The organism is Xanthobacter sp. AM11, from assembly GCF_047444035.1.
Classification (GTDB): domain Bacteria; phylum Pseudomonadota; class Alphaproteobacteria; order Rhizobiales; family Xanthobacteraceae; genus Xanthobacter.
On sequence record NZ_JBLAOA010000001.1, the window covers coordinates 1722426 to 1778061 of the forward strand.

Below are 55636 nucleotides of genomic sequence, written 5' to 3' on the forward strand. Positions count from 1 at the left end.
TGGGCATCGGCAACACCACCATCGCCGCCGCTTTGTGCCACGGCCTTTATGGCGGCGCGGCGGAAGACTGGGTGGGCGCCGGCACCGGCGCATCGGGCGAGGTGCTGGCCCGCAAGGTGGAGGCCGTGCGGGCGGCGGTGGCCTTCCACAAGAACCATCTGTCCGATCCGCTGGAGGTGTTGCGCCGGCTCGGCGGGCGCGAGGTGGCGGCGATTGCCGGCGCCATCCTCGCCGCGCGCCACGAGAAGGTTCCGGTGGTGCTGGACGGCTATGTGGTCACCGCCGCCGCGGCGGTGCTGCATGCCCTGAACCCTGCCGCCCTCGACCATTGCCTGGCCGGCCATGTCTCGGCGGAGAAGGCCCACGGCGCCCTGCTGGCGCGGCTGGGGCTGGTGCCGGTGCTGGACCTCGGCATGCGGCTGGGGGAGGGCTCCGGTGCGGCGCTGGCCATCGGCGTGGTGAAGGCGGCGGTGGCCTGCCACCGGGGCATGGCGACCTTCGCCGAGGCGGGGGTGGCGCAGGAGGGCTGACGGCGCGACCGGGGAGCCCGCACCCGCCCGGCGGCCGCGGCAGGGCTCAGAGCGCGCGGGCGGCCGGGAACACGACGCGGGCGGCGGTGCCGCCGCCGGGGCGGCGCACCAGCGAGAGTTCGCCCCCATGCAGCCCCGCCAGCCCGCGCACGATGGCAAGGCCCAGGCCGGCGCCGCGGCCGGTGGCGAGGTCCAGCCGGCTTTCGCGCGGATGCGCGCCGCCCAGCGGCAGCTCGCCCATGGTGACGCCGGGGCCGGTGTCCTCCACCGCCAGGAAGGGGGCGCCCTGCGCGCCGATGCCGGCCACCAGCCGCACCGCCCCGCCGGCCGGGGTGAACTTCACCGCATTGGCCAGGAGGTTGAGCGCGATCTGGCGCAGCGCCCGCTCGTCGCCCCACAGGCGCGGGGCGATGCCGGCGGGCTCGAAGCTGAGGGCGAGGCTGCGGGCCTCGGCCTGCGGGCGCATCATGGAAAGGCAGTCCCCCGCCATGGCATCCAGGGCGACGGGGGTCTCCATCAGCGAGCGGTGCCCGGTCTCGATGCGGGCGAGGTCGAGCAGGTCGTCGGCCAGGGCCAGGAGGTGGCGGCCGGAGGCGTGGATGTCGCGCGCATAGCCGCCATAGGCCGGCACCCGGTGGGGTCCCAGCACCTCCTGCGCCATCATCTCGGAAAAGCCCATCACGGTGTTGAGCGGCGTGCGCAGCTCGTGGCTCATCTCGGCGAGGAAGAGGGATTTGGCCCGGCTTTCGGCTTCCGCCTGCAGCCGGGCGGCGTCGGCGGCGCGGGCCCGGGCCTGCCAGGCCCGGCTCTGCGCCTCAAGCCGCGCCAGACGCAAGAGCAGGGCGCCGGCCAAGGCGGCCATGGCGCCGGCGGCGGCGCCGGCCGGCCCGGCCCAGCTTCCGCCGGCAAGGGCGAGGGCGGCGATGGCGGCGCCCGCCAGGGTCAGGCGGGTGAGGGCCAGACGGGTGAGGGCCGGCCCGGGCGAAGGTGGCGCGGGGGCGGGCTGGGCGAATCGCGTCTCCGCCGCCGCGGCCCCGGGGCGGGCGGCAGGGTCGGGCAGGGGGCGAACGGGGCCGGACATGCGGCGGAGCCCTCGGCGTCCGCCGCGCCTCGGGGGCGACTCGCGGCGGACGGCACACGGATGCGATGCCGACTCCTGCCGCCAATGCGGTTAACGAGCGGTTAACGCCCGCGCTGCATGCTGCCGGGCGGCGCCGCCGTGGCGCCGCCTGCCCGCGAGGTGCTGCCGGAATGCGTGCCCTGGACGCCTTGGTCGCCGTGCTGGTGCTGTTCGGCGTGGCCCTGTTGTCGGAACTGCTCATGCAGCGGGAAATGCTGGAGGGGGTGGCGGTCGCCGTGGACGGCGACACGCTGGACCTGCGCGGCACCCGCCTGCGGCTCTCCGGCATTGATGCGCCGGAGCTGCGGCAGGAATGCGTGCGCGAGCGCCGGCCGTGGCCCTGCGGGGAGGCCGCGCGGCGGACCCTGGCGGAAGCGCTGCGCCGGGGGCCGGTGTCCTGCGCCGCGGGGCGGGCCGACAAATACGGCCGCCCGCTGGCCCGCTGCACCGTGGGCGGCGTCGATCTTGCCGACGTGATGGTGCGCGAGGGCATGGCGGTGGCCTATCTCGGCCGCGATTATGCCGGCGCCCAGGCGGAGGCGCAGGCGGCCCGGCGCGGCATCTGGGCGGGACCGTTCGAGATGCCGGTGGACTGGCGGGCCGCGAACCCCCGAAGGCCATGAATGCTTTAAGTTGTATTTTTATTTATGACATATTAATAGCTGTGCAACGCCTTCCCTCCCGAGAGCAGTTGCCATGGCCACGCCCCCCAAGCCGCTCACCGCCAAGCCGCTCACTCCCAAGCCCCCCGCCAAGCCCGCCGCCGCGAAAGGGACGACGAAGGGCGGCCTGAGCCGGGGCACGCCGGGCTATGCCATCAACTTCTTCCGCTCCGACATCCTCGTGAACCTGCAGCTGGACCTGAAGCGGCTGGAGCGGTCCGGCATCGACGAGGAGGTGTGCAGCCGCGTGCGGTTCCTGCTCAGCGCCCTGGTCAGCTCCGCCTCCGCCGAGCCCAAGGCTTCCCTCTGGGGATCGGCCATCTACGAGATCCTGCGGGACTATGAAGACGTCTACAGGAAATGGAACGACGTGAAGGGCGCCGACGCCGCCGCCATCGACGAGCGCGACCGCATGCTCAGGACCCTGCAGGACATCCGCCACAAAATTGCGAACGCCTGCCGCAAGAATGCGCACAGCCTGTCCGAGGAGCACGACCTGGCGCTGATCGATTCGATCCACAAGGCGCTGGTGGAAACCATCCAGGTGGTGCCCGGCGTGTTCACCGCCCTGACCACGAGCGCGGAGCGGTTTGGCCGCCGCGCCGTGCCCAGGGACTGAGCTGCGCAGTCGAGCCGCCGCCGGCTGCACCCGCGGGCGGCGGCGCTTGACCTTCTCCTCGCCCCCGTGATCAGTGACGGTCAAGAGGAGGAGACGCGACCCCATGAAGCTCTATGATTTCGACCGCGCGCCGAACCCGCGCCGCGTGCGCATCTTCCTCGCGGAAAAGGGCATATCGGTGCCGATGGTGCCGGTGGATCTTTCCCGCCACGAGCACAAGTCGCCGGAATTCACCCGCCTCAACCCCCGCCAGCGGGTGCCGGTGCTGGAGCTGGACGACGGCACCGCCATTAGCGAAACCATGGCCATCTGCCGCTATTTCGAGGCGCTCCAGCCCGAGCCCAACCTGTTCGGCCGCACCCCTGCGGAGCAGGGCCTGGTGGAGATGTGGCAGCGGCGGGTGGAGCTGGAGCTGCTCGTCCCCATCATGATGGTGCTGCGCCATCTCAACCCCGGCATGGCCGCCAGCGAAGTGCCGCAGGTGCCTGAATGGGGCGAGGCGAACAAGCCCAAGGTGCTCGCCTATCTCGAATTCCTCGATACCGAGCTGGCCGGCCGCGCCTATGTGGCCGGCGACCGCTTCACCGTGGCCGACATCACCGCTTTGGTGGCGCTGGACTTCATGCGGGTGATCCGCACCGAGGTGCCGGCGAAGCTCGCCCACCTCCTGCGCTGGCGGGACGTGGTGTCGCAGCGGCCGAGCGCCGGGGCCTGATCCGTGGGCGGGACCTTTATGATGCCGGCCGCCATGAGGCTGAAGGTGGTGGGCTGCGGCGATGCGTTCGGCTCCGGCGGGCGGGGCAATTCCTGCTACCGCGTGTGCGCGCACGGCCTGACCGTGACCCTCGATTTCGGCGCCAGCGCCCCGGTGGCCTTCAACCGCCTGGGCCTGTCCGCCGCCGACATCGACATCATCTTCCTCAGCCACCTGCATGGCGACCATTTCGCCGGCATCCCGTTCCTGCTGCTGGACGGCCAGTTCGTCCACCGGCGCGGCAAGCCGCTGCGCATCGTCGGCCCGCCTGGCACGCGGGCGCGGCTGGAGGCGGCCATGGAGGCGCTGTTCCCGCACATGGGATCGAACGCCTGGCGGTTCGAATGGACGGTGGAGGAGGTGGAGCCGGGTTCCACCACGCGCCACGGCCCCTTCACCCTCACCACCGCGCAGGTGGTGCATTCCTCCGGCGCCCCCTCCACCGCCCTGCGGCTTGCCGACGGCAGCCGCACCCTGGCCTTTTCCGGCGACACGGAATGGACGCCGGCGCTTGTGCCCATCGCCCGCGACGCCGATCTCTTCATCTGCGAAAGCTTCATGTTCGAAGGCGCGCCGGTGGGCCATCTCGCCTACCGCACCATCGCCGACCACCGGGCCGAGCTTGGCGCCCGCCGCATCCTGCTCACCCATATGGGCGAGGAGATGTGGGCGCGGCGGGGCGAGGTGGACACCACCCATTTCATCGTGGCCGAGGATGGGCTCGAACTCGACGTCTGACCCGCCCCCCGCAGATGCCGCCGCCCTGGATGCGCTGGTGGCGCGCATCCGCGCCTGCCGGCTGTGCGTGGAGGCGCCCCGCGGGGCGCCGCTGCCGCATGCGCCGCGCCCGGTGCTGCGGGTGTCCGCCACGGCCTCCATTCTGGTGGCGAGCCAGGCGCCGGGCACGAAGGTCCATGCCAGCGGCCTGCCCTTCACCGATGCCTCGGGCGACCGCCTGCGGGCGTGGATGGGGGTGAGCACGGACGACTTCTACGATGCCGCGCGCATCGCCATCACCCCCATGGGCTTCTGCTTTCCCGGGCAGGATGCCACCGGCGGCGACCTGCCGCCCCGGCGCGAATGCGCGGCGGCGTGGCACGACGCCTTGTTCGCCGCCCTGCCGGCCTTTTCGCTCATCCTCGCGGTGGGGCGCCCGGCGCAGGCCTACCACCTCGCCCGGCTCGGCCTTGCCGCCCACCTGGGCGCGAGCCTGGGGGCGACGGTGGCGGGCTGGCAGGCGGTGCGCGCCGCCGGCCTCGCCCGGCCGGCGCCGGTGGCGGTCTATCCCCTGCCGCATCCCTCGTGGCGCAACACCGGCTGGCTGAAGCGCAACCCCTACTTCGAGCGCGAGGTGGTGCCGGCCTTGCGTGCCGATGTCGCACGCCTGCTCGGGCGCGGGGCATGAGGGCGCGGGAGCACCATTATTTGCCTACGCCTTGTGCAGCGCCCATATGTCAGGCTTTGCACTTGCCGTCGGGCGTGCGAATCAAATGGTAACTTCGAACGTTTCCAGTCCGGCCCGCGCCAGCCCCGATCCGAAAGGGCGCGGAGGACCGGCGGGGGAGTAGGTGACATGGCCAGCAATGACACAGCCGAACTGACCGAAGACATGGTGCGCGCCGCCCTCGCCGCGGTGCGGACGCCGGAAGGCGTGGCGCTTTCCGTCTCCCCCGCCTTGTCGGGCGTGGTGGTCACCTCCGGCAAGGTCTATCTCTCCGTCAATGTGGACCCGGCGCAGGCGCGGGCCTGGGAGGGCGTGCGCGGCGCCGCCGAGGCGGCGGTGAAGGCCCTGCCCGGCGTCACCTCCGCCCTCGTGGCGCTCACCGCCGAGCGCAAGGCCGCCCCGGCGAGCGCGGCCCCCGCGGCGCACGGCCATGGCCATGGCGCGCCGGCCCCGTCCCGCGCCATCTCGGTGCCGGGCGTCGCCGCCATCATCGCGGTGGCCTCGGGCAAGGGCGGGGTGGGCAAGTCCACCACCTCCATCAACCTCGCCCTCGGCCTGCGCGATCTGGGCCTGAAGGTGGGCCTGCTGGACGCCGACATCTACGGCCCCTCGGTGCCGCGCCTGTCCGGCGTCGCCCAGAAGCCGGAAACGACGGCGGATGGCAAAACCATGATTCCGCTGGAGAACTTCGGGCTGCAACTGATGTCCATCGGCTTCCTGGTGGAGGAGGACACGCCGATGATCTGGCGCGGGCCCATGGTCATGTCCGCCATCTCCCAGATGCTGAAGGACGTGAAATGGGGTCCCCTCGACGTGCTGGTGGTGGACATGCCCCCCGGCACCGGCGACGCCCAGCTCACCATGGCCCAGCAGGTGAACCTGGCCGGTGCGGTCATCGTCTCCACGCCGCAGGACCTCGCCCTCATCGACGCCCGGCGCGGGGTGGCCATGTTCGAGCGGGTGAACATCCCCATCCTCGGCGTGGTGGAGAACATGTCTCATTTCATCTGCCCCCATTGCGGCGGTCGCTCCGACATCTTCGGCCACGGCGGCGCCCATGCGGAGGCGGACAAGTTGGGCGTGCCCTTCCTGGGCGAGATTCCGCTGCACATGCGCATCCGCGAGATGTCGGACGCCGGCCTGCCCATCCTGGTCTGTGATCCCGACAGCCCGCAGGCGGCCGCCTACCGACACGTGGCGCAGGGGGTGAAGGCCGCGCTGGAGCGGGTGCAGGCTTCCGCGCGCAAGGCGCCGCGCATCGTCATCGAGTAGGCGGTCTCTGGTCCCTTCTCCCTCGCCCCGGCCGCATGCGGGCGCCGGGCGGGGGAGGTCGCGGACGGCTGGCGTAACGGCACCCTGCCCCCGTCCGGGGCGGCGCAGCTTGGCCGTTTGGAGGACGCGGGAAGCGCTTCCCTCAAAACGGTTCGCATTCTAGAAGAGTGCATACGACGGCCCCCACTTACCATGGGCCGCGTCCGAAGATGTCCTAGGGAGCCTCTTCCATGAAACGCCGTGATTTCCTGACCGCTGCCGGCGCGGGCGCCGCTGCTTCTGCAGCCGTTGCCATGCCGGCCATCGCCCAGTCCGCGCCGGACGTGAAATGGCGCTGCACGTCGTCCTTCCCCAAGTCCCTCGACACCATCTTCGGGGCTGGTGAACTGATGGCGCGTTCGGTGGCGGAAGCGACCGACGGCAAGTTCCAGATCCAGGTTTTTGCGGCGGGGGAGATCGTGCCCGGCCTGCAGGCGCTCGACGCCACCCAGAACAAGACCGTGGAGATGTGCCACTCCGCGTCCTATTATTATGTGGGCAAGGACCCCACCTTCGCCCTCGGCACCGCCGTGCCGTTCGGCCTTAATGCCCGCCAGATCAACGCCTGGTTCCAGTTCGGCAACGGCCTGACCCTGCTCAACGACTTCTACAAGAAGTACGGCGTGGTCATGATGCCGGGCGGCAATACCGGCGGGCAGATGGGCGGCTGGTTCCGCAAGGAGATCAAGTCGGTTCAGGACCTGCAGGGCCTGAAGATGCGTATCGCCGGCATCGCCGGGCAGGTTCTCACCCGCCTGGGCGTGGTGCCGCAGCAGCTTGCGGGCGGCGACATCTACCCGGCGCTGGAGAAGGGCACCATCGACGCCGCGGAATGGGTCGGCCCCTATGACGACGAAAAGCTCGGCCTCTACAAGGTGGCCCAGTATTATTACTTCCCCGGCTGGTGGGAGGGCTCGGCCGCCCTCAATTTCTTCGTCAACCAGGAGAAGCTGAACGAGCTGCCCAAGGCCTACCGTGCCGCTTTGGTTTCGGCCATGGCCCAGGCCAACGAGAGCATGCTGGCGAGCTATGATGCCAAGAACCCGGTGGCGATCCAGTCGCTGGTGAAGGCCGGCACCCAGCTGCGCCGCTACCCGGCCGACGTGATGGATGCTGCCTACAAGACCTCGCACCAGCTCTATGATGAAATCGGCGCCAAGAACGCAGACTTCAAGAAGATCTTCGAAGACCTGAAGGCGTTCCGCAACAATGCCTATCTGTGGTGGCAGATTGTCGAGTTCACCTACGACGATTTCATGGTGCGCGCGCGCACCCGCGGCTGATCGCGCCGTGCTGCAAGGCCGAAGGCCCCGGGGCACGCTCCGGGGCCTTCCGGCGTCCGCGGCTGGAGCCGGCGGCGGATTCCCGCTTCCCTCCCCCCCGCGCGCGCTCTAGTGTCCGCGCGCCCGCGGCGGCGTCCGGCGCCGTGGGGTGATGACAGGGGGGCGGCCCGTGCCCGTGGGCCGTGTTCCGCATCGGCCGTGTTGCATCGGCCGTGTACTGCATTGGCCGTTCCTGCGAGCTCTTGATGATTGATCCGCACCTTCCCGCCCACATGCGGCCCGACCGCTCCTTCCAGGCCCTGCTGCTGACGCTCCAGCGCTTCTGGGCGGACCAGGGCTGCGTCATCCTCCAGCCCTACGACATGGAGGTGGGCGCCGGCACCTTCCACCCCGCCACCACCCTGCGCGCCCTGGGGCCGCGGCCGTGGAAGGCCGCCTATGTGCAGCCCTCGCGCCGCCCCAAGGACGGGCGCTATGGCGAGAACCCCAACCGGCTGCAGCATTATTACCAGTTCCAGGTGATCCTGAAGCCCTCGCCGGACAACCTGCAGGAGCTTTACCTGAAGTCGCTCGCCGCCATCGGCGTGGACCTGGCGCTGCACGACGTGCGCTTCGTGGAAGACGACTGGGAGAGCCCGACGCTGGGCGCCTGGGGCCTGGGCTGGGAATGCTGGTGCGACGGCATGGAGGTGTCGCAATTCACCTATTTCCAGCAGGTGGCGGGCTTCGAATGCGCCCCGGTCTCCGGCGAGCTGACCTACGGGCTGGAGCGCCTGGCCATGTATGTGCAGGGCGTGGAGAATGTCTACGACCTGAACTTCAACGGCCGCGAGGGCGCGGAAAAGACCAGCTATGGCGATGTGTTCCTGCAGGCGGAGCAGGAATATTCGCGGCACAATTTCGAGGCGGCCGACACCGACATGCTGCTGGAGCAGTTCCGCATGGCGGAAAAGGCCTGCCACCGCTACCTGGCCTTCGGCGACAAGGGCGAACGCCACGAAATGGTGCTGCCGGCCTATGACCAGTGCATCAAGGCATCCCACGTCTTCAACCTGCTGGATGCCCGCGGCGTCATCTCGGTGACCGAGCGGCAGGGCTACATCCTCAAGGTGCGCGAGCTGGCCAAGGCCTGCGGCGCCGCCTGGCTGAAGACGGCGGCCGGCGGGGCGGCGGCATGAGCGGCGCGCGCACCTTGCTTCAGATTGCCGGCGCGCCGGCGCGCCCGGCCGACCTCGCCCGCGCGAGCATCGTCGTCATCGATGCCCAGCGCGAATATGTGGACGGCCTGGCGCCGCTCGCGGGCATAGCGCCCGCGCTCGACACCCTCGGCCGCGTGCTCGCAGGCGCCCGCGCCGCGGGCGCGCCGGTGATCCATGTGGCCCATCGCGGCGAGGCCGGCTCGGGCGGCGCGTTCGACCCCGAAGGCAAGGGCTTCGGCTTCGCCGCACCGGCCCTGCCCGCGCCGGGCGAAGCTGTGGTGGAGAAGGGGCTGCCGAATGCCTTCGCTGGCACCGCCCTGCTCGACCTTCTGCGCGCGACCGGCCGGGGTGAGATCGTCCTCGCCGGCTTCATGACGCACATGTGCGTCAGCACCACCGCCCGCGCGGCGCTCGACCTCGGCTTCGCCTCTTTCGTCGTCGGCGATGCCTGCGCCACGCGCGCCTTGCCGGACCCGCTGGGCGGCGCCGATATCCCGGCGGAGCAGGTGCATCGCACGGCGCTTGCCGAGATCGCCGACCGCTTCGCCTTCGTGGTGCGCGCCGACGCCCTGCGCTGAGGCGCGGGCTGCACCCTCGACGCAGGGGCGGAAACGCACTAGAGCACGGCCAGAACCTTTGCCCGCCTGCGCCTCGCGCGCCGGCCCGCCGACCAGGCGACGAGCCCGAGACCATGCCCGACCTTCTGCTTGAACTCTTCAGTGAGGAAATCCCCGCCCGCATGCAGGCCCAGGCGGCCGATGCGCTGAAGAAGCTCGTCACCGATGCGCTGGTGGAGCGCGGCCTGCTCTATGAGGGCGCCAAGGCCTTCGTGACGCCGCGCCGCCTGGCGCTGGCGGTGCACGGGCTGCCCGGCCGGCAGGCGGACCAGAAGGAGGAGAAGAAGGGCCCGCGCGTCGGCGCCCCCGAGGCGGCCCTCGCGGGCTTCCTGAAAGCTGCGGGCCTCGCCTCCATCGAGCAGGCCAGCATCCAGAGCGACCCCAAGAAGGGCGATTTCTACGTGGCGGTGGTGGAAAAGCCCGGCCGCGCCACGCCCGAGGTGATCGCCGAGATCGTGCCGGACGTGATCCGCAAATTCCCCTGGCCGAAATCCATGCGCTGGGGCGAGGGCACGCTCAAGTGGGTGCGGCCGCTGCACAGCATCCTTTGCACCTTCGGGGCGGAGGGGGACGAGCCGGAGGTGGTGCAGTTCGAGGTGGACGGTATCGTCTCCTCCAATGTCACCCGCGGCCACCGCTTCCTGGCGCCGGCCTCGTTCACGGTGAAGCGCCTCGACGACTGGATGGCCAAGCTGGAAGCCGCGAAAGTGGTGGCCGACCGCGACCGCCGCAAGGACATCATCCTCAACGATGCCAAGGATCTGGCGCTGGCCGCGGGGCTGGAGCTGGTGGAGGACGAGGGACTGCTGGACGAGGTGGCGGGCCTGGTGGAATGGCCGGTGGTGCTCATGGGATCGTTCGAGGCGCGCTTCCTCGACATCCCCGACGAGGTCATCCGCGCCACCATCCGCGCCAACCAGAAGTGCTTCGTGCTGAAGGACCCCGACACGGGCCGGCTGGCGAACCGCTTCCTGCTCATCTCCAATCTGGTGGCGAGCGACGGCGGGGCGGCCATCGTCGCCGGCAACGGCCGCGTCATCCGCGCCCGCCTGTCGGATGCGAAATTCTTCTGGGACACGGACCGGGTGAACGGGCTGGAAAGCCGGATGCCCAAGTTCCAAAGCATCACCTTCCACGAGAAGCTGGGCTCGCAGGCCGAGCGCATCGCGCGCATCGCAAGGCTGGCGCAGGAACTGGCCCCGAAGGTGGGCGCCTCGCCCGCGCTGGCGGAGGAAGCGGCGCTCATCTGCAAGGCCGACCTGCTGACCGAGGTGGTGGGCGAATTCCCCGAGCTGCAGGGCCTCATGGGCCGCTATTACGCGCTGGGCGAAGGCATGGCCGGCGAAGTCGCCGCCGCCTGCGAGGAGCATTACAAGCCGCAGGGACCGGGCGACCGCGTGCCCACCGCGCCGGTCTCCGTGGCCGTGGCGCTGGCGGACAAGATCGACACTTTGGTGGGCTTCTGGGCGATCGACGAGAAGCCGACCGGGAGCAAGGACCCCTATGCGCTGCGGCGGGCGGCGCTGGGGGTGATCAGGATTGTGCTGGAGAATGAGCTGCGGGTTAAACTTGCTGTTCTCACCTCTCCCCTGTTCGAATTTCTTGACGTTGCTCGCTTGAACGCAGATGTCTCACAGCGTCAGGCAAGCATTGATAAGCTGGGGACGGGCATCGCCGCTGGGGCGACTGCTATCGTACAAACAAGCTTTGGCGACCGCTTGGTAGATGAACGTGCGAAAGACCTCCTCTCCTTCTTCGCCGACCGCCTGAAGGTCCATCTGCGCGAGCGCGGCGCGCGGCATGATCTGGTGGATGCCGTCTTCGCCCTGGAAGGGCAGGACGACCTTCTCCTCGTGGTGCGCCGGGTGGAGGCGCTGGGCCGTTTCCTCGATACGGAAGACGGGAAAAATCTCCTCGCCGGCTATCGCCGCGCGGTGAACATCCTGCGCATCGAGGAGAAGAAGGACGGCCGCGCCTTTGCCGGCCCCACCGATGCCACGCTTTTGCAGGAGCCGGCGGAAGAGCGCCTGGCCGATGCCATCGAGCAGGTGAAGCGCCGCGTCGCCGATGCGGTGGCGGCGGAGGATTTCGCGGCGGCCATGACCGCTTTGGCCGACCTGCGCGCCCCGGTGGATGCCTTCTTCGAGGCGGTGACGGTGAATGCGCCCGACCCCGCCCTGCGGGAGAACCGCCTGAAGCTGCTGGATGAAATCCGCGCCGCCACCCGCGGCATTGCCGATTTCGACCGCATCGAGGGGTGAGGCGTCCCCTCTCCCGCAGGCGGGAGAGGGCTTGCCGGCGCCGGGAGGCGATGGCCGGAAGGGCGCCGCCCCTCAGCGCCGCAGTTGCTGCAGCACCGAAAGGTCGGGATAGCCGTCGGGCAGCAGCCCGGCGCGGGCCTGGAAGTCCTGGATGGCCACCCGGGTCTTCTGGCCCAGAATGCCGTCCACATTGCCGATGTCGTAGCCGCGCTGGGTAAGGCGGTTCTGGATCTCCAGCCGCTCGGCCTTGGAGAGGCCCCGCTCCTCCTTCGGCCACGGCTGGGCGAAGGCGCCGCCGCCGCGCAGCCGGTCTGCCAGATGGCCGATGGCGAGGGCGTAGGCATCGGCCGGGTTGTACTTCAAGATGGCGTCGAAATTCTTCATCATCAGGAAGGCCGGCCCGTTGGCGCCGGCGGGCAGCAGCAGATAGGCGGTGTCCGCGGGGCGGGGGAAGGCCATGCCGCCCGCCCGGCGCACGCCCATGTTGCCCCATTCGCCCAAGGTGCGCTTGAGGGTGCGGTTGGCGTTGCGATAGTCGAAGCCCTGCGGCAGCACCACCTCATAGCCCCAGGCCTTGCCGAATTCCCAGCCGTCCAGCTTCAGGTTGTTGGCGGTGGAGGCGATGATGTCGGGGATGGAATCCACCACGTTGCGCTTGCCGTCGCCGTCGAAATCCACGGCAAAGCGCTGGAACGAGGTGGGCATGAACTGGGTGGGGCCGAAGGCGCCGGCCCACGAGCCCTTCATGTGGTCGTAGGGCACGTCGCCCTTCTCCAGAATCTGGAGGGTGGCGATGAATTCGTCGCGGAAATAGTCCTGCCGCCGGCCGATGCAGGCCAGGGTGGCGGTGGAGTCCAGCACGTTGCGCGAGCCGATGCCGTCCGGGTCGCCATAGGTGGATTCGATGCCCCAGATGGCGGTCACCGCATAGCGGTCCACGCCATAGGCCTTTTCCACCTTGTCGAAGATGGGCTTGTAGCGCTCCAGCACCTCCCGGCCCTTCTTCACCCGCCAGTCGGTCACCAGCATGTTCACATAGGCGCCGATGGGCTTGGAGAATTCCGGCTGGCTGTCCAGATAGTCCATGATCTTCATCTGCGGCTCAAGCCGCGCGGTGTAGCGATCGAAGGTGCGCCGGGACACGCCCTTGGCCTGGGCCAGGGGCCACATGCCGGCGATGCAGGCGGGAAAGTTCGCCTGCGCCTGGGCGATGGCCTCGCGCGTCATCAGCGGATGCCCGCCGCCGGAGGGGGCCGCCTGGGGCTGGCCCGCCGGGGGGAAGCCGAAGATGGAGCCGGTGGTCTGCGCCTGCGCCACCGCGGGCGTGATGAGCGCCGTTGCCACGAGTGCGAGTGCGGCGCCAATGGCTGCCGCGCAGGGTGCCGCCTTGCAGGTCGTTGAAGCCATCGCGAAGCCTTCTCCCCGGGCACGCCCTCCGGGCGGCCGCGTTTCCTGACCGTCTGAGGCATCTACTGGGCGTCAATATGGTTGCGCGCCGGTTAACGTAAGGCAAGTTTTTGCGGTTGCGGGGCCGATCTTGCGGTATCATGATAATCAAAGGAACGGGGGCCCGGCGGCCCCGTTGCTCCGCCGCAGGGGGAACGAATACTTTTGCTGCAGTGCGGCGCCGCGCGAAAAGGTGTGATAAAGCAGCCCGTGGTCTGGGACAAAGAGGGGCAGATTGATGCGGAAACCCATTCGTAAGGCCATCCTTCCCGTTGCGGGCCTCGGCACGCGCTTCCTGCCCGCCACCAAGGCGGTGCCGAAGGAAATGCTGACCGTGGTGGACCGGCCCGTGGTGCAGCACGTGGTGGACGAGGCGCGCGCCGCCGGCATCGAGCACATTGTTTTCGTCACCGGCCGCAACAAGGCGGTCATCGAGGACCATTTCGACCGCCAGTTCGAGCTGGAGCGCACCTTGCAGGAGCGCGGCAAGATCAAGGAACTGGAGCAGCTGGACCGCGACACGCCGAAGGCGGGCACCACCTCCTTCACCCGCCAGCAACTGCCGCTGGGCCTCGGCCATGCGGTGTGGTGCGCGCGCGACATCATCGGCGACGAGCCGTTCGCGCTGCTGCTGCCGGACATGCTGCACATGGCCAAGGCCGGCAACGGCAACGGCAAGGGCTGCCTCGCCTCCATGGTGGAAGCCTATGAGGAGACCGGCGGCAATCTGGTGGCCGTCTATGAGGTGCCGGACGACCAGACCCACCAGTACGGCATCGTCGGCACCGGCGAGGAAAAGGCCCGCGGCGCCCGCGCCATCACCCAGATGGTGGAAAAGCCCAAGGCCGGCACCGCGCCCAGCAACCTTGCCATCTCCGGCCGCTACATCCTGCAGCCGGCCATCTTCGACCTGCTGGCGAAGCAGGAGCGCGGGGCGGGCAACGAGATCCAGCTCACCGATTCCATGCTCAAGCTGAAGGAGGCTGAGCCCTTCTACGCCGTGCGCTTCGACGGCGCGGTCTATGATTGCGGCTCCAAGATCGGCTTCCTTATGGCCAATGTGGCCTATGCCCTGTCCCGCCCGGACATCGAGGGCGAGTTCCGCGCCGAGCTGAAGAGCATCCTCGGCGGCAATTGATGCCAGGGGCGCGCCGTCCGGTCCGGGCGGCGCGCCACCATTCTGCCGAAGTCCCGGGCAAGGTCATGCAATCTCCATGTTGGAGTGGGAAACGGTTCGTCCAATCCGGCGAATCGGGCCGTTCGCATTCGCCCCGGGAGGCATCACGTCCATGACGCTGCGCCAAGTGATCGCCGCGTTTCTCCTCGCCGCCGCGCTGGCCGTCAGCGCCGTGCCGCGGGCGCAGGCGCACCCGCACGTGTGGGTCACCATGAAGAGCGAGCTGGTCTATGACCAGGACGGGCGCCTGGCCGCGCTGAAGCAGGCCTGGACCTTCGACGACGCCTTCACCGCCTTCGCCCTGCAGGGCATGGACAAGCGCAAGGACGGCACCTATGGCGACGACGTGCTGAAGCCGCTCGCCGAAGTGAATGTGACCTCGCTGAAGGAATACAATTACTTCGTCACCGGCAAGACCGCGACGGCCAAGCTCGCCTTCAAGGACCCGGTGGATTATTACCTCACCTATGAGAACGAGCTTCTCACGCTGCACTTCACCCTGCCGCTGGAAAAGCCCACTCCCGCCAAGGGCAATATTTCGGTGGAAATCTACGACCCGACGGTGTTCGTCTCCTTCGCCTTCGCGGAAAAGGAGCCGGTGCGGCTTCTCTCGGCCCCGGCCGGCTGCACCCAGCAGGTGGTCTCGCCCGAACCGCCGCAATCCTCGCAGCTGAGCGAGGCGTTCTTCTCGCAGCTCACCTCCGCCAGCACCTACGGGGCGCAGTTCGCCGACAAGATCACGGTCAAGTGCCCGTGAGCGCTCCCGCTCCCGCTCCCGCAGCCGCCGGCCCGGTGCGCCGCGCGGCGCGCCTTGTGCTCGCCGTGGGCGTCGCGCTGGGCGCCCTCCTGGCGCTGGGGCTGCTGGTGGCGCTGGTGCTCTACCCGGATTTCGCCTTCGCGCAGGCCTTCGGCGCGCCCAGCGGGGCGCCCAAGGCCACCCCCTTCGGGATGGGCGCCGCCGCCGCCCCCACCGGCATCACCGGCTTCATCCTGGCGCAGCAGGCGGAATTCTACCGCATGCTGGTGCAGGCGGTGCGGGCCAGCAAGGCGGACGGCAACGCCACCTTCCTCCTCGCCGGCCTGTCCTTCGCCTATGGCGTGTTCCACGCCGCCGGGCCGGGGCACGGCAAGGCGGTGATCTCGTCCTATCTGCTGGCGGACGGCGGCACGCTGCGGCGCGGGGCGGTGCTGGCGCTGGCCTCGGGCCTGGTGCAGGCGGTCGCCGCCATCGCCTTCGTGGGCATTCTGGCCCTGGTGCTCAACGCCACCGCCGTGTCCATGGCGCGGGCCATGGATGTGGTGGAGATCGCCGCTTACGGCGGCATCGGCCTGTTCGGCCTTTATCTCGCGTTCGTGAAGGGGCGGGACATGGTGGCGGTGGCGCGCGGCGTGCCGGCCCATGCCCACGGGCCGGAGTGCGGCTGCGGCGATGCCCATGCGCCGGACCCCTCCCTGCTCGACGGGCGGGGCGGCTGGAAGCGGGCGGCGGTGGCGGTGGTCTCCGCCGGGGCGCGGCCGTGCTCGGGCGCCATCCTGGTGCTCACCTTCGCCCTGTCGCAGGGGGTGTTCGCCAGCGGCGTCGCGGCGGCCTTCGCCATGGGCCTGGGCACCGCGGCGATGGTGACGCTGATTGCCGGCATCGCCGTCTACGGCAAGCGCCTGGCGGTGCGCCTCGCCGGGCGGGACGACCGCCGCGCCATCCTCATGCGCCTTGGGGTGGAACTGGCCGCAGCCGTGCTGGTGATGCTGTTCGGCTTCGCCTTGCTCACCGGCTATCTGGAGAGCGAGCGGCTGTTGCCGGGCTGACGCGCGGTGCTGCGGCGCCGCACCCCATGCCGCAATGCGCCAAAATTCGCCACGCCCAGCTTTTGAGCAATTTCGTTTCACTTTGAGTTGGAACAACGAAATTGCGGGGTGCAACACTCCGTGTCAGCCTTAGGTCGAACGGCTGCGACGGTTTGCCCCGACCCCAGCCGTGCCGGCCGGAGGCGCCCATGGCTCTGAAGCCCGTATCTCTCGACGACAAATACGACCTCGCCCAGGAGCGCATCTTCGTCTCGGGCACGCAGGCGCTGGTGCGCCTCGCCCTGATGCAGAAGGAGCGCGACCGCCGCGCCGGCCTCAACACCGCCGGCTACGTCACCGGCTATCGCGGCTCGCCGCTGGGCGGGCTCGACCAGCAGTTCCTGCGCGCCGAGAAGATCCTCAAGGCCAACGACATCAAGTTCCAGTCCGGCCTGAACGAGGATCTGGCCGCCACCGCCTTGTGGGGCGCCCAGCAGGCGGAGCTGCGGGGCGAGGGCCGGTATGACGGCGTGTTCGGCCTCTGGTACGGCAAGGGGCCGGGGGTGGACCGCTCCGGCGACGTGTTCCGCCACGCCAACAATGCCGGCACCTCCCGCCACGGCGGCGTGATCGCGCTGATGGGCGACGACCACACCTGCGAATCCTCCACCACCGCCCACCAGAGCGAATTCCATTTCGTGGACGTGATGATCCCGGTGCTGAACCCCGCCGGCGTGCAGGAGATCATCGACTACGGCCTCTACGGCTGGGCCCTCTCCCGCTTCTCCGGCGCCTGGGTGGGCCTGAAGGCGGTGAAGGACACCATCGAGTCCACCGGCATCGTGGACGGGCGGCTGGACCGGGTGCGCATCGAGCCGGCGCTGGGCTTTTCGATGCCCCCCGGCGGGCTCAACATCCGCCTCGGCGACACCCCGCTGGCGCAGGAGGAGCGCCTGCAGGAGTACAAGCGCGACGCCGTGCTGCACTTCCTGCGCGCCAATCGTCTCAATCGATTCATAACCTCCGGCGGCGCGCGCCCGCGCATCGGCATCGCCACCGTGGGCAAGTCCTATCTCGACGTGCGCCTCGCGCTGGATGAACTCGGCATCGACGAGGTGCGCGCCAACGATCTCGGCCTGCGCATCTGGAAGGTGGCGTGCCCCTGGCCGCTGGATACGCACGGGCTGGTGGAGTTCGCCCGCGGCCTCGACCTCATCATGGTGGTTGAGGAGAAGCGCTCCCTCATCGAGGTGCAGGTCCGCGAGGAGCTCTACGGCACCGCCAACCAGCCCGTCTGCATCGGCAAGAAAGACGAGGAGGGGCGCTGGCTGTTCCCGGTGAAGGGCGCGCTGGACCCCAACGACATCGCCATCCAGCTCGGCAAGCGCCTCATCGCCTATGGCCATATCCCCGACATCGCGGAACGCGTGGCAAAGCTGGAGGAGGCCCAGCGGGTGCTCGCCGCCACTACGGACGTGGCCACCCGCATCCCCTATTTCTGCTCCGGCTGCCCGCACAACACGTCCACCAAGGTGCCGGAGGGCATGCGCGCCTATGCCGGCATCGGCTGCCATTACATGGTGCAATGGATGGACCGGGAGACCACCGGCTTCACCCAGATGGGCGGGGAGGGGGCCAACTGGATCGGCGAGGCCTCCTTCTCCAAGCGGGCCCATGTGTTCCAGAATCTGGGCGACGGCACCTACAACCATTCGGGCTATCTCGCCCTGCGCGCCGCCTGCGCCGCCAAGGTGAACGTCACCTACAAGATCCTGTTCAACGATGCGGTGGCCATGACCGGCGGCCAGCGCCACGATGGCGACCTCACCGTCCCGGTCATCGCCCGGCAGGTGGCGGCGGAAGGGGTGGAGCGGGTGGTCGTGGTCACCGACGAGCCCGGCAAATATGCGCCCGGCACCCACTGGCCGGCCGGCCTCACCATCCACCACCGGGACGAGCTGGACGCGGTGCAGCGGGAGCTGGCGGCCATCCCCGGCGTCACCGTGCTGATCTATGACCAGACCTGCGCCTCGGAAAAGCGGCGCCGCAGGAAGCGCGGCCAGTTTCCCGACCCCGACCGGCGCGTGCTCATCAACGAGCGCGTCTGCGAGGGCTGCGGCGATTGCGGGGTGAAGTCCAATTGCGTCTCCGTGCAGCCGCTGGAAACCGAGTGGGGCCGCAAGCGCGAGATCGACCAGTCGTCCTGCAACAAGGACTTCTCCTGCGTGAACGGCTTCTGCCCCTCCTTCGTCACCGTGCACGGCGCCAAGCCGAAAAAGAGCGCCGGGGCGGCGGCGGGCGCGGACAATTGGCCTGATCTGCCGGAGCCGGCGCATCCTGAGATCCATGGCACCTACGGCATCATCGCCACCGGCGTGGGCGGCACCGGCGTGGTCACCATCGGCGCCATCCTCGGCATGGCGGCGCATCTGGAAGGCAAGGCCTGCGGCATGATCGACATGGCCGGCCTCGCCCAGAAGGGCGGCGCGGTCTACAGCCACATCCGCCTCGCCAACGATCCCGCCGACATCACCGCCATCCGCGTGCCGGCCCGCGGGGCGGACGTGGTGCTGGGCGGCGACCTGGTGGTGGCCGGCACCAAGAAGGTGCTGGCGGCGGTGAAGCCGGGCCAGACCATCTGCGTGGTGAACACCCACGAGGTGCTGCCGGGCGACTTCACCCGCAATGCGGACTATTCCCTGCCCACCGAGCGCATCAAGCGCACCATCCGCGACCTCGTGGGCGAGGGGCAGACCCATTTCATCGAGGCCAGCCGCCTGGCCCAGGCGCTGTTCGGCAACGCTCTGGCGCAGAACATCTTCATGGTGGGCTATGCCTATCAGTTCGGCGCCCTGCCGCTCTCCGCCGCCGCCATCGAAAAGGCCATCGAGATGAACGGCGAGGCGGTGGCCATGAACACGGCCGCCTTCCTGTGGGGGCGCAGAGCCGCCCATGATCCGGCGGCGGTGGAGGCCATCGCCGCGCCAAAGGACGGGGCGGCCAGCGATGCCCGCCGGCTGTCGCAAAGCCTCGACGAGATCATCGCCCGCCGCGTGGCCGACCTGACGGCCTATCAGGATGCGGCCTATGCGGAGCGCTATCGCGCGCTGGTGGAGACGGTGCGCGCCGCCGAGGCCGCCCGGGCGCCGGGGCGCGGGGGGCTTGCCGAGGCGGTGGCGAAAAACCTCTACAAGCTCATGGCCTACAAGGACGAATTCGAGATCTCGCGGCTTTATGCCGACGGCGCCTTCCTCGCCCAGGCCCATGCGGCCTTCGACGGGGACCTGACGTTCGCCTTCCATCTCGCCCCGCCTCTCCTCGTGCGCCGCGATCCGGTGACGGGCGAGGCGAAGAAGCTGACGCTGGGGCCGTGGGTGCTGCGGGTCTTCGCCCTGCTGGCGAAGCTGAAGGGCCTGCGCGGCACCCCCTTCAACCCGTTCGGCTACACCGCCGAGCGGCGGACCGAGCGGGCGCTGATCGTCGCCTATGAGGCGCGGATGGCGCAAGTGCTGTCGCGCCTCGACGGCTCGAACCACGCGCTGGCGGTGGCCATCGCCTCCATTCCCGAGAAGATCCGCGGCTTCGGCCATGTGAAGGACCGGCACCTGGAGGCGGCGCGGGCGGAGGAGGCCGATCTCCTCGCCCGCTTCCTCGCCCCGCCGGAGCAGCCGGCGGTGGCGGCGGAGTAGGGCGTGGGGAAAGGCGGCGGACGGGGCGGCCTCGCGGCGCCCCCCTCAGCTGTCCTCGTGCTTCGGCTTTTCCGCCGCGCGCCGGCCGAAATCGGGGGCGGCGGTTTCCTGGCCCTGCTCGATGATGGAGCGGCGGATGGCGCGGGTGCGGCTGAAATGCTCGAACAGCGTGTCCCCGTCGCCATAGCGGATGGCGCGCTGCAGGGCGGTCAGGTCCTCGGTGAAGCGGCCCAGCATCTCCAGCACCGCCTCGCGATTGTAGAGGAACACGTCGCGCCACATGGTGGGGTCGGACGCGGCGATGCGGGTGAAGTCGCGGAAGCCGCCGGCGGAGAATTTGATCACCTCGGAGGTCAGCGTCTCCTCCAGGTGCGCCGCCGTGCCCACGATGTTGTAGGCGATGAGGTGGGGCACGTGGCTGGTGATGGCCAGCACCAGATCGTGGTGCTGCGCGCTCATGGTTTCCACATTGGCCCCGGCGGCGCGCCACAGGCCGACGATGCGCGCCACGGCGGCGGCATCGGCCCCCTCCGGCGGCGTCACGATGCACCAGCGGTTTTCGAACAGGCTGGCGAAGCCGGCGTCGGGGCCGGAAAATTCCGTGCCCGCCACCGGGTGCGCCGGCACCAGATGGGCATGGGCCGGCACGTAAGGCGACATGGCCTCCAGCACCGCGCCCTTCACCGAGCCCACGTCGGAGAGGATGGCGCCCGGCTTCAGCTGCGGGCCCACCTGCGCCGCCACCGCGCCGGAGGCGCCCACCGGCACGCAGACCACCACGATGTCGGCATCCTGCGCCGCCTGCGCCGCGCTTTCGGTGACCAGATCGGCGAAGCCGAGGGCGCGCACCCGCTCGCACACGGCGGGGTCCGCATCGGCCACCGCCAGGGTGCCGGCCAGATGCTTCTCCCGCGCCGCGCGGGCGAGGGAGGAGCCGATGAGGCCCGCCCCGATGACGGCGAGGCGGGGAACCAGGGGGCGGATCACTTTGCAGGGCTCCCGGCAGAATCCCCGGCGCTTCCCGCCATGAAGGCGGCGAGGGCCTCCACCACCAGCCGGTTGGCCTCCTCGGAGCCCACCGTCAGGCGCAGGCTGTTGGGCAGGCCGTAGGAGGCCACCATCCGCAGCACCAGGCCGCGGCGCGTGAGGAAGACGTCCGCCTCCTTCGCGGTGCGGCCGGGGGTATCGGGAAAATGGATGAGCAGGAAATTGGCCACCGAGGGCGTCACCTTCAGCCCCAGCCCCTCGATGCGGGTGGTGAGCCAGGGCAGCCACTGGGCATTGTGGGCCACCGCCTTCTCCACATGGGCCGCATCGGCAATGGCGGCGGCGCCGGCCAGCAGCGCCGGGGTGTTCATGTTGAACGGGCCGCGGATGCGGTTCATGGCGTCGATCACAGGGGCGGGCCCCACCGCCCAGCCGATGCGCAGGGCCGCAAGGCCATGGATCTTGGAGAAGGTGCGGGTCATCAGCACATTCTCGGCGGTCAGCGCCAGTTCCAGCCCGGTCTCGTAGTCGTTGCGGCGCACATATTCCGCATAGGCCGCATCCAGCACCAGCAGCACGTGGGCGGGAAGCCCCGCATGCAGGCGCTTCACCTCGTCGAACGGCAGGTAGGTGCCGGTGGGGTTGTTGGGGTTGGCGAGGAAGACGAGGCGCGTGCGCGCCGTCACCCGCGCCAGTATGGCGTCCACGTCGGCCGTCAGCTCGCGCTCGGGCGCCACCACGGGGGTGCCGCCGGCGGCGAGGGTGGCGATCTTGTAGACGAGGAAGCCGTGGGCGCTGAAGATGGCCTCGTCGCCGGGCCCCACATAGGTGTGGGCCACGAGGTTCAGGATCTCGTCGGAGCCGGCGCCGCAGATGATGCGGGCGGGGTCGAGCCCATAGGCCTTGGCGATGGCCTCGCGCAGCACGGTGGCGGAGCCGTCGGGATAATCCTCCAGCCGGCGGCCGGCGGCGGTGAAGGCGGCAACCGCCTTCTCGCTCGGGCCGAGGGGGGTTTCGTTGGAGGAGAGCTTGAAGACCTTCTCCACCCCGGGCGCGTGGCTCTTGCCGGGGACATAGGCCTCGATGGCGAGCACGCCGGGCCGGGGCTCGGGGCGGCCGCCGGCTGGGCGTTCCTCGGCCGGGGTGGGGTCTTTCGGCATGGCGGACATTGACGCTACTCCAGAAATCCAAGGTCGCGGCCGTCCGGCGGCCGCCTGTGCCCCTATCCTGCGGTGCTCACCCGGTAGAGGGCGGCGTGGCTGCCCACCTCGGTGAGCGCGCGGATGCCGGCACCGGCCTCCGCGAGGGCGGCGGTGATTTTCTCCACCGCATGGCCGGGGGGCAGGGAGACGAGAAGCGCGGCGCCGTCGAGGGCCTCGTCGGGGGCCACCACCACCTCGGCGCAGGCGGGGATGGCGCGGCCGGCGGCGGCGCTCCATCCCGTCACGCGCAGGGAATAGACGCGCACCTCGCGCACCGCCGCGTCGTTGATGGGGTGGGACACCACGAACACCGGCAGGCCGGCGGGGTGGTCCGCCCGCTCCACGAACGGCAGGCGGGCGATGATCTTGGGGGCGCCGGCCGCCTCCAGCGCCGTCCACCACGGATCGCCGCCCGAGGGCGAGGGCGCGGCGGCGATGAGGCCGAGGTCGCCGGTGGAGAGGGCCACAGCGTCGATCACCCCGCGCGCGCCCATGTGGGGCACGAACGGCACGGTGAAGCCGAAATGGAAGCGGGCGCTGTCGCGCATGGCCGGCTCGCCCACGGCGAGGTCGGCATGCACCGCATAAGGCGCCTGCACATAGGTGAAGGTGGCGATGATGACGCGCCAGATGCTCTCCACCGTGTCGAGGGGCAAAAGGCCGTGATGGCGCTCCACCAGGCGGCGCATCATGTCGGCCTCGCGGGCGGGGCGGAAGGCGGAGCCCTCGGAGCCCGCGGCGCGCTTCACCGCCACGAGACGGTCGATGATCTCGCTGCGCTCCATCAGGAGGCGGTGCATGGCCGCGTCGATGCGGTCGATTTCGGCCCGCAGGTCGGCGAGGGAGGGCGGGGGAAGGGGCTGGGTCATGGTGTTTGCGCTCGGTGGCGAGCCTTAGCGGCAATGGGGCCGAGAATCAAAGGATTGTTCGGCGGGGGCGGGCGCCGGCGGCTCACGGCGAAGGGGGCGGCGGGCCCGGTTGGGCGCCCGGCTGCGGCAGTTGGCCCGGACCGGGTGCCGCATGGGGCGCCGGCAGCGGCTGGTGTCGCGCGCGCTCCGCCGGCGGGCGCAGGATGGGCTTGAAGAAGCCGGCGGTGGAGCCGGCCACCAGCCAGTAGGTGAGCCCGGCCGCCAGCCCCGCGGCGATCACGTAGAACGGGTCCGAGGCCACGCCCGGCGCGGTCTGCGACGGGGCGAGGAGCTGGGCGCCGATCCAGGCCGAGACCACGCCGTTGGCGGCGTGGAACATCCAGGAGCGCACGGCGAACAGCTCCGAGAACAGGATGCCCACCGCCGCCACCAGCCACATGAGCGAGAGCAGCACCACCAGCACCGTCACCGCCGTGACGATGGCCACGAAGACGCCCACCGCCGCCTCGTCCGGCTGCGTCGTCTCGAACAGGGTGCCGATGCGCCATTCCCCCGCCAGGATCACCACCGCCGCGGCGATCACCGCCGCCAGATAACCCAGGGGAACCAAAAGGAAGCGCAGCAGCAGGCGGGCGAGGTTGTCCATTGTCGTCCCGTCACTCCGGCAGGTGGCAGACGGCTTCCACGTTGAGCCCGTCGGGGTCGAATACGAAGGCCCCGTAATAATCGGGGTGGTAATGGGGCCGCAGCGCCGGCGCGCCATTGTCGCGTCCCCCGGCGGCGATGGCGGCGGCATAGAAGGCGTCCACTGCCGCGCGGTCCTTGGCCGCGAAGGCGATGTGCAGGTGGCCGGTGGAGGTCGGCGCATCGCCGATCCAGAAGTCCGGCTTGCCCGCGCCGAAGCCGATGTAGGAATGACCGCCGGGCGGGCTGATCTCCATCACGATGCCATAGCCCAGGGGCGCCAGCGCGGCCAGGTAGAAGGCGCGCGAGCGCGCCACGTCGTTCACCGAGATCCCTACATGGTCCAGCACGACACCCCCCTTTGCGCCACAAGCCGCAGCGCGCTTCGGTTCGGATCACACAGTCTCTAGAGCACGCGCCGATCCGCTCAAATTGTTTCAATTTGAGCGGATCGCGCTCTAGCATCGCCATGTGATCGGAATCGGGCCGGTTCCTCAAGTGCCCGCCGGACGCCGCATGGTGGGGTCCCACGAAAATTGCAACGGCATCGCTCCATGCCGCGCGAGAAGCTGCGACAAGGAGCGGGTGCAGGGTCAAACGGAAGCGACACGCCCATGAAAAAGCAGCTGAAGCGTATGTGTGCCGCCGTCTGCTCCGCCGTTCTGGCGGCGCCGATCGTTTTTTCCGGCCCGGCCGCGGCCTGCACCTCGTTCCTGCTGGGGACGACGGACGGCGGCTTCGTCTATGGCCGCACCATGGAATTCAGCCTGCCGTTCCAGTCGCAGGCGCTGGTGATCCCGCGCAACCTCGCCATCACCGGCACCGGCCCCACGGGCGAGGCGGGCACAGGTCTGCCCTGGACCACCCGCTACGGCGCGGTCGGCCTCAACGGCCTTGGCCTGCCGGTGTTGATCGACGGCATGAACGAGAAGGGCCTGGCCGGCGGCATGCTCTATCTGCCGGGGGTCGCCGGCTTCCAGGAAGTGGCGCCCGGCGAGGCGAAGACCTCCATCGCCTCGTTCGAGATGCTCACCTACGTGCTCACCAGCTTCGCCACCGTGGCGGAGGTGAAGGCGGCCCTGCCCAAGATCAAGGTGAACCGCGCACCCCAGTCGGTGTTCAAGATGCCGGTGCCGGTGCACATGACCCTGCACGACGCCAGCGGCGCCAGCCTGGTGGTGGAATATGTGGGCGGCGTGCTGACCCTGCACGACAACCCCACCACCGTGCTCACCAATGCGCCGACCTTCGACTGGCAGATCGCCAATCTCGGCCAGTATGTGAACCTCTCGCCGGTCGAGCCGAAGCCGATCCAGGTGGGCGGGCTCACCCTCGGCACGCCGAGCACCGGCGGCGGCCTGCACGGACTGCCAGGCGACATGCTCTCGCCCTCGCGCTTCGTGCGGGCGTTCCTGTTCACCCGCAACGCCCCGAAGGCACCCAATGGCGCGGCCGGCGTCACCACCGCCTTCCACATCCTCAACAATTTCGACATTCCGCCGGGCGCCGTGGTGACCAGCGCGGGGTCGGCGGCCGGCGGCGGCGTCTCCGGCTACGAAACCACCGAGTGGATCGTGGCGGCCGACCTCAAGGGCGGGCGCTACCACTTCGTCATCTACGACAATCCCGCCCGGCAGGTGATCGACATCTCCAGGCTGGACCTCGACGCCAAGGCGATGAAGTCCTTCCCCATCGACCGCACCGTGCCGCCGCTGGAAATCGGCCGCTGAGGCGGGGCGGCCCGGGCCCGCACCGCGGCGCGGTTCCCCGGTGGGAGGCGCGTGCTCTATCCTGAAGTTAGAGGGCGATTCACCGATCAGGTTGATTCAACCTGATCGGATCAGGCTCTAGTCCTCCTGGGCCATCATGGCGCGGTAGGCGAGGCGCTCGCGGGCGGTGAGCTTCTCGCTCTCGCTCTTCAGCTGGCCGCAGGCGGCGAGGATGTCGCGCCCGCGCGGCGTGCGCACCGGGCTCGCATAGCCGGCGCGGAACACGATGTCCGAGAAGCGCTCGATGGTTTCCCAGTCGGAGCACTCATATTGCGTGCCCGGCCAGGGATTGAACGGGATGAGGTTGATCTTGGCCGGCACCCCTTCCAAGAGCTTCACCAGCGCCCTGGCGTCGGCGGGGCTGTCGTTCACCCCCTTCAGCATCACATATTCGAAGGTGATGCGCTTGGCGTTGGAGGCGGCCGGATAGGTGCGGCAGGCCTCCATCAATTCCTTGATGGGATACTTTTTGTTGATGGGCACCAGCACGTCGCGCAGGTCGTCGCGCACCGCGTGCAGCGAGATGGCCAGCATGGGACCCACCTCGGCGCCGAGGCGGCCGATCTCCGGCACCACGCCGGAGGTGGACACGGTGATGCGCCGCTTGCCGAGGCCGAGGCCGTCGCCATCCGACAGGATCTCGATGGCCTCCGCCACGCTGTCATAGGCATAGAGCGGCTCGCCCATGCCCATGAAGACGATGTTGGTGACGAGCCGGTCGCCTTCCGTGGGCAGGCCCGGCCCCACCGCGCGGTCGCGCCCGGGATAGTCGCCCAGACGGTCGCGGGCCACCATCACCTGGGCCACGATCTCGGCGGCCGTGAGGTTGCGCACCAGGCGCTGGGTGCCGGTGTGGCAGAAGGAGCAGTTGAGGGTGCAACCCACCTGGGAGGACACGCACAGGGTGCCCCGGTCGCTCTCGGGGATGTAGACGGTCTCGATGTCGTGGGGCTTCTCGCCGGGCAGATCGGCGGGGAAGCGCAGCAGCCATTTGCGGGTGCCGTCCTGCGACACCTGCTCCAGCACGATTTCCGGCCGCGCCAGCGTGTAGGCGGCCTCAAGGTCGGCACGCAGGTGCTTGGAGACGTTGGTCATCTCCGCAAAGTCGGTGGCGCCGCGCAGATAGATCCAGTGCCAGAGCTGGTTGATCCGCATCCGCCGCTCGGAGCCCCTCACGCCGATGGCATCAAGGGCCGCGCCGAGCCGCTCCCGGTCGAGCCCCACCAGGGAGGAGCGCGCGGCGGCGGGCGCCGGGCCGGGGTGGGGGCGCGGGGCAGGATCGGAGGCGGGTTCGGGCGTCGGCATCATGGCATGACACATAATGCCTTGTGCGCCGGCTTGCCACGGGGAGATTTGCGGGGCAGTCCCGCCGGGCGCGCTGACCCCCGGCGGGTGCGTTCGTCCCCGCATCCGCCGGCGCGGGTGCACGGGCGGAATGCGGTTTCAGGCGGAGGCCCCGGCCGGCGGCGTCGGAGGGGCTGCCTCAGGCGCACGCTCAGGCGGTCACGCTCAGGTGGTCACCCTCTCAGGCGGTCACTTGCACTCCTGCGCCACCCGGTCGAGGGCCTGGCCGATGCCGCTCAGGGAGTATTTGTCGGTGGTCGGGTTGCCGCGCAGGGAGGTGGAGACCACGGTGAGGTCCCGTCCCTTGCGCATGGCGTCCACGAGCCTGGCCTCGTCCGCCACGTTGCGCACCCAGGCGCCCTCGTTCTTGGTGTAGAGCTGGAGGCTCATGGAGCCCACGGTGAGCGTCGCGTCGGAGCCTTCCTTCAGGGGAAAGCCGACGGTGATGGTCACCTCATTCTTCACATTCTCGCCCGGGCGGGTGGAGACGAAGAAATAGGCCGGGTCACGCTTCAGCCCCTCGGGCGCGCGGCTCTTCGGCTGGGAGATGGCGTAGCACACCTTCGGGCTGGCGGTGGAGACGTAGACGCTCCAGTCCCCGAACTGCGCCACCGAGCGCGACTGGGGCTGTCCCTGGGCGGCCGCGGGGACCGCGACGGAGCAGGCGAGGAACACGCCCAGGAGCATCGGATGGACATGATGAAGCGTCATGGCTTCTCCTATTCACTGGGGCCCTGGAGTGCGCGCCCGTCTGCCTGCAGCGCAGGCCGGCCGAACATGCATTCTCCTTCTACCCTCCGGGACGAACGTGCCCGTCAGGGGTTACGCCCTGGCGGGGTCCGGCTTCGGCGGCGGGCCCGCAACGGCGTAGCTGGCACTGCGTCGCCTAACGGCGCAGGCGGTCAAAAAAATGGCGGGCAGGTCTTGCGTTTTCCTAAACCAAACGCTCCGCTCCGCTCAATGCGCAGGGTCAATCCTGCGGGGCGATTTCCTGTTTCTGCACGCTTTTGCGGGGAAAGGAACCTTCGGGTACAGGGCACTAGGCGCGCCTTGCGGCCGCCCCCTTGCGCCTGCGGGCGACAATATGGACCGGCAGCCGCGTGCCGATAAGGTTAATTTTTGGTCATTCGCACCCCAACAGTGAGAAGGCAGCTCGATGAAAGCGGTCATGTGCGTGCGCCACGCCCCGCCGGAGGCCCTGGAGATCCACGACCTGCCGGAACCGGCCCCCGGCCCGGGGCAGGTGGTGGTGGAGATTGCGGCGGTGGGCCTCAATTTCTCCGACACGCTCATCATCCGCGATCTCTACCAGGTGAAGCCGCCGCTGCCCTTCTCCCCCGGCGCGGAATTTTCCGGCCATGTGGCGGCGCTGGGGGCCGGTGTGGAGGGCTTCGCCGTGGGCGAGCGGGTGTGCGGCTATGTCACTTCCGGCGCGGCGCGCCAGCGGGTGGCGGTGGCGGCCGAATTTCTCGCCCGGGTGCCGGACGACCTCGACCTGGTGAAGGCCGCGGGGCTCATCGTCACCTACGGCACCGCTCTCTATGCCCTGCGCGAGCGCGGCGAACTGAAGCCGGGCGAGAGCCTTGCGGTGCTCGGCGCCGCGGGCGGCGTGGGGCTGGCGGCGGTGGAGCTGGGGCGCATCATGGGCGCGCGCATCCTCGCCTGCGCCTCCTCTCCCGAAAAGGTGGCCTTCGCCATGGCCCATGGCGCCGACGCCGGCTTCGACTATGCGCAAGGCGACCTGAAGGGGGCGCTGAAGGCGTTCGGCGGCCAGGCCGGCCTCGATGTGGTCTACGACCCGGTGGGGGGCGAGATGGCGGAGCAGGCGCTGCGCGCCCTCGGCAACCTCGGCCGCTTTCTGGTGGTGGGCTTCGCCGCGGGCGAGATTCCCAAGATTCCGCTCAACCTTTTGTTGCTGAAGAATTGCGATGCGCGGGGCATCGCCTTCGGCGCGCAGGCGCGCAGCAATCCCGCATGGCTGCGCGACGCCATCGGCGAATTGATGGGCCATGCCCGGGACGGGCGGATTTCCGCCCATGTGGATGCCACCTTCCCACTGGAGCGCTGCGCCGAGGCCCTCGGCGAGATCGCCGGCCGCCGGGTGAAGGGCAAGGTGGTGCTCACCACCGGGTGATGGCGCGCGCGGACCCTCGGCCTCAGTCGCGGCCGTGGCGCAGTTGCTCCAGCGCGTCGCGGGCCGCCGCATGGTGGCGCGGGTGCACGTGGCTGGAGAGCAGGCGCATGGCCGCCATCAGCACCGCCGCATCGTCGGTGAAGCCGACGAGGGGAAAGAGGTCCGGCGCGAAATCCACCGGCAGCACGAAATAGGCAAGGGCACCCAGCAGCGTCGCGCGCACCTTCAGGGGCGTCTCGCGGTCGAGGGCGGCGTAATAGGAGGCGGTGGCCTCCTGCGCGAAGGGAATGCGCGCCGCCGTGCCCTGCAGCTTGCGCCAGAAGCCGCGGCGCACGCTCTCTTCGTCGCGGGCGGCCTGGGCGCGCTCCGATTGGGAAAGCCCCTCCGTTTCGGGCGAGGCGGGGCCGGCGGTGGACGTGGTGCTCATGGCCATGAGATGGGAAGTGCCCAAGCGGCCCGCAAGGCCGCGCTTCTCAGGGTTCTTCGGCCCGCAAGGCGGGCGGGGCCGCCTCACAGCAAGGGGTAGGCGGCTTCCACCAGATAGGGGCCGCCGCCCACGGAATCGCGTGAGGAGAACAGGACGAAGCGCGGCACCTTGAAGCTGGGGCTGCGATAGGGCCCCCGGGTCGCCAGATAATCGGCCACCTGCCGGGAAGAGGCGTCGCGCAGCCGGGCGAGGGTGACGTGGGGCTTGTAGTTGCGCCCCTCGGCGCCGAGGCCGAGCCGCTGCATCAGCCGTTCCTGCTCGGCGTGCAGCTCCATGAGGGCGGGGTTGGACCGGACGGCGGCGAACACGGCGCGGGGCTTGTGGCCGCCGAACTGGTCGAGCCCGTCCAGCATGAGATCGAAGGCGGGGCGGCGCACCTGGCCCAGCATCAGCATGATGTCGCGCCCGGTGGCGTCGTCCACGTCGCCCACGAAGCGCAGGGTCACGTGGTAGTTCTCCGGGTCGATCCAGCGGGCGCCGGACAGGCCGCCGCGCAGCAACGACAGGCCGGTCCCCACTTCGCGGGGGATCTCGATGGCGGTGAACAGTCGCGGCATGGGTCCCTCCGCGATGGGGTCGGCCAAGTCCCGCCGCTGCGCCGGAAACATATGCCGCCCGGCGCGCGGCTGGACCCTAGTGAAGGAGATTCGCGCGGAGAAGGGAAGTGGTGCCGGCTTCCCTGTGCGGCGACGCGGCCGGCGCCGGCCGTCCGGTCACGGAAAAGGGGAAGCCCGCAGCTGTCGCGGCGGGCCTCGGCTTTGCAGGGACGCCGCCGGCGCAAGGCCGTGGCGGCGTCGGATGGGGTCAGCGGTTCCCGCGGTTCCCACGCTGGGGCTGAGCCCGCTGCTGCGGTCGCGCCCGCTGCTGCGGCCGGGCCTGCTGCTTGGGCCGGGCCTGCTGCTGGGGCCGGGCGCGCTGCTGGGGCCGGGCCTGCTGGGCACGGTTGCGCGTGTTCTGCGCATTGGGGCGGTTGCCCGAGCCGGGGCGGTTCTGCCCCGCGTTCGGACGCTGCCCCTGCGGCCGGTTGCCGGCACCGGGGCGCTGCCCCGCGCCGGGACCACCGGGCGTGCCGGGCTGGCCGACACCGGGACCACCGGGACCACCGGGACGACCCGGGCCACCGGGCCCGCCGGGCGCACCAGGCTGGCCGACGCCGGGCCCACCCGGACGACCGGGACCACCCGGCCCACCGGGGCCACCAGGCTGGCCGATGCCGCCGGGACCACCCGGACGACCCGGGCCACCGGGACCACCGGGACGGCCCGGCCCGCCGGGGCCGCCGGGGCCACCCGGAAGGCCGATGCCGGGCCCACCAGGCCCGCCCGGGCCACCGGGACCGCCGGGACGGCCCGGGCCACCGGGTCCACCGGGACGGTTGGGCCAGCCGGCGCCGGGCGGACGGGCGCCGGGCGGACGCACGCCGCCGGGCGGCGGGCCGGGACGCCACGGTCCGGGTCCCCATGCCGGCGGACGCGTGCCGGGACCCCAGCCCCAGTGGGGCGGGCGGTTCCAGCGGGGCGGCACGACCCACACCGAGTTCCAGCCCCGGTTGTTCCAGCCCCAATTGTTGTTCCAGGCCGAGCCCACCAGTACCGCGGTGCCGAACAGAAGGGCGCCGGTGGCGACGGTGGTGAAGACGGTGGAGCTGTCGTAGGTGGGAACGTAGATGCGCTCGGGATTGGCCGGCGCGATATAGATGGTGCGCTGGCCGCCTTCCTCGCGGGTGGTCACCACCTGCTGCTCGGTGGTCTTCAGGTTGCCGACGCTCTCGGCCTTGGCACGCAGCATCTGGATGGTGGTGGACACGTCCTGCGGCTGGGTGGCGAAGGCCAGGCCGATGGATTCGGCCCATTCCATGTGGTCGTGAAGCATGCGCACCACGTCCGGGAAGCGCGCCAGCGCCTTCACCGACGAATCCCAGGCCTTGGCGTCCACCTCGGCGAAGTTGCGGGCCTGCACCAGGCGCGGGTTGGCCTCGATCCAGTTGTAGGCGTCCACCAACTGCTCGGGGAACAGGGTGGCCGGGAACATGACCGCCAGCAGCGGATCGGGATAGAGCGCCACCGGGCCGAGGATATATTCAAGCTCGGTGAGGGTGTAGGCCGGGCCGTCCATTCCCGGCCCCGCCTGTGCGGCGGCGGGCGCGGGCTGGCCGGCGGGAGTCTGGCCGGGGGCTGCCTGGCCGGCCGCGGGGGCGGGCGCAGCCTGCGGCGCGGTTTGCGGCGCGGGCGGCACCGGGGGCTGCTCGGGCGGGGCGCTCTGGGCCGGCGGCGCCGCCGGCGGGGTCTGTGCGAGCACCGGATAGACCGCTGTGGACCAGCCGAAGACGGCCGCCACGGCCACGCGGGACCAGTTCCCCGCGCGACCTCTCACGCATGTCGCTACTGATAAACCTGCCATCAGGCTCTCCTAACCCTGCGCCGCACCCCTGCGTGCGATCCAGGCACTGCTTCCCCCGGTGCGGAGCTGCCGCACCTGCCATCCGGTCCTTGCGGGCCGGCGCGCTACGGCACCGGCACCAGGATATCGATCACCAGCGCCTCGGGGGCGGCGGTGGCGAGATCGGTGCGGTACTGCTCGATGTAGAGCTCGTTCTGCTCCACGTTCTTGTCGTCGAGATAGTTGGCGATCTGCTCGTAGGTGTTGTCCATGTCGGCGAACGAGCCGTTATGGGTGAACTTCAGCGCCTTGCCCGCGTGCGACCCGCTGAGCTTCATGCCACCCTGCGGCTTCTGGGTGGTGGTGCCGGAAAACGGTACCTGCACTTCATAGTCGAAGCCCAGGTCGTCGCCGGTGGTGTAGACGACGAACACATTCCCCGTGCGTGTGAGGCCGAGCCGCTTCAGCTCCGCCTCCACCTGCTTCTGGGTGGCCACCAGCTTGTCGTAGGCCTCCTCCCACGAGGCGTTGCCCGAAAGCGTGAGCACGGGGACGGGCGACAGGGTGATCTCCTCCCCGGCGAAGGGCTTGTCCGGCGTGACACGAACGGTGCCCACGCCCTTTGGTTCCAGCGGCTCGGCAGCGCCCGCGGGGGCGGCGGGAGACTGGGCGGGCGTTTGGGCCGGGGCGGGCGCGGGGGCCGCGGCGGCGGGAGGCGCAGGAGCGGGTGCCGGCTGGGCCCACGCGGGATGGAGCGCCAGCAGGCCGAAAGACGCCAAAGCGGCCCGCAGGAGCGCCGCGCGCTCCCCTTTCGGGCTTCCCCACCGCAACCCGGACATGTCCCCTCCTCCGATGCACCGCCGCAGCGATGGTGTCATCTCTAGCATGTTCTTCCGCACCAGGAAGGCGGCAGTGGGACGGGTTTGCGGCGGTTTGCGCCCCATCCCCCGGTGCCGCCGGGGCCGGGGCGGGGGTGGCGCGCGGGGCGGATCGGCGCCATATAGAGCGGCGCGTCCGCGCGCCCGCCGCGGCTCCGCATCCGGGGCCAAAGAACATCCGGGGCGAAGGCCTCCCGGGGCACACACCACCCCGGGGCGTTTCGCCCGCCACCGAAGAACCTGCCGCCGATGAACCCGCTCGCCCATCGCCCCTTCGTGAAGATGAACGGCCTCGGCAACGAAATTCTCGTGCTGGACCTGCGCGCCGACCCGGTGGAGGTGCCGCCCGCCGCGGCGCGGGCGCTGGCGCGTCCCGGCGTGCTGCCGTTCGACCAGGCCATGGTGCTTTATCCGCCGCGCCAGCCGGACACGCGGGCCTTCGTGCGCATCCTCAATTCCGACGGCTCCTTCTCCTCCGCCTGCGGCAACGGCACCCGCTGCATCGCCGCGCTGGAGGCGCAGGCCACCGGCAATCCGCACGTGCGCTTCGAGAGCGAGGCCGGCCTGCTGGAATGCCTGGTGCTGCCCGATGGCCGGGTGCGGGTGGACATGGGCCCGCCGCGCTTCGCCTGGCGGGACATTCCCCTTGCCCGCGACGTGGGCGACACCCGCGCCGTCTTCCTCCCCGGCTTCGAGGGGCTGGGGGCGGCCTGCCTGCTCTCCATGGGCAATCCCCATGCGGTCTTCTTCGTGGAGGATGCCGGCGCCATGGACGTGGCGGGGCTCGGCGCGGCGCTGGAGCGCCACCCCCTGTTTCCCGAGCGCGCCAACATCTCCTTCGCCAGCCTGCTCGCGCCCGCGCACATCCTGCTGCAGGTGTGGGAGCGCGGCGCCGGGCGCACCCGCGCCTGCGGCACCGCCGCCTGCGCCACCGCCGTGGCCGCCGCCGCCACCCACCGCACCGGCCGCGCCGTGACGGTGACGCTGCCGGGCGGCGACCTCGACATCAAGTGGCGCGAGGATGATTCCCACGTGCTCATGACCGGCCCGGTGACGCACGAATTTTCCGGCACCCTCACCGCCGCCATGCTGGAGGAGGCCGCCTGATGGCGGCGGCCCCGGCCGGGGACGGGCGAACCGACGGCGCGCCGGCCGGCCCGGCGCGCGCCCTCAGCTTCGGCTGCCGGCTCAATGCGCTGGAAGGCGACGCCCTCACCCGCGCCGCCGCCGCCGCGGGGCTGGAGCGAACCCTGGTGGTGAATACCTGCGCCGTCACGGCGGAAGCGGTGCGCCAGGCCCGCCAGGCCATCCGCCGCGCGCGGCGGGACGACCCCGGCCTGCGCATCGTGGTCACCGGCTGCGCCGCGCAGACCGAGCCCGAAACCTTCGCCCGCATGGCGGAGGTGGACCTGGTGCTGGGCAATGCCGGCAAGGCCGACCCCGCCACCTGGGCCGGCGCCCGCGCCGCGCTGGATTTCGGCCTCGGGGCGCAGGAGAAGGTGCGCCTCCAGGACATCATGGCGGTGCGCGAGGCCACCCCGCACCTTGCCGACCGCTTCGAGGGCCACACCCGCGCCTTCGTGGAGGTGCAGAACGGCTGCGACCACCGCTGCACCTTCTGCATCATCCCCTTCGGCCGGGGCCGCTCGCGCTCCGTGCCCATGGGCGGCGTGGTGGCGCAGGTGCGCCGGCTGGTGGAAGGCGGCCACCGCGAGGTGGTGCTCACCGGCGTGGACCTCACCGCCTATGGCGCCGATTTGCCCGGCACGCCCAGCCTCGGCCGGCTGGTCACGGCGGTGCTGCGCGGCGTGCCGGACCTGCCGCGGCTGCGCCTGTCCTCCATCGACGCAGTGGAGGCGGATGCCGAGCTGATGCGGGCGCTGGCGCAGGAGGAACGGCTGATGCCCCACCTCCACCTCTCCCTCCAGGCCGGCGACGACCTCATCCTGAAGCGCATGAAGCGCCGGCATTCGCGGGCGCAGGCGCTGGCCTTCATCGCCGATCTGCGCCGGGCGCGGCCGGATGTGGTGCTGGGGGCGGACATCATCGCCGGCTTTCCCACCGAGACCGAGGCGCAGGCCCGCGCCACCCGCGCCTTCGTGGAGGAGGCGGGGCTGGCCTTCCTGCATGTCTTCCCCTTTTCGGCCCGCCCGGGCACGGCGGCGGCGCGCATGCCGCAGCTCGCCCCCGCCTGCGTGGCGGCGCGCGCGCAGCGCCTGCGCGAAACCGGGGCGGAGCTGCTGCGCCGGCACCTCGCCGCGCAGGTGGGGCAGCGCCGCGCCGTTCTGGTGGAAGCCGGCGGGCGTGGCCACACGGAGCATTTCACGCCGGTGCGCCTGCAGCGCCCGGCCGAGCGCGGCACCCTTGCGCCGCTGCGCATCGCCGGGCACGACGGTGCGCGGCTGATCGCGGCGTGACCCCTCTTTCAGGAACGGCAGGCACCCCATGAGCCAAGAGGACCCCAAGGACCCCAGGGACCCGAACCGCGACCGCCCGGCGGACGCCCCGAAGAAGAAGCGCGGCTTCTGGGGCTGGCTCGCCGGCGGCGCCGAGGACCCGGGCCCGGCGGCGCCTGCCGATCCGGCCGCCGTTCCTGGCGATACCCCCGCTCCTGGCGATGCCGCCGCGCCGGAACCGCCGCCGGCCGAGGCCGCGCCTGCCGTTATGGAGGTCCCCGCCGAAATCGCCGTGGCGCCCGAGGCCGAACCGCCGGCGGAGCTTCCGCCCGCGCCCGAGGCGCCGGTTCCCGAAGTTCCCGCCCCCGAAGTTCCCGCCCCCGCCGCAGCGGAGCCGGCACCGGCGCCGGTGGCGAAAGGCTTCTGGAGCCGCCTGGCCTCCGGCCTCGCGCGCACCGCCTCCAGCCTCGGCCAGGGCATCACCGATCTGGTCACCAAGCGCAAGCTCGACGCCGAGACGCTGGAGGACCTGGAGGACATCCTGATCCGCGCCGATCTCGGCACCGAGACGGCGGCCCGCATCGTCGCGGCGGTGGCCAAGGGCCGGCACGACAAGATGATCGAGCCCAGCGAGGTGAAGGGCCTGATTGCCGCCGAGGTGGAGGCCATCCTTGCCCCGGTGGCCCGGCCGCTGGTGGTGGATGCCGCCGCCCGGCCCTTCGTGGTGCTCATGGTGGGGGTGAACGGATCGGGCAAGACCACCACCATCGGCAAGCTCGCGTCGCAATGGGTGGGCGAGGGGCGCAAGGTGGTGCTGGCCGCCGGCGATACCTTCCGCGCCGCCGCCATCGAGCAACTGAAGGTGTGGGGCGCCCGCACCGGCGCCACCGTCATCGCCCGCGAGCAGGGGGCGGATGCGGCGGGCGTCGCCCACGACGCCCTGAACGAGGCGCGCGCGGCGGGCGCCGACATTTTGATGGTGGACACCGCCGGCCGCCTGCAGAACCGCGCCGAGCTGATGGCAGAGCTGGAAAAGGTGGTGCGCGTCATCCGCAAGCTGGAGCCCACCGCCCCCCATGCGGTGCTCCTGGTGCTGGACGCCACCGTGGGCCAGAACGCCCTCTCGCAGGTGGAGGCCTTCACCCGCATCGCCGGGGTCACCGGCCTTGTCATGACCAAGCTGGACGGCACGGCGCGCGGCGGCATCCTCGTGGCCATCGCCGCCAGGCACAAGCTGCCGGTGCACCTCATCGGCGTGGGCGAGGCGGCGGAGGATCTCCAGCCCTTCACCGCCGCCGAGTTCGCAAGGGCCATCGCCGGTCTGGAGCGGTGAAGCGCCCGCCGGCCGGCTGAGCCGGGGCGGGGGGCGACCTTCGCCCCCGCCGCCCGGGTGGTAGCTAGGTCCGGGCCTCAGCCCTTCGGCACGGCCAGAAGGTCCAGGTGGCCGATGATGCAGGCCTGCGCGCCGGCCCGCGCTTGCGCCCAGTCGTCGGCGGTGGTGCCATCCACATGCCCGGCCGCGCGCGCGGCCTCGGCGGTGCCGGCGGCAAGCTGCGCCATCAGGGCGCCGTCCTGCGGCCCCAGCCGCCACGGGCTTTCGGCGCAGCTCACCCCATAGCCCGCCTGGTCCAGCGCCGCGGCGAGGATGGCGGCCGCGTCCGGCCCGGCGGCGGGGCCGAAGCCCTTGTCGGTGGCCTGGTGGGCGCGGAAGCCGGCGGCGATGGCCGCGTCCGCCGGGTGCTGCGGGGTCCAGCTGTCCCGCCCGTCGCAGGTGAGCGCCCCGTGGACGAGCACGCCGCTGCCCGCCAGCGCCGCGGCGAACCGCCCGCACCAATGGGCCGACACCAGATCGTAGAAGGCCGAGGCCGTCACCAGCTGCGGCCGGTGGGCCAGGGGCGCGGCGGGATCGGCGGCAAGGTCGGCGCGGGCGAATTCAACCGTCACCTCGCGGCCGGGAAGGGCCAGCACCAGGGCCTGTCCCTCAGCGCGCCAGCCCTGCGCGAACGCCGCCAGCTGCGCCCGCGCCGGGCCTTCCAGGGCGCCGTCATGGTCCAGCAGCGTCCAGTGCTGGCGCGGGCCGAGGCGCGGGGCGAGGGCGCGCAGGCTGGAGCCGGTGCCGGCGCCCAGATCGACGATGCGCACCACCTTCTGGCCGGCGAGATGGCGGGCCAGTTCCGCCTCCAGCGCGCCATTGCGGGCGCGGTGGTCCGCCGCTTCGCGCAGGGCCAGCCAGCCGGCGGAGAAGGTGGCGGCGGGGGCAGGGGTGGCGCTCAAGCCGCCACCCGTTCGAGCACACGGCGGATGGTGGCGGCGGTATCGGCCCAGGATGGCAGCGCCTGCCCGGCGGCGAAGGCGCCGTCGGCGAGGCTGCGGCGCAGCTCCCGGTCGGTGATCAGGCGGCGCAGCGCGGCGGCGAGGGCCGGGGCATCGCCCGGCGGCACCTTCAGCCCGGCTCCGTCCGGCACCGTCTCCCCCGCCGCGCCGCCGGTGGTGCAGACCACCGGCAGGCCGCGGCGGATGGCTTCCGCCAGCACCATGCCGTAGCCCTCATAGAGGGCCGGATGCACCATGATGTCGGCCTGCGCATAGGCGCGTTCCAGCGCGGCGGCATCGAGCCGCCCCAGAAGGCGGATATTGTCCCGCGGCCATGCGGCGACGCGGCGGGCGATCCTTGCCGCGGTGGCCGGGTCGAGGTCGGGGGTGCCGACGATGGCGAGGCTGAAGGCGAGATCGTCCAAGAGGGCCAGGGCGTCCAGCAGCACGTCATAGCCCTTGCGCGGGGTCAACGAGCCCACGGCGACGAGGCGGGGCGGCTCTGCGTCGGCTGGCACCCGGGCGGCGGGCTCGGTGCCGGGCACCGCCAGCGTCATCCGGTGCGCGGGCACGTCGTAGCGCTCCCGCAGCATGCGCCAGGTCTCGGGGCTGATGGCGATGATGGCGTCGCAGACGCTGAGCGCCGCCCGCTCGCTCTCCCACAATTGCTGCGCCAGCTGCGGATCAAGCCCGGTCTCCAGCGCCAGGGGATGGTGGCACAGGGCGACGAGGGGGCGGCCGATGCCGGCGAGCCCCGCCGCCGGCAAGGCGCCCAGGGCGAGCCCGTCGGCCAGCAGCACCGTGCCCGGCGCCGTGGCGGCGAGGGTTTCAAGGGCCGCGGCAACTTGCGCGGGCGTCGGGACGGGAAAGCCGCCGTCGAGCCGCAGCGCGGCGATTTCGAGCCCGGCGGCGGACAGCTCCGCGATCATCCGGCGGTCATAGGCATAGCCGCCGCTCGGTGTTCCGATGTCGCCGGGATGAACGAAGGCGACCCGCAGGGGCCGGCTCACGCCTGCACCTGCACGCGGGCGCCGGGGCCGGCGGCACCTTCGAGGGGGGCTTCGTACCAGGCCCGCGCCACGTGGGATTCGTGCAGCATCACCCGGATGCGGGCCAGCGCCTCGCTGCCCGCCCCCAGCGCACCGGCGCGCGCCGCCGCGGCCATGCGATCGAACACATGGCGGCACAGCACTTCCGTGGTGGTGTTGCGGCCGGCGAATTCGGGCAGGTCGTCGAGGTTGCGGTAATTGAGGGGGCCGAGCACCCCCTTCAGCGCCTCGTGGGCGCGGGCGATGTCCACCACCACGCCCTCGTCCGTCAGCTCGGCGCGAAAGAAGGCCACGTCCACCACGAAGGTGGCGCCGTGCAGCGCCTGGGCCGGGCCGAACAGCGCGCCCCGGAAGCTGTGGGCGATCATGATGTGGTCCCGCACTTCCACCGCATACATGGCCTTCTCCCCTGCCGGTTACCCGCTGGTAGCGCAAATGGGCGCGGCGCGGAACACGCCTTGTTCCGGGTATCGCACCACGGTGGCGATGCCCTGCGCGCCGGCAGCGAGGATACGGGGCAGCGCCTGCGGCAGATCAGCAAATGCCACCTCTTCGGTGATGAGGGCGTCGAGCCGGGGGTCGGCGAGGAGGGCGAGGGCGGCTTCCAGCCGGCGCCGGTGGCTCCAGCGCGGGCGCCGGGCGGGGCTCACCATGCCCACCTGGGAGGAGACGATCTGCAGCCGCCGGTGGTGGAAGGCACCGCCGAGGCCGATTTCCACCCGCCGGTCGCCATACCAGCTCATCTCCACCACCCGGCCTTCCTCGCCGCAGCAGCCGATGGCGCTCTCCAGGCCCGCCCCGGTGCCCGAGGCGTGGAACACCAGATCGGCATCGGCCAGGCCTTCCGCCGTGGGGGCGAAGGCGACGCCGAGGGCCGCCGCCGTCGCGGCACGGGCCGGGTCGCAGTCCACCGCGGTCACCTGCGCTCCGGGCAGGCGGGCGCACAGCCGGGCCACCAGCAGCCCCACCAGCCCGGCGCCCACCACCACGATGCGGTCGCCGGGACCGGCCGCGCCGTCCCAGACCGCATTGAGGGCGGTTTCCATGTTGGCCGCCAGGGTGGCCCGCCGCGGCGGCAGCCCTTCGGGCAGGGGCACCAGGCGATCGGCGGGGGCGAGGAAACGGTCCTGGTGCGGGGCGAGGGCGAACACCATGCGGCCTTCCAGCCCCGCCGGGCCACGCTCCACCCGGCCGACGGCGCAATAGCCGTATTTCACCGGGAACGGAAAGTCGCCCTCCTGCATGGGCGCGCGCATCCGCGCGCCATGGACGGGATCGTTCAGCCCGGCGAACACGAGGCGCTCGGTACCGCGGCTGATTGCGCTCCACAGGGTGGTCACGCAGGCCATGGCGTCGTCCGGGGCGGGCAGACGCTCGGGCCGCAGCGCCGCGGTGCCCGCAGCCATGTACCACAGGGCCTGCGCATTTACCGGGTCGAGACATATTGACGCATCGCGGGCGGTCATGCCTTCGCTTTCGTATAGGGCTCGAGGCGCCCCGGCGGGGTGCCGGCGACACCGGGAGCTATGCATGTCTTCGAGGGCCGGTCCACCGCCGCATCCCGCTTCGTCCACGCCCCTGGCCCCCGCCGACGTCACGCCCGCAATCCTGCAGTCTCTGGGAGGGCTGCGGCGGCGCCGGCTGTTCATGCTGGTGGCCAACGCCGTAACCCTGGCGGCGGTTCTGGCGGCGGTGATCCGGCTTGGCGCTTCTGGCGGCTTTTCCGCGGCCGACGCCGCGCTGGTGCTGTGCGCCCTTGCCATCACGCCCTGGAATGCCATCGGCTTCTGGAATGCCGCGGTGGGCCTGGTGCTGCTGCACGCGCGCCGCGGCGGGGTGGAGGCGGCGGCCCCCTTCCTGGTGCCACCGCCGGAGCAGGGGCCGCTTTCGGCCCGCACCGCCGTGCTCATGACCGTGCGCAACGAAGACCCGGCCCGCGCCCTCGCCCGCCTGAGGGCGGTGAAGGCGGACCTCGACGCCAGCGGGCAGGGGGCGCTGTTCGATTTTCACGTGCTCAGCGACACCTCGTGCCCGCAGATCGCCGCGGCGGAGGCGGCGGGGGTGGCGGCCTGGCGCGCGCAGGAGGGGCGAGAGCGCATCTTCTATCGCCGCCGGCCGGAGAATACGGACTTCAAGGCCGGCAACATCCGCGATTTCTGCCGCACCGCCGGCGCGCGCTACGATTTCATGCTGCCGCTGGATGCCGACAGCCTGATGGGGGCCAAGACCATCCTGAAGATGGCCGGCATCATGGCCGCCCACCCGCGCCTCGGCATCCTGCAGAGCCTGGTGGTGGGCCTGCCGGCCCGCAGCGCATTCGCGCGCATCTTCCAGTTCGGCATGCGCCACGGCATGCGCTGCTACACCCTGGGGGCCACCTGGTGGGCGGGGGATTGCGGGCCGTTCTGGGGGCACAATGCGCTGGTGCGCATCGCCCCGTTCCGCGACTTCTGCCACCTGCCGCACTTGCCCGGCGCGCCGCCGCTGGGCGGACCCATCCTCTCCCACGACCAGGTGGAGGCGGTGCTGATGCGCCGGGCCGGCTACGAGGTGCGGGTGTTGCCGGTGGAATCCCAGAGCTACGAGGAGAACCCGCCGGCCGCCACCGATTTCGTCGGGCGGGATCTGCGCTGGTGCCTGGGCAACCTGCAATATCTGCGGCTGCTCGCCCTGCCGGGCTTCGCCGCTGGCCTGCCGGCCATGAGCCGGTTCCAGCTGGTGTGGGCCATCCTCATGTTCGTGACGGTGCCGGCACATGTGCTGCTGCTGGCGGTGCTGCCCCTCGCCGCTTTGGAGGCGGGGCAGGCGGCGGATTATCCGGCCGGCCTTGCGGCGGGGCTCTACGGGGCCATGCTGGCGCTGGCGCTGGCGCCGAAGCTGGCCGGCGTGGCCGATGTGGCGCTGACGCGGGGCGGCGTCGCCGGCTATGGCGGGGCGGGGCGCTTTGCCGTGTCGGTGGCGGTGGAGACGGTGTTTTCCTTCCTGCTCGGCGCCATCACCGCCATGGCGGTGACGCTGGAGATGGGCCGCCTGCTGCTGGGCCGGGCGCGCTCCGGCTGGCGGGTGCAGGCGCGGGACGGGCATGGCGTGTCCTGGCGCAGCGCGGCGGCCGCCTTCTGGCCGCAGACGGTGTTCGGCCTGGCGGTGGCGGCGGCGCTGGCGGCGGTGTCGCCGCTGCTGCTGGTGTGGGCGGCGCCGGTGCTTGCGGGCTATGTGCTGGCGGTGCCGTTCACGGTGGCCACCGCGGCGCCGCGCCTCGGTGCGCTGGCGGTGCGGCTGGGCCTGTGCGCCGTGCCGGAGGAGCGCGCGCCCACCGCCGTGCAGCGCCGGCTGGCCGGCGCCGATGCGCCCCTGCGCGCGGCGGCCTGAGGCGGCGCGTCAGCCCGCCGCCTCCCGCTGGAAGGCGATGAGATCGAGGCAGGGGGCTGCCTCCCGCCCGCCCAGCAGGGTCAGCAGCGCATGAGCCTGCCCGCGATGGTGGGTCTGGTGGTTGAACAGATGGTCCAGCGCGCTGGCGAGGCTCTGGCGGAACACCCGGCCGCTGCTGTTGGCATAGCTGATCTCGGCGGCAAGGCGCTGCGCATCGAGCGTGGCGGTGAACGCCGCCAGCCGCGCCTCCTGCTCCAGCCGCAGCGGCGCCAGGGCGGCGAGGGTGGGGGCGAGAAGGGTGTCGAGGGCGGGCTGGGGCTCGTCTTGCGCCGCGAAGCGGGCAAGCCAGATGCGGTCCGTCACCACCAGATGGTTGAGGGTGGCGGTGAGCGAGCCGAAGAAGGCGCCGGCCGGCCGCGCGCAGGCCGCCTCGCCGAGGGCTGCGGCGGCATCATGCAGGCGCCGGTTGGCCCAGGCGTTGTAGGCCGCAAGGCTGCGGTAGCTGCGAAGGGCGAGGTCGGCGCCGCCGGTGGCGGGGGACGTTGGCGGGCGGGTGTGGGGGCTGGGGTCCGGGTTCATGGCCTCTCTCTCCGCCCGGGGATTCCGGGGCGCGGCAGGGGCGTGGCGAGGGGGCGTGGCGAGGGGGCGGACCCGGCGGCGGGTTGGCGGCGGGTTGGCGGCAGGAGAGCTGCGGCGGGAGCGCCGCGGAGGGTCCGGCGCGGGAGCAGGTCCGGCGCAGGGCGTGCGGAGGCCAAGGCATACCGAGCCGAGAGCGCCCGGGCGGATGGGGCCTGCCGTTTTGGGCGACCCGCGATGGATCAGCCGGCCGGGCTGCGCTGCACCCCGGCCGGAGATTGCCGTGTCCGGCAGGTCAGCGGCGGAAGCCGCCGCCGAAGCCGCCGCCGCGCATGCCGCCGCCGAAGCCACCGAAGCCGCGGTCGAAGCCGCCCGAGCCGTAGTGGTCGCCGCCGAAGCTGTCGCCCCGGCCGAAGCTGTCGCCGCCGAAGCCGTCACCGCCATAGCCGGAGGTGCGCTGCTGGCCCCAGGAGCGGGCGCGGTTCTCTTCGTCGAGGTGGCTCGTATCCGCGCTGCGGTCCATGTTCTGCCAGCCGGAGCCGGTGTTCTTGCTCCAGCCGCCGTCGTCGGTGTGCTTGTAGACGTTGCCGTCGTGGTCGACCATCACGTTGCCGTTGTTCCAGGCGGCCGCCGTGTTGGTGTGGGCATCGGCGGCGACGCCGCGGCTGTCCACGTTCACGTTGCCATGATTGTCGGTGATGGCGGTCTGCGAGGCGTGGGCGGTGCCGGCGGTGGGGTTGACGCCCGCCGATTCCCGGCCGGCGGCGGCATCGCCACGATAGACATTGCCCTCGGCCCCGGCCCGGGAGGCCCCGGCCGCGCCGGTGGCCGGATTGTAGCGGGCATTCTCGCGGCCCGCCGCCCAATTGCCGGAATAGGGGTTGAAGCCGGCGGCGGAACGGCCGGTGAAATTGGTGCCGTTGGCCGTGGTGCCGCGCCAGTCGCGGCCCGACCAGTCGGTGCCGTTCCAGGTGGTGCCCCAGGCGTGGTTCACCGTGGCGTTGCCGCCCCAGCGGCCATAGAGGTTGGTCTGGTTGATGTTGGTATAGCCCCAGTGGCCACCCCAAGGGCCGTAGGGGCCGTAGGGACCGACGGGACCCCACGGGCCATAGGGGTGCCAGTACGGCCCCCAATAGGGCCCGACCGCGGCGCCCCAGCCCCAGCCGGCGGCGAAGCCGAAGGCGAAGCCGTCCACCGCGCCCAGGGCGAAGCCGGCGCCCAGGCCGTAGGTGACCGGGCAGGAGAGCCAGTAGGTGCCCACATATCCCGGGCAATAATAGCCGGTGCCGTAGACCACCGTGCCGCCGGGGGCCACCACCACGCCCATGTAGCCGGGGGTATAGCCCACCACCACCGCGTCCGGCGTGGTGGCGTAGATGCGCACATAGGTGACGTAGTGGAGCGGCGAGGACACCGGGATGGTGTAGATCACGTCCGGCACCACGTCCGCCACCCGCCACGGACCCAGAGGGCCGCCGGCGACGAACCAGATGCCGTTGTTCACCGCATAATAGCGCTGGGCATCCAGCTGGATCACCGGGGTGGGCGAGTTGATGGCATAGGACAGGGCGGTGCCGGCGATGGGCGCGAAGCGCGGGTTGCCGTCATAGGTCACGGCCAGCTGAACGGTGCGCTTCACGCTGGCGGTCTGGGGAATGGTGGCGGCGATGGCCGCCTCCTTGGCCTGCGGCGTGCCCGCCACCGAGACCAGCACGTTGGCCTTGGGGTCCTTGGGGTTGATCCGCGCGAAGTCCTTCGGCAGGGCGTCGCTCGCCACGAAGGCCCACGGCCCCTTGAGGTCGGCGGCGCGGAACCAGCGGCCGGAGATCAGCACATAATAGGTGTTGCTTGTGGTCTCCATGAATACGGCATGGTCCGCATTGTTCATGGTGAGCAAATTGGTGCCCGCCACCGGCAGCATCTGCGGCTGGCCGTCGGTCTGGATCAGCTCCGTCGGCCGGGTGGTGACGAGGATGGCCGGGGGCGGGGTGATGGGCTTGCCGTCCTGGTTCAGCAGCGGATCGGCGGGGATGGCGTCGGTGGCGGCCTTGGCGGCGGCGGTCAGCGCGTCGGACACCTTCGGCGTGACGATCCAGCTGCCCGAAAGGGAGGTGGATTCATACCAGGTGCCGGCCGCCTGCAGGTGGTAGGTGCCGGCCATGTCGAGCAGCAGCAGCGGACGGGTGTTGATGACGCGCTGGAAGCCCGTGACCCCGGTGATGGGGCGCAGGGACGGGTCGCCGGAAATGGGTACGAGCACGGTGGTGGTGGTGGCGAACAGAATCTGCGGCGGGGTGTTGTCCACCGGCTGGCTCTTCAGCTTGGCCAGTTCCTGGTTCACCGCATAGCTCGCCTGGAGCTGGTCGAGGGGAACGGTGATGCCCTCCGCCGGCAGGCGCGACTGGAGCGCGGAGCGGATGAGGCTCGCCTTGTCGGGGGCGGTGGGCACTTCCGCGCCGTCGATGGTGAGGGTGGCGAAGTGAACGATGCCGGCGGGCTTGTCGATGGCCACCCGGGCGCTGAAGCGCACCATGCCGTAGGTGGGCGCGCCGGACTTCGGGCCGATCGCCACCGCGGCGCGGCCGGCCATCTGGTCGCCGTTCCAGCTGTCGATCTGCGGCTGGTAGAGCTGGAGCAGCTGGTCGCCGCCAAGGTCGAAATCGCGCGGCCACGGCGTCGGCGCGGCCTGTCCCGCCGGCTGGGCGGCGGCCTGGGGTGCCGGCGCCTGCTGGGCCTGACCCTCGGAATTCCAGACCAATGCAGCGGCAACGAGCAGCGCCGCCGAGGCCCCTGTCCAAAGTCGCGTCATCCAGATCCTCCCTGCCCACCGATGCACCGGGGGTGTGCGGAAGCCCTACCATGTTCCGCGGCAAGCGTCAGCGGGTCTGTGGTCACGTCTTTCGGGGCGCCGGCGCGGCTCAATCGGGGCGCGCACAGGTGCGCCGCCACTTCAGGCGCGGCCCGTCCGGCGTGTCCATCCACACCTTGCGCAGCGGGCAGTCCGGCCCGTAGGCCGCGGGGGTGGCGGCCGCCGAATCCCACAGCCCGCGCCAAAGATAGGGCGGCTTTTCCGCTGTCGTGGCCGGGGATGCGAAGGTGGTCGCGGACGTGCCGGCGGGAAACGCCCGCACCAGGCCGGCGCCGATGGTGGTGGCCGCGACCAGCGTGGCGCCGGCCATGACGATGAGGGACGAGGTCTTCATGGGTCTTCAGGCTCCCGGGGCGGCGACCTCCCCCTGCCGGCCCGGGGGGCGGCCGGCGGAGGGAAGTCCCGACGTTGCGGACGAGATAGGGTGCGCCGGCTGAACCGGCACTGGCCCCGCCGCTCAGGAAGCGTTCATCTTTTCGGGAGGTAGCGTCTTCCCCAATGCCCCGTTGCCCACCGCAAAGCTCGGCCGGCGGGCGTTTCGCGCAGGGGGCGGGCTTGATCTTCGCCGCAACCCGACTAACCCTTGAAAGGGCGCCGGGCTTCCGCTGGGGGGAGACGAGCGCGCGCTCTTTGGGGAGAACGGCATGAACAAATATGTCGCCGAGTTCCTGGGTACCGCCGTACTTGTTCTATTCGGCTGCGGCTCCGCCGTGCTGACGGGCTACGGGAGCGCGCCCATCGGCATGCTTGCCATTGCTTTCGCCTTCGGCCTTGCCGTGACCTCCATGGCCTATGGCATCGGCCACGTGTCCGGCTGCCACATCAATCCGGCGGTGACCATCGGCGTGTGGGCGGCGGGGCGCCTGCCCACGTCGGAAGTGCCGATGTACATCATCGCGCAGGTGCTCGGCGGCATCGCCGGGGCGGCCATCCTGTTCGTCATCGCCTCCGGCAAGCTCGCCGGCTTCGATGTGGCCACCGCCGGGCTTGGCCAGAACGGCTGGGGCGAGGGCTATATCGGCGGCTACGGCCTCGGCGCGGCCATCGTGGCGGAGCTGGTGGGCACCTTCGTGTTCCTGGTGGTGATTCTCGGCTCCACCTCCAAGGCCGGCATCACCCAGGCGGCGGGCCTCGCCATCGGCCTGTCGCTGGTGATGATCCACATCGTCTTCATCCCCGTCACCGGCGTGTCGGTGAACCCGGCCCGCTCCATCGGCCCGGCGCTGTTCGCCGGCGGCAAGGCCATTGGCCAGCTGTGGCTGTTCATCGTGGTGCCGCTGGTGGGCGCCTATCTGGCCGGCCTCTTGTTCAAGCTGAAGGTGCTGGAGGACTGATCCCGCGCCGCAGGCCGGCAAAAGAAAGGGGATGCGCCGGAGCGCATCCCCTTTCCGCGAGCCCGACGATTTGACCGCTCAACCGCCTGGCTGTTCTCCACCGGATGCCGCCCGCGCCTGCCTTCAGGCGCCGGAGCTTCCGGCCTGTTCTGCTGCTGCGCAGCCCGCGCGGCACACCTTCCGCACGGATCTCCCCGGCCGCGGCCCGGCGGCCCGCCGGGGGCAGGCGGACCGCCTTTGCGCGGTTGGCGTCCGGGCCTCGGGGCGGCGCTCCCGCATATCTTCCCGACACACAGGATCGCGGCCCGGCGCGCAACGTGGGCACAGCATGGGCGGCTTTCGTCATCAGCACAAATCAGATTGAATCCGCTTTTTGATCAGTTAATCTGATCATTATGCTCTCCACCCGCCAGCTGCGCTATTTCGAGGCCCTCTCCCGCCACCTCCATTTCGGCCGGGCGGCGGAGGAGTGCGCCGTCACCCAGCCGGCCCTGTCCATGCAGATCCGGGAGATGGAGGAGGTGCTGGGGGTGCGGCTGGTGGAGCGCGGGCGGGCCGGGGTGCGCCTGACCGCGGTGGGGGAGGAGGCGGCGGAGCGGGCGCGCGGCGTGCTCTGCGCCATCGCCGACATGGAGCGCACCATCCGCGACCGCAGGCGCCTGCTGGAGGGGCGCCTGCGGCTGGGCGTCATCGCCTCCATCGCCCCCTATCTGCTGCCGCGCCTTCTGCCCGAGATGGCCCGCCGCTATCCGGGGGTGGAAATCGCCCTGCGCGAGAGCCAGACCGAATATCTCGTGGCCGAGCTGGCCCATGGCGACCTCGACCTGGTGGTGCTGAGCCTGCCGGTGGAGCACCCGGCGCTGGACTGCGCCGCCCTGTTCGAGGACGCCTTCGTCCTCGCCGTGCCCGAGGCCTCGCCGGACTTTCCCGGCGACATCGCCGCCGCCGACCTGATCCTCGCCGACCACCTGCTGCTGCTGGAGGATGGCCATTGCTTCCGCGACCAGGCGCTGAACGTGTGCCGCAAGGTGGATGAGAAGCGGCTGCGCCGGTTCGGCGCCTCCAGCCTCTCCACGCTGGCGCAACTGGTGGCCAACGGGCAGGGCATCACCCTTCTGCCGGAAATGTTCGTGGCGTCCGAGGGCGGGCGCATTGCGCGGGTGCGCCTGCTGCGCTTTCCCGACCCCGTGCCCACCCGCACCATCGGCCTCGTGTGGCGCCGCACGCTGCCCTACCGGGAGGATGTGGAAGCGGTGGCGGCCATGATCAAGGAATGCCGGTGGGGGGCCTGAGGGCGCACGCCGCCTTGCTTTGCCCCGCATTCGAAGCTAAGCCCCGCGCAGGCAAGAGGACCCCATGGCTCAGGACGGACTTTCCTACCGCGACGCGGGCGTTGACATTGATGCGGGCAACCGCCTCGTCGATCTCATCAAGCCGCTGGTCAAGGCCACCGCGCGACCGGGCGCGGACGCGGACATCGGCGGCTTCGGCGGCGTGTTCGACCTGAAGGCGGCGGGCTTTGCCGATCCGCTGCTCATCGCCACCACCGATGGCGTCGGCACCAAGCTGAAGATCGCCATCGACACCGGCGTGCACGACACCATCGGCATCGACCTGGTGGCCATGTGCGTGAACGACCTGGTGGTGCAGGGGGCCGAACCCCTGCTGTTCCTGGATTATTTCGCCACCGGCCGGCTGGCGCCGGAGGTGGGGGCGCACATCGTCGCCGGCATCGCGCGGGCCTGCAAGGATGCCGGCTGCGCCCTCATCGGCGGGGAAACCGCCGAGATGCCGGGCATGTACAAGGATGGCGACTACGACCTCGCCGGCTTCTCCCTCGGCGCGGTGGAGCGGGGCGACCTGCTGCCGCGCGCCGGCATCGGCCCGGGCGACGTCATCCTCGGCCTCGGCTCCCACGGGGTGCATTCCAACGGCTATTCGCTGGTGCGGCGCATCGTCGAGCGCTCCGGCCTCGCCTGGACCGACCCCGCCCCGTTCGCCCCCGGCCACACCCTGGGCGCGGCGCTGCTGACCCCCACCCGCCTCTATGTGAAGAGCGTGCTCTCGGTCATCCGCTCCACCGGCGCGGTGAAGGCGCTGGCCCACATCACCGGCGGCGGCATCACCGAGAACCTGCCGCGGGTGCTGCCCAAGGGCACGCTGGCGCGCATCGACCTGTCCAACCTCATGGTGCCGCCGGTGTTCCGCTGGCTGGCCAGCGTCGGCGCCGTGGCGCCGGAGGAGATGCTGCGCGCCTTCAACTGCGGCATCGGCATGGCCGTGGTGGTGCCGGCGGAGGAGGAGGAACGGGTGGCGGACGCCTTCGCCGATGCGGGGGAATGCGTGGTGCGCCTCGGCGTGATCGAGCCGGGCGAAGGCGCCGCGCATGTCGCCTATGACGGGGCGGCGGACTTCGGATTTTCGCAATGAGCGCACATCCCCGGCGCACCGCGGTGCTCATCTCCGGCCGCGGCTCCAACATGGCCGCCCTGGTGCGCGCGGCCCAGGCGCCCGGTTTCCCTGCGGAAATCGCCTTGGTGCTCGCCAACCGCGCCGACGCGGCCGGGCTGGATTTCGCCCGCGCCCACGGCATTCCCACCCTGGTGCTGAGCCACAAGGATTATGCCGACCGCGTGGCCTTCGACGCCGCGCTGGATGCGCACCTGAAGGCCGAGGGCATCGAGATTGTCTGCCTCGCCGGTTTCATGCGGCTTTTGACGCCATGGCTGGTGGAGCGCTGGCGCGACCGCATGATCAATGTGCACCCCTCCCTGCTGCCCAGCTTCAAGGGCCTGCACACCCATGAGCGGGCGCTGGAAGCGGGGGTGCGGGTGCATGGCTGCACCGTGCATTTCGTGCGCGCCGAGATGGACGAGGGGCCCATCATCCTGCAGGCGGTGGTGCCCATCGAGCCCGACGACACGCCCGATGTTCTCGCCGACCGGGTGCTGGCGCAGGAGCACGTGATCTATCCCAAGGGCCTGGAACTGCTGGCCTCCGGCCGGCTGACGGTGGCCGACGAGCGGGTGCAGATCGCGGGCGCCCGGGGCGGCCTGCCGCCTTTGGTTGTGCCGGGGGTGTAGAGCCTGATCCGATCAGGTTGAATCAACCTGATCGGTAAAACGTTCTCTAGGGCGGTGAACCGCCCTCTCACGTATTGAATAGAGCCGCATGGGCGCTCCTCAGGCGGCGCCCATGCGGGAGATGCGCACCCGATTGTCGTGGAACGCCGCCCCGCCCACCGGCGCCACCGGATCGGCACCGGTGAGGGTGTTGATACCGCGCCCGCCGCGATGGGCGCGGGCCGGCTGGATCTGCTCGGAGACCACCACGCCGCGCCTCAGCCCGTCGAACAGCCGCGCCCTCAGCTCGACCCGCCCGCGCGGGTTCTCCACGGCCACGAGGTCGCCCTCCGAGACGCCCAGCACCGCGGCGTCCTCGGGGTGGATCAGCAGGGAGGGTTCACCCTCCCGCGCCGCCGAAGTGGGCGTCTCGGTAAAGGTGGAATTCAGGAAATTGCGCGCCGGCGCGGTGACGAGGCGGAAGGGATAGGCGTCGGTGGCCTCCTCGATCACCGCCCAATGGTCGGGCAGGGCCGGCATGTCCGCCACCGGGCCGAAGGTGGCGGGGGCGGGAAAGGCCGGGTTCGCCCAGTCCGCCGCAAAGTGGAAGCGCTTGTCGCCATGGCCGAAGCCGTCGAGGAAATGGGCCCGCCGGAAGCCTTCGCCCACATGGATGAAGCGGGCCTCTTCCAGCGCCTCCAGCGGCGGGCGGGCGCTGTCGCGCAGGGTGCGGTCGATCAGCTCGCGCGCCGACATGTGGAAGCCGGGATGCTCGGCGCCCAGCCGCTGCGCCAGTGCGCAGACCACATCGTGGTTGGAGCGGCACTCGCCGGGCGGCTCCACCAGCTTCGGGCCGAGCTGGATGTGGGCGTGCCCGCCGGCCTGGTAGAGGTCGTCATGCTCGGTGAACATGGTGGCGGGCAGCACGATGTCCGCCATGCGCGCCGTATCGGTCATGAACTGCTCGTGCACGGCCACGAACAGGTCGTCGCGGGCAAAGCCGCGCCGCACCTTCTCCTGCTCCGGCGCGATGGCCACGGGATTGGTGTTCTGGATGAGGAGCGCGGCCACCTTCGGCCCGCCGGCCAGCGCCTCCGCCTCGCCCATCAGGATCGGTCCGATGCGCGACTGGTCCAACTGGCGGACGGTGGGATCGAGCCGGTCGAGGCCCTCGATCAGGCTCTTGCGCCAGCCATAGGTGCCCGAGAGGGAATGCAGCGCCCCGCCGCCCTCGTGCTGCCACGCCCCCGACACCACCGGGATGGAGGCGACCGCATGCATGTTCACCGCGCCGTTGCGGCTGCGGGAGAAGCCGTAGCCGATGCGGAAGAAGGCCCGCGGGGTTGTGCCCACGAGGCGTGCATAGGCCTCGATCTGAGCCACCGGCAGGCCGCAGATGGCGGCGGCCCAGGCGGGGGAGCGGGGGCGCAGGTGCGCCTCCAGCGCCGCGGTGTCGCGGGCGTAGCGTTCCAGATAGGCCCGGTCGGCGAGGCCGTCGCGGAACAGCACATGCATGACGGCGCAGGCCAGGGCCCCGTCCGTGCCGGGGCGGATGAGCAGGGGAATGTCCGCCTGCTCCATGGTGGGGGTGCGGTAGACATCCACCACCGCGATCTTCGCCCCCCGCTCCTTGCGCGCCCGCACCGCGTGGGTCATCACGTTCACCTGCGTGGCTACGGCGTTGGTGCCCCACAAAGTGACGAGATCGGACACCGCCATCTCCCGCGGATCGACGCCGGAGATGCGGCCGGCGCCGGCCATGTAACCGCTCCAGGCCGGGGCGACGCAAACGGTGGCGAAGAAGCGCGAATAGCCCTTGGCATGGGTGAGGCGGTTGATGCCGTCGCGCATCACCAGGCCCATGGTGCCGGCGTAATAATAGGGCCACACCGATGGCGCGCCGTGGGTGCGCTCGGCGGCGGCAAGGCCTTCCGCCACCCGGTCCAGCGCCTCGTCCCAGGAGATGCGGGTGAACTGGCCCGAGCCCTTCGGGCCGGTGCGCAGCAGGGGATGCAGCAGGCGGTCCGGGTGGTTCGCCCGCTCGGCGTAGCGGGCCACCTTGGCGCAGATGACGCCGGCCGTATAGCTCTGGTCCTTCGCTCCCCGCACCCGGCCGATGCGTCCGTCGGCGCCGATGTCCACCTCCAGCGCGCAGGTGGAGGGGCAGTCGTGCGGGCAGGTGGAGGCCCGGGTGGCGACGGGGCGGGATGCGGCGGGCGCGGCGATCGGGGCGTGGAGGGTCATGGCGGCAAAATAAAGGGGACGACGTGCGCCGTCGCCCCCTTTGTGCGTTCAGTCCCGCGCGCGGGCGGCGCGGCTCAGGCGCCGTGCTCCGCCTGCGCCGTGCGGGCGGCGCGGCTGCGCAGCACATAGCCCGTCACCACCACGAAGATGGCGCCGATGGTGCTGGCGATATAGTGCGGCAGGGCGGCCGGGTGGGTCCCGTGATCGTCCACCTTCACCAGCGACGGATCGAGCTGCTGCAGGTAGCTGAGCGCCATGGCGTCGCCCACCAGCATCTCGCCGGCGATCCAGCCCAGCAGCGCCGCGCCTGCCCAGATGAGGATGGGGAAGCGGGTGAGCAGGGTGAGCAGCAGCTGCGAGCCGAAGATGATCAGCGGAATGGTGAGCAGCAGACCGAAGATGAACAGCTCGGGATGGCCGCGGGAGGCGGCGGCGATGGCCACCACATTGTCGAGGCTCATCACCGCGTCGGCGATGGCGATGGTGCGCACCGCCTTCCACAGGCTGTCGGCCGCCTCCACGCTGTGTTCCTCGCCGTCATTGTCGGTGACGAGCTTGATGGCGATCCACAGCAGCAAGAGGCCGCCCACCACCTTCAGGAAAGGGATGCCCAGCAGGTAGGACACGGCGAGGGCGAACAGGATGCGCAGCACCACGGCGGCGGCGGCACCCAGCAGGATGCCCCATTTGCGCTGCTTCTGCGGCAGCGAGCGGCAGGCGAGGGCGATGACCACCGCATTGTCGCCGGAGAGGAGCAGGTCGATCCAGATGATCTGGAGAAGCGACACCCAGAAGGTCGGAGCTGTGAAATCCATTGGCCGGTTTCCGTTCGAAAGGCTGTCGGCACCGCCTGTGCTCCGGCTGCGAGGGGAGCAGGCGAGGGTCGGCGCAGCAGGTGCGCCGTGTGGTCATGATCCGCTCTTACGTCGATCTTGCGCGAGACTCCAGAGGGTCCCTGCCGCAAGGGCGCGAGGCGTGCCGCACGAATGGGGGATGAAAGCGGGCGTAGGGCGCAGGAAGGCGCTGGCGCTTACGCCCCGATAATGCCTTCGACGCAGGCTGGAGCCCGCGGGGCGCAACGCCGCGCGCGGAACGGGCCGACGGGTCGAATGCGGCGCATGGGCGCCGCGTTGCTGCCCGAAATCATGGCCTTCCCACCCCGGGTGGCGCCCTGTGCATTCTGCGTTTGGTGCGCCGTATTATGAATTCTGCCGTAAGGGTAGTGAATGCCCGGGGCATCCGCAATCGGAAACGGACACCGCGGCGCACAAATTCGATCGCGCGCCGCGGCATTTCCGGCTGGCCTGAGGCTCAGCCGACGATCTCGTTGCCGGCGAAGAACTGGGCGATCTCCACCTTGGCATTGTCCACGCTGTCGGAGCCGTGGGCCGAATTGGCCTCGATGCTCTCGGCGAACAGCTTGCGGATGGTGCCTTCCGCCGCATTGGCGGGGTTGGTGGCGCCCATCACTTCGCGATACCTGGCCACCGCGTCCTCGCCTTCCAGCACCTGCACCACCACCGGGCCGGAGGTCATGAAGGCCACGAGGTCGCCGAAGAAGGGCCGCTCGCGGTGCACGCCATAGAAGGTTTCGGCCTGCTCGCGGGTCATCTGGACGCGCTTCTGGGCGACGATGCGCAGGCCAGCCTGCTCGATGACGGCATTGATGGCGCCGGTGAGGTTGCGACGCGTGGCGTCGGGCTTGATGATCGAGAAGGTGCGCTCGATCGCCATGGGGGACCGTCCTGTCTGTTGCGGAATGAGAAGGCCGCGGGCGCCCCGCGGATGCCGCGGCTCTTAGCAGCCGGTGCCTGAGGGGGCAAGGGACGGCGGCTGCGGGAGATGTGCCCCTTTGAAGGCGAGCGCGCCTCGGCGCCGTCTCATCCGCAAACCGGGACATGGCGGGCCGCCGGCACTTCAGGCCGGCCCCAGCACCGCGTCGATGGCCCGCTCCACCGCTTCCGCCGGGTCGAAGGCCACCGGCACCCCCAGCACCCGGGGCCAGAACAGCGGCTCCTTGATGGCGCCCAGGAACTGGGCCGCCGCCAGCTGCGGCTCCTGCACCGATGCCAGCCGGCCGGAGGCCGCCAGCGCGGCGAAATAAGCGGAGAGGCCCTTCACCGCCGGCTCCTTGCCCACCGCATAATAGGCCTGAGACAGCTCCGGGAAGCGCGGCGCCTCGGCGATGACGAGCCGCAGGAGGGGGATCACGTCCGGCCGGTCCCAATGGGCGGCGAGGCCCGCCACATAGGCCCGCAGCACCGTCCGCGGCTCCCCCGCCGCATCGGCCGGCAGCAGCGGGGCGCGGGTGAAATGCGACCACGCCTCGTCGATCACCGCGCCGAACAGCTCCGCCTTGCCGGGAAAGTGCTGGTAGAGGGTGCGCTTGGACACCGGGGCGGCGGCCGCCACCGCATCCATGGAGGTGGCGCCGTAGCCCTTCTCCAGGAACAGAAGGCGCGCCGCCGCGCGGATGCGGGCGGCGGTGCCGCTGGTGTCGCGCCGGCGGGTCTTCGGGGCGGGCTCCGGCGCGCCGGTGGGGGGCTCGGTCATTGACATAGGTATACGGTACGGTATAGTTTACTTCCATGGGCCGGCAGCATCCCGCCGCCCCTGCTTCTCCTCATACATGAGAGGTCCCCCATGGACCATCGCCTCCTCGGTCGCTCGGGCCTGTCCGTGTCCGCCATCGGTCTCGGCTGCATGGGCATGTCGGAATTCTACGGCCCCAGCGACGACGCGCAGTCTCTCGCCACGCTCGCGGCCGCCCTCGATCTCGGCGTGAATTTCCTCGATACCGCCGACATGTACGGCGTCGGCCATAACGAGCGCCTGCTGGGGCGCTTCCTTGCCGGCCGGCGCGATGAGGTGGTGCTCGCCACCAAGTTCGGCAATGTGCGCGGCCCCAATGGCGAGCGCCTCGGCGTCAGCGGAACGCCGGACTATGTGCGCAAGGCCTGCGACGCCAGCCTGGCGCGGCTCGGCATCGACACCATCGACCTTTACTACCAGCACCGGGTGGACCCGGCCACGCCCATCGAGGAGACGGTGGGCGCCATGAAGGGGCTGGTGGAGGCGGGCAAGGTGCGCTTCCTCGGCCTGTCCGAATGCTCGGTGGCCACCTTGCGCCGCGCCCATGCGGTGCATCCCATCACCGCGGTGCAGATCGAATATTCCCTGTGGAGCCGCGAGCCCGAGGCCGGAATGCTGGATGCCTGCCGCGAGCTGGGGGTTGCCTTCGTGGCCTACAGCCCCCTCGGCCGCTCCTTCCTCACCGGCACGGTGACCAGCCCGGACAGCCTGGCGGCCGACGATTTCCGCCGCGCCAACCCGCGCTTCTCCGGCGCGGCGCTGCAGCAGAACCTGCAATTGACGCAGCAGCTGGCCGCGCTGGCCGCCACCAAGGGCGCCACCAGCGCCCAGCTGGCCCTCGCCTGGCTGCTGAACAAGCAGGACCACGTGGTCCCCATCCCCGGCACGCGGCGCATCAAATATCTGCAGGAGAACGTGGCGGCCACGGCCATCCGCCTCACCGGCGCGGAGATTGCCGCCCTCGACGCCCTGTTCGCGCCCGAGAAGGTAGCGGGCACGCGCTATCCCGAGGCGGGCATGGCCATGGTGGGCCTGTAGCCCGGCACCGGCCCCTTGCGGGCCGGGACGGGCCGGGCGGCGCCGCGGCCTCAGCCGCGGCGCTGCAGCAGCACCACGCTTTCGAAGTCGATCACGAGATCGCCATGCTGGTTGGTGCCGCTGTTGTAGGCCCGCAGGATGCCCCATTCGGGCCGCGAGCGGCT

Annotated in this window: 51 protein-coding genes (2 of these 51 only partly in view); 26 read left to right on the top strand and 25 right to left on the bottom strand. The window is 71.0% G+C overall.

Annotation, left to right across the window (positions count from 1 at the left end):
* A protein-coding gene (gene cobT / locus ACI7BZ_RS07990; protein ID WP_414116624.1) for a nicotinate-nucleotide--dimethylbenzimidazole phosphoribosyltransferase crosses the window boundary here: on the top strand, positions 1 to 530 show its 3' portion. It extends 496 nt beyond the left edge of the window; 530 of the gene's 1026 nt are visible here — the last part of the coding sequence; its start codon lies beyond the left edge, outside the window; it ends in the stop codon at positions 528 to 530.
* Between the two features lie 46 nt (positions 531 to 576).
* Here the strand turns inward: cobT and ACI7BZ_RS07995 are convergent, their stop codons facing one another.
* The gene (locus ACI7BZ_RS07995) at positions 577 to 1611 is read right to left on the bottom strand and encodes a sensor histidine kinase (protein ID WP_414116625.1); all 1035 of its coding nucleotides are present in this window, start codon (positions 1609 to 1611) and stop codon (positions 577 to 579) included.
* A 170-nt stretch (positions 1612 to 1781) separates the two neighbouring features.
* On the opposite strand from ACI7BZ_RS07995, the gene ACI7BZ_RS08000 reads away from it, so the two are divergent.
* The 10 genes from ACI7BZ_RS08000 to glyS all read left to right on the top strand — a co-directional run bounded on the left by ACI7BZ_RS08000 (position 1782) and on the right by glyS (position 11800).
* A complete protein-coding gene (locus tag ACI7BZ_RS08000; protein ID WP_414116626.1) occupies positions 1782 to 2273 on the top strand; it encodes a thermonuclease family protein in 492 nt (163 codons plus the stop codon).
* A 73-nt stretch (positions 2274 to 2346) separates the two neighbouring features.
* Positions 2347 to 2931: a hypothetical protein gene (locus tag ACI7BZ_RS08005; RefSeq protein WP_414116627.1), complete on the top strand. Its 585-nt coding sequence runs from the start codon at positions 2347 to 2349 to the stop codon at positions 2929 to 2931.
* A gap of 103 nt (positions 2932 to 3034) precedes the next feature.
* Complete coding sequence (locus tag ACI7BZ_RS08010; RefSeq protein ID WP_414116628.1) at positions 3035 to 3646, top strand: glutathione S-transferase family protein; 612 nt, start codon at positions 3035 to 3037, stop codon at positions 3644 to 3646.
* Positions 3647 to 3679: 33 nt separating this feature from the next.
* Positions 3680 to 4423: an MBL fold metallo-hydrolase gene (locus ACI7BZ_RS08015; protein WP_414116629.1), complete on the top strand. Its 744-nt coding sequence runs from the start codon at positions 3680 to 3682 to the stop codon at positions 4421 to 4423.
* Positions 4401 to 5090: a uracil-DNA glycosylase family protein gene (locus tag ACI7BZ_RS08020; protein ID WP_414116630.1), complete on the top strand. Its 690-nt coding sequence runs from the start codon at positions 4401 to 4403 to the stop codon at positions 5088 to 5090. The genes ACI7BZ_RS08015 and ACI7BZ_RS08020 overlap by 23 nt, the downstream gene beginning before the upstream one ends.
* Positions 5091 to 5258: 168 nt before the next feature.
* The gene (locus ACI7BZ_RS08025; protein WP_414116631.1) at positions 5259 to 6401 is read left to right on the top strand and encodes an Mrp/NBP35 family ATP-binding protein; all 1143 of its coding nucleotides are present in this window, start codon (positions 5259 to 5261) and stop codon (positions 6399 to 6401) included.
* 230 nt (positions 6402 to 6631) lie between these two features.
* Positions 6632 to 7723 carry a TRAP transporter substrate-binding protein gene (locus ACI7BZ_RS08030; protein ID WP_414116632.1) on the top strand — a complete coding sequence of 364 codons (1092 nt, stop codon included), beginning with the start codon at positions 6632 to 6634 and terminating at the stop codon, positions 7721 to 7723.
* A gap of 248 nt (positions 7724 to 7971) precedes the next feature.
* Positions 7972 to 8901: a glycine--tRNA ligase subunit alpha gene (locus ACI7BZ_RS08035; RefSeq protein WP_414119115.1), complete on the top strand. Its 930-nt coding sequence runs from the start codon at positions 7972 to 7974 to the stop codon at positions 8899 to 8901.
* On the top strand, positions 8898 to 9500 hold the full coding sequence (locus tag ACI7BZ_RS08040) for a cysteine hydrolase family protein (RefSeq protein WP_414116633.1): 603 nt from the start codon (positions 8898 to 8900) through the stop codon (positions 9498 to 9500). Before ACI7BZ_RS08035 ends, ACI7BZ_RS08040 begins: the two co-directional genes overlap by 4 nt.
* A 113-nt stretch (positions 9501 to 9613) precedes the next feature.
* On the top strand, positions 9614 to 11800 hold the full coding sequence (gene glyS, locus ACI7BZ_RS08045) for a glycine--tRNA ligase subunit beta (protein ID WP_414116634.1): 2187 nt from the start codon (positions 9614 to 9616) through the stop codon (positions 11798 to 11800).
* Between the two features lie 72 nt (positions 11801 to 11872).
* On the opposite strand, the gene ACI7BZ_RS08050 is transcribed toward glyS, so the two are convergent.
* A complete protein-coding gene (locus tag ACI7BZ_RS08050; RefSeq protein WP_414116635.1) occupies positions 11873 to 13207 on the bottom strand; it encodes a lytic murein transglycosylase in 1335 nt (444 codons plus the stop codon).
* 277 nt (positions 13208 to 13484) lie between these two features.
* On the opposite strand from ACI7BZ_RS08050, the gene galU reads away from it, so the two are divergent.
* From galU to ACI7BZ_RS08070, 4 genes are all read left to right on the top strand, one after another.
* Positions 13485 to 14384 carry a UTP--glucose-1-phosphate uridylyltransferase GalU gene (gene galU, locus ACI7BZ_RS08055; protein WP_414116636.1) on the top strand — a complete coding sequence of 300 codons (900 nt, stop codon included), beginning with the start codon at positions 13485 to 13487 and terminating at the stop codon, positions 14382 to 14384.
* Between the two features lie 151 nt (positions 14385 to 14535).
* On the top strand, positions 14536 to 15180 hold the full coding sequence (locus ACI7BZ_RS08060) for a DUF1007 family protein (RefSeq protein ID WP_414116637.1): 645 nt from the start codon (positions 14536 to 14538) through the stop codon (positions 15178 to 15180).
* Complete coding sequence (locus ACI7BZ_RS08065; RefSeq protein ID WP_414116638.1) at positions 15177 to 16229, top strand: nickel/cobalt transporter; 1053 nt, start codon at positions 15177 to 15179, stop codon at positions 16227 to 16229. The genes ACI7BZ_RS08060 and ACI7BZ_RS08065 overlap by 4 nt, the downstream gene beginning before the upstream one ends.
* A gap of 152 nt (positions 16230 to 16381) precedes the next feature.
* Complete coding sequence (locus tag ACI7BZ_RS08070; RefSeq protein ID WP_414116639.1) at positions 16382 to 19897, top strand: indolepyruvate ferredoxin oxidoreductase family protein; 3516 nt, start codon at positions 16382 to 16384, stop codon at positions 19895 to 19897.
* Between the two features lie 45 nt (positions 19898 to 19942).
* Here the strand turns inward: ACI7BZ_RS08070 and ACI7BZ_RS08075 are convergent, their stop codons facing one another.
* The 5 genes from ACI7BZ_RS08075 to ACI7BZ_RS08095 all read right to left on the bottom strand — a co-directional run bounded on the left by ACI7BZ_RS08075 (position 19943) and on the right by ACI7BZ_RS08095 (position 23989).
* Complete coding sequence (locus ACI7BZ_RS08075; protein ID WP_414116640.1) at positions 19943 to 20884, bottom strand: prephenate/arogenate dehydrogenase family protein; 942 nt, start codon at positions 20882 to 20884, stop codon at positions 19943 to 19945.
* The gene (gene hisC / locus ACI7BZ_RS08080; protein ID WP_414116641.1) at positions 20881 to 22053 is read right to left on the bottom strand and encodes a histidinol-phosphate transaminase; all 1173 of its coding nucleotides are present in this window, start codon (positions 22051 to 22053) and stop codon (positions 20881 to 20883) included. Before hisC ends, ACI7BZ_RS08075 begins: the two co-directional genes overlap by 4 nt.
* A gap of 53 nt (positions 22054 to 22106) precedes the next feature.
* Positions 22107 to 22955: a chorismate mutase gene (locus ACI7BZ_RS08085; protein WP_414116642.1), complete on the bottom strand. Its 849-nt coding sequence runs from the start codon at positions 22953 to 22955 to the stop codon at positions 22107 to 22109.
* 82 nt (positions 22956 to 23037) lie between these two features.
* Positions 23038 to 23601 (bottom strand): hypothetical protein, encoded by a 564-nt coding sequence (locus ACI7BZ_RS08090; RefSeq protein WP_414116643.1) that lies wholly within the window; start codon positions 23599 to 23601, stop codon positions 23038 to 23040.
* Positions 23602 to 23611: 10 nt separating this feature from the next.
* Positions 23612 to 23989, bottom strand: coding sequence for a VOC family protein (locus ACI7BZ_RS08095; protein ID WP_414116645.1), 378 nt, complete (start codon positions 23987 to 23989; stop codon positions 23612 to 23614).
* A 264-nt stretch (positions 23990 to 24253) separates the two neighbouring features.
* Here ACI7BZ_RS08095 and ACI7BZ_RS08100 point away from each other — a divergent pair, with 264 nt between their 5' ends.
* Entirely contained in the window at positions 24254 to 25369 is a 1116-nt protein-coding gene (locus tag ACI7BZ_RS08100) for a linear amide C-N hydrolase (protein WP_414116646.1), read from the top strand.
* A 117-nt stretch (positions 25370 to 25486) separates the two neighbouring features.
* Here ACI7BZ_RS08100 and rlmN read toward each other — a convergent pair whose 3' ends face one another.
* Both rlmN and ACI7BZ_RS08110 read right to left on the bottom strand, forming a co-directional pair.
* Complete coding sequence (rlmN, locus tag ACI7BZ_RS08105; protein WP_414116647.1) at positions 25487 to 26716, bottom strand: dual-specificity RNA methyltransferase RlmN; 1230 nt, start codon at positions 26714 to 26716, stop codon at positions 25487 to 25489.
* Between the two features lie 225 nt (positions 26717 to 26941).
* The gene (locus ACI7BZ_RS08110) at positions 26942 to 27463 is read right to left on the bottom strand and encodes an invasion associated locus B family protein (RefSeq protein WP_414116648.1); all 522 of its coding nucleotides are present in this window, start codon (positions 27461 to 27463) and stop codon (positions 26942 to 26944) included.
* A gap of 445 nt (positions 27464 to 27908) precedes the next feature.
* Between ACI7BZ_RS08110 and ACI7BZ_RS08115 the strand changes: the two genes are divergently transcribed.
* The gene (locus ACI7BZ_RS08115; RefSeq protein ID WP_414116649.1) at positions 27909 to 28886 is read left to right on the top strand and encodes an NADPH:quinone oxidoreductase family protein; all 978 of its coding nucleotides are present in this window, start codon (positions 27909 to 27911) and stop codon (positions 28884 to 28886) included.
* A gap of 22 nt (positions 28887 to 28908) precedes the next feature.
* Here the strand turns inward: ACI7BZ_RS08115 and ACI7BZ_RS08120 are convergent, their stop codons facing one another.
* The 4 genes from ACI7BZ_RS08120 to ACI7BZ_RS08135 form a co-directional block, all read right to left on the bottom strand.
* The gene (locus ACI7BZ_RS08120) at positions 28909 to 29313 is read right to left on the bottom strand and encodes a YkvA family protein (protein ID WP_414116650.1); all 405 of its coding nucleotides are present in this window, start codon (positions 29311 to 29313) and stop codon (positions 28909 to 28911) included.
* A gap of 83 nt (positions 29314 to 29396) precedes the next feature.
* Entirely contained in the window at positions 29397 to 29930 is a 534-nt protein-coding gene (gene thpR, locus ACI7BZ_RS08125; protein ID WP_414116651.1) for an RNA 2',3'-cyclic phosphodiesterase, read from the bottom strand.
* Positions 29931 to 30177: 247 nt separating this feature from the next.
* The gene (locus ACI7BZ_RS08130; protein ID WP_414116652.1) at positions 30178 to 31716 is read right to left on the bottom strand and encodes a DUF3300 domain-containing protein; all 1539 of its coding nucleotides are present in this window, start codon (positions 31714 to 31716) and stop codon (positions 30178 to 30180) included.
* A gap of 161 nt (positions 31717 to 31877) precedes the next feature.
* Complete coding sequence (locus tag ACI7BZ_RS08135; RefSeq protein ID WP_414116653.1) at positions 31878 to 32369, bottom strand: GyrI-like domain-containing protein; 492 nt, start codon at positions 32367 to 32369, stop codon at positions 31878 to 31880.
* A 510-nt stretch (positions 32370 to 32879) separates the two neighbouring features.
* Here ACI7BZ_RS08135 and dapF point away from each other — a divergent pair.
* Genes dapF through ftsY form a run of 3 tightly spaced genes read left to right on the top strand, consistent with a single transcriptional unit; the run spans position 32880 to position 36359 of the window.
* On the top strand, positions 32880 to 33737 hold the full coding sequence (dapF, locus tag ACI7BZ_RS08140; protein WP_414116654.1) for a diaminopimelate epimerase: 858 nt from the start codon (positions 32880 to 32882) through the stop codon (positions 33735 to 33737).
* Complete coding sequence (gene mtaB / locus ACI7BZ_RS08145; protein ID WP_414116655.1) at positions 33737 to 35047, top strand: tRNA (N(6)-L-threonylcarbamoyladenosine(37)-C(2))-methylthiotransferase MtaB; 1311 nt, start codon at positions 33737 to 33739, stop codon at positions 35045 to 35047. Before dapF ends, mtaB begins: the two co-directional genes overlap by 1 nt.
* A 28-nt stretch (positions 35048 to 35075) precedes the next feature.
* Complete coding sequence (gene ftsY, locus ACI7BZ_RS08150; RefSeq protein WP_414116656.1) at positions 35076 to 36359, top strand: signal recognition particle-docking protein FtsY; 1284 nt, start codon at positions 35076 to 35078, stop codon at positions 36357 to 36359.
* A 77-nt stretch (positions 36360 to 36436) separates the two neighbouring features.
* On the opposite strand, the gene ACI7BZ_RS08155 is transcribed toward ftsY, so the two are convergent.
* The 4 genes from ACI7BZ_RS08155 to ACI7BZ_RS08170 are packed head-to-tail and all read right to left on the bottom strand — an operon-like array spanning position 36437 to position 39854.
* Positions 36437 to 37300, bottom strand: coding sequence for an SAM-dependent methyltransferase (locus ACI7BZ_RS08155; RefSeq protein WP_414116658.1), 864 nt, complete (start codon positions 37298 to 37300; stop codon positions 36437 to 36439).
* Positions 37297 to 38349 (bottom strand): glycosyltransferase family 4 protein, encoded by a 1053-nt coding sequence (locus ACI7BZ_RS08160; RefSeq protein WP_414116659.1) that lies wholly within the window; start codon positions 38347 to 38349, stop codon positions 37297 to 37299. The genes ACI7BZ_RS08155 and ACI7BZ_RS08160 overlap by 4 nt, the downstream gene beginning before the upstream one ends.
* On the bottom strand, positions 38346 to 38786 hold the full coding sequence (locus tag ACI7BZ_RS08165) for a 6-pyruvoyl trahydropterin synthase family protein (RefSeq protein WP_414116660.1): 441 nt from the start codon (positions 38784 to 38786) through the stop codon (positions 38346 to 38348). Before ACI7BZ_RS08165 ends, ACI7BZ_RS08160 begins: the two co-directional genes overlap by 4 nt.
* Positions 38787 to 38804: 18 nt before the next feature.
* Positions 38805 to 39854: a zinc-dependent alcohol dehydrogenase gene (locus ACI7BZ_RS08170; protein ID WP_414116661.1), complete on the bottom strand. Its 1050-nt coding sequence runs from the start codon at positions 39852 to 39854 to the stop codon at positions 38805 to 38807.
* A gap of 64 nt (positions 39855 to 39918) precedes the next feature.
* Between ACI7BZ_RS08170 and mdoH the strand changes: the two genes are divergently transcribed.
* The gene (gene mdoH, locus ACI7BZ_RS08175; RefSeq protein ID WP_414116663.1) at positions 39919 to 41757 is read left to right on the top strand and encodes a glucans biosynthesis glucosyltransferase MdoH; all 1839 of its coding nucleotides are present in this window, start codon (positions 39919 to 39921) and stop codon (positions 41755 to 41757) included.
* A 9-nt stretch (positions 41758 to 41766) separates the two neighbouring features.
* Here mdoH and ACI7BZ_RS08180 read toward each other — a convergent pair whose 3' ends face one another.
* The 3 genes from ACI7BZ_RS08180 to ACI7BZ_RS08190 all read right to left on the bottom strand — a co-directional run bounded on the left by ACI7BZ_RS08180 (position 41767) and on the right by ACI7BZ_RS08190 (position 45536).
* Positions 41767 to 42336 (bottom strand): DinB family protein, encoded by a 570-nt coding sequence (locus ACI7BZ_RS08180; protein ID WP_414116664.1) that lies wholly within the window; start codon positions 42334 to 42336, stop codon positions 41767 to 41769.
* Between the two features lie 292 nt (positions 42337 to 42628).
* The gene (locus ACI7BZ_RS08185) at positions 42629 to 45142 is read right to left on the bottom strand and encodes a carbohydrate-binding family V/XII (RefSeq protein WP_414116665.1); all 2514 of its coding nucleotides are present in this window, start codon (positions 45140 to 45142) and stop codon (positions 42629 to 42631) included.
* A gap of 109 nt (positions 45143 to 45251) precedes the next feature.
* The gene (locus tag ACI7BZ_RS08190) at positions 45252 to 45536 is read right to left on the bottom strand and encodes a hypothetical protein (protein ID WP_414116666.1); all 285 of its coding nucleotides are present in this window, start codon (positions 45534 to 45536) and stop codon (positions 45252 to 45254) included.
* A 310-nt stretch (positions 45537 to 45846) separates the two neighbouring features.
* Here ACI7BZ_RS08190 and aqpZ point away from each other — a divergent pair, with 310 nt between their 5' ends.
* The 4 genes from aqpZ to purN all read left to right on the top strand — a co-directional run bounded on the left by aqpZ (position 45847) and on the right by purN (position 49619).
* Entirely contained in the window at positions 45847 to 46536 is a 690-nt protein-coding gene (aqpZ, locus tag ACI7BZ_RS08195; RefSeq protein ID WP_414116667.1) for an aquaporin Z, read from the top strand.
* Between the two features lie 395 nt (positions 46537 to 46931).
* Positions 46932 to 47828, top strand: a complete 897-nt coding sequence (locus ACI7BZ_RS08200) for a hydrogen peroxide-inducible genes activator (RefSeq protein ID WP_414116668.1) — start codon at positions 46932 to 46934, stop codon at positions 47826 to 47828.
* Between the two features lie 64 nt (positions 47829 to 47892).
* On the top strand, positions 47893 to 48966 hold the full coding sequence (gene purM, locus ACI7BZ_RS08205; protein WP_414116669.1) for a phosphoribosylformylglycinamidine cyclo-ligase: 1074 nt from the start codon (positions 47893 to 47895) through the stop codon (positions 48964 to 48966).
* Positions 48963 to 49619, top strand: a complete 657-nt coding sequence (gene purN / locus ACI7BZ_RS08210) for a phosphoribosylglycinamide formyltransferase (RefSeq protein WP_414116670.1) — start codon at positions 48963 to 48965, stop codon at positions 49617 to 49619. Before purM ends, purN begins: the two co-directional genes overlap by 4 nt.
* 99 nt (positions 49620 to 49718) lie before the next feature.
* On the opposite strand, the gene ACI7BZ_RS08215 is transcribed toward purN, so the two are convergent.
* From ACI7BZ_RS08215 to ACI7BZ_RS08230, 4 genes are all read right to left on the bottom strand, one after another.
* On the bottom strand, positions 49719 to 51842 hold the full coding sequence (locus tag ACI7BZ_RS08215) for a molybdopterin-containing oxidoreductase family protein (RefSeq protein WP_414116671.1): 2124 nt from the start codon (positions 51840 to 51842) through the stop codon (positions 49719 to 49721).
* Positions 51843 to 51916: 74 nt separating this feature from the next.
* Positions 51917 to 52657: a TerC family protein gene (locus ACI7BZ_RS08220; protein ID WP_414116672.1), complete on the bottom strand. Its 741-nt coding sequence runs from the start codon at positions 52655 to 52657 to the stop codon at positions 51917 to 51919.
* 496 nt (positions 52658 to 53153) lie between these two features.
* Positions 53154 to 53576: a nucleoside-diphosphate kinase gene (ndk, locus tag ACI7BZ_RS08225; RefSeq protein WP_414116673.1), complete on the bottom strand. Its 423-nt coding sequence runs from the start codon at positions 53574 to 53576 to the stop codon at positions 53154 to 53156.
* Between the two features lie 183 nt (positions 53577 to 53759).
* Positions 53760 to 54395, bottom strand: coding sequence for a TetR/AcrR family transcriptional regulator (locus ACI7BZ_RS08230; RefSeq protein ID WP_414116674.1), 636 nt, complete (start codon positions 54393 to 54395; stop codon positions 53760 to 53762).
* A 90-nt stretch (positions 54396 to 54485) separates the two neighbouring features.
* Here ACI7BZ_RS08230 and ACI7BZ_RS08235 point away from each other — a divergent pair, with 90 nt between their 5' ends.
* On the top strand, positions 54486 to 55472 hold the full coding sequence (locus ACI7BZ_RS08235) for an aldo/keto reductase (protein ID WP_414116675.1): 987 nt from the start codon (positions 54486 to 54488) through the stop codon (positions 55470 to 55472).
* Positions 55473 to 55522: 50 nt separating this feature from the next.
* Here the strand turns inward: ACI7BZ_RS08235 and ACI7BZ_RS08240 are convergent, their stop codons facing one another.
* Positions 55523 to 55636, bottom strand: partial view of a MaoC family dehydratase gene (locus ACI7BZ_RS08240; RefSeq protein ID WP_414116676.1) — the end only. Its footprint extends 360 nt past the window's final position; 114 of the gene's 474 nt are visible here — the last part of the coding sequence; its start codon lies off the right edge, out of view; the stop codon is at positions 55523 to 55525.

Coding starts and splice junctions, on each gene's coding strand:
- ACI7BZ_RS08100 (WP_414116646.1), top strand. CDS start 24,254: ATGAAAAAGCAGCTGAAGCGTATGTGTGCCGCCGTCTGCTCCGCCGTT.
- ACI7BZ_RS08180 (WP_414116664.1), bottom strand. CDS start 42,336: ATGAACCCGGACCCCAGCCCCCACACCCGCCCGCCAACGTCCCCCGCC.
- mtaB (WP_414116655.1), top strand. CDS start 33,737: ATGGCGGCGGCCCCGGCCGGGGACGGGCGAACCGACGGCGCGCCGGCC.
- ACI7BZ_RS08230 (WP_414116674.1), bottom strand. CDS start 54,395: ATGACCGAGCCCCCCACCGGCGCGCCGGAGCCCGCCCCGAAGACCCGC.
- galU (WP_414116636.1), top strand. CDS start 13,485: ATGCGGAAACCCATTCGTAAGGCCATCCTTCCCGTTGCGGGCCTCGGC.
- ACI7BZ_RS08025 (WP_414116631.1), top strand. CDS start 5,259: ATGGCCAGCAATGACACAGCCGAACTGACCGAAGACATGGTGCGCGCC.
- rlmN (WP_414116647.1), bottom strand. CDS start 26,716: ATGATGCCGACGCCCGAACCCGCCTCCGATCCTGCCCCGCGCCCCCAC.
- ACI7BZ_RS08115 (WP_414116649.1), top strand. CDS start 27,909: ATGAAAGCGGTCATGTGCGTGCGCCACGCCCCGCCGGAGGCCCTGGAG.
- mdoH (WP_414116663.1), top strand. CDS start 39,919: ATGTCTTCGAGGGCCGGTCCACCGCCGCATCCCGCTTCGTCCACGCCC.
- ftsY (WP_414116656.1), top strand. CDS start 35,076: ATGAGCCAAGAGGACCCCAAGGACCCCAGGGACCCGAACCGCGACCGC.
- ACI7BZ_RS08200 (WP_414116668.1), top strand. CDS start 46,932: ATGCTCTCCACCCGCCAGCTGCGCTATTTCGAGGCCCTCTCCCGCCAC.
- ACI7BZ_RS08090 (WP_414116643.1), bottom strand. CDS start 23,601: ATGGACAACCTCGCCCGCCTGCTGCTGCGCTTCCTTTTGGTTCCCCTG.
- ACI7BZ_RS08185 (WP_414116665.1), bottom strand. CDS start 45,142: ATGACGCGACTTTGGACAGGGGCCTCGGCGGCGCTGCTCGTTGCCGCT.
- ACI7BZ_RS08235 (WP_414116675.1), top strand. CDS start 54,486: ATGGACCATCGCCTCCTCGGTCGCTCGGGCCTGTCCGTGTCCGCCATC.
- ACI7BZ_RS08005 (WP_414116627.1), top strand. CDS start 2,347: ATGGCCACGCCCCCCAAGCCGCTCACCGCCAAGCCGCTCACTCCCAAG.
- ACI7BZ_RS07995 (WP_414116625.1), bottom strand. CDS start 1,611: ATGTCCGGCCCCGTTCGCCCCCTGCCCGACCCTGCCGCCCGCCCCGGG.
- hisC (WP_414116641.1), bottom strand. CDS start 22,053: ATGTCCGCCATGCCGAAAGACCCCACCCCGGCCGAGGAACGCCCAGCC.
- ACI7BZ_RS08060 (WP_414116637.1), top strand. CDS start 14,536: ATGACGCTGCGCCAAGTGATCGCCGCGTTTCTCCTCGCCGCCGCGCTG.
- purM (WP_414116669.1), top strand. CDS start 47,893: ATGGCTCAGGACGGACTTTCCTACCGCGACGCGGGCGTTGACATTGAT.
- purN (WP_414116670.1), top strand. CDS start 48,963: ATGAGCGCACATCCCCGGCGCACCGCGGTGCTCATCTCCGGCCGCGGC.
- ACI7BZ_RS08110 (WP_414116648.1), bottom strand. CDS start 27,463: ATGACGCTTCATCATGTCCATCCGATGCTCCTGGGCGTGTTCCTCGCC.
- ACI7BZ_RS08190 (WP_414116666.1), bottom strand. CDS start 45,536: ATGAAGACCTCGTCCCTCATCGTCATGGCCGGCGCCACGCTGGTCGCG.
- ACI7BZ_RS08220 (WP_414116672.1), bottom strand. CDS start 52,657: ATGGATTTCACAGCTCCGACCTTCTGGGTGTCGCTTCTCCAGATCATC.
- ACI7BZ_RS08040 (WP_414116633.1), top strand. CDS start 8,898: ATGAGCGGCGCGCGCACCTTGCTTCAGATTGCCGGCGCGCCGGCGCGC.
- ACI7BZ_RS08085 (WP_414116642.1), bottom strand. CDS start 22,955: ATGACCCAGCCCCTTCCCCCGCCCTCCCTCGCCGACCTGCGGGCCGAA.
- thpR (WP_414116651.1), bottom strand. CDS start 29,930: ATGCCGCGACTGTTCACCGCCATCGAGATCCCCCGCGAAGTGGGGACC.
- dapF (WP_414116654.1), top strand. CDS start 32,880: ATGAACCCGCTCGCCCATCGCCCCTTCGTGAAGATGAACGGCCTCGGC.
- ACI7BZ_RS08010 (WP_414116628.1), top strand. CDS start 3,035: ATGAAGCTCTATGATTTCGACCGCGCGCCGAACCCGCGCCGCGTGCGC.
- aqpZ (WP_414116667.1), top strand. CDS start 45,847: ATGAACAAATATGTCGCCGAGTTCCTGGGTACCGCCGTACTTGTTCTA.
- ACI7BZ_RS08170 (WP_414116661.1), bottom strand. CDS start 39,854: ATGACCGCCCGCGATGCGTCAATATGTCTCGACCCGGTAAATGCGCAG.
- glyS (WP_414116634.1), top strand. CDS start 9,614: ATGCCCGACCTTCTGCTTGAACTCTTCAGTGAGGAAATCCCCGCCCGC.
- ACI7BZ_RS08120 (WP_414116650.1), bottom strand. CDS start 29,313: ATGAGCACCACGTCCACCGCCGGCCCCGCCTCGCCCGAAACGGAGGGG.
- ndk (WP_414116673.1), bottom strand. CDS start 53,576: ATGGCGATCGAGCGCACCTTCTCGATCATCAAGCCCGACGCCACGCGT.
- ACI7BZ_RS08215 (WP_414116671.1), bottom strand. CDS start 51,842: ATGACCCTCCACGCCCCGATCGCCGCGCCCGCCGCATCCCGCCCCGTC.
- ACI7BZ_RS08165 (WP_414116660.1), bottom strand. CDS start 38,786: ATGTATGCGGTGGAAGTGCGGGACCACATCATGATCGCCCACAGCTTC.
- ACI7BZ_RS08030 (WP_414116632.1), top strand. CDS start 6,632: ATGAAACGCCGTGATTTCCTGACCGCTGCCGGCGCGGGCGCCGCTGCT.
- ACI7BZ_RS08050 (WP_414116635.1), bottom strand. CDS start 13,207: ATGGCTTCAACGACCTGCAAGGCGGCACCCTGCGCGGCAGCCATTGGC.
- ACI7BZ_RS08015 (WP_414116629.1), top strand. CDS start 3,680: ATGAGGCTGAAGGTGGTGGGCTGCGGCGATGCGTTCGGCTCCGGCGGG.
- ACI7BZ_RS08000 (WP_414116626.1), top strand. CDS start 1,782: ATGCGTGCCCTGGACGCCTTGGTCGCCGTGCTGGTGCTGTTCGGCGTG.
- ACI7BZ_RS08020 (WP_414116630.1), top strand. CDS start 4,401: ATGGGCTCGAACTCGACGTCTGACCCGCCCCCCGCAGATGCCGCCGCC.